Origin of the sequence: Bradyrhizobium sp. 21 (assembly GCF_023073335.1) — a bacterium.
Classification (GTDB): Bacteria; Pseudomonadota; Alphaproteobacteria; order Rhizobiales; family Xanthobacteraceae; genus Bradyrhizobium.
This window is the reverse complement of the sequence record NZ_JADPJG010000035.1, coordinates 115902-171804: the sequence shown is the minus strand read 5'-3', so window position 1 is coordinate 171804 and position 55903 is coordinate 115902. Positions and strand designations below refer to the sequence as shown.

Sequence of the window (55903 nt, the reverse complement as noted above, 5' to 3'; positions counted from 1 at the left end):
GCGATGGACCATTGCTGGGCTGGATCGGGCCGCGCCCGTTCACCCCCGACGAAATCGAGCAATTGCGCCAGGCCGCCCGCTTCGCCGCGACACCGCTTGCCGTGCTCGCCGCGCGCGCGACGTTGCGGGCGACGCTGGATGCCTATCTCGGCAAGCGCAGCGCGGAGCGGGTGCTGGCGGCACCGCTGCGGCGCGATCTCGGTGAGACCATTCAGGCCGCGTTGCTCTACGCGGATCTGCGCAACTTCACGTCCCTGTCTGACACCAGTCCGCCGGCGGACGTCATTGCGGCGCTCGATGCCTGGTTCGATCGCATCGCCGGCGCGGTCCACGCCTTTGGCGGCGAGGTGCTGAAATTCATCGGCGACGGCGTGCTCGCGATCTTCCCGGTGGTCGAGGCATCACCGCGCCGTGCATGCGATGCGGCTCTGCGTGCCGCAGGCGCGGCCGAGGCCGGGATGGCGTATCTCAATGCGGAGCGCCGTGCTCAGGGGCTGCCGCCGCTCGCGTTCGGTGCGGCACTGCATCTCGGCGAGATGCTGTGGGGCAATATCGGCGCCGCCAACCGGCTGGATTTCACTGCGATCGGTCCTGCCGTCAATCTGGTGAGCAGGCTGGAAGGACTGTGCAAGCCGCTCGGCAGGACCGTGCTGGTGTCGGGCGCGCTCGCCGCCGAGACCGACATGCCACTGGTCGCGCTCGGGTCGCATTCGCTGCGCGGCATTGCTTCGCCATGTGAGGTGTTCGCGTTGCCGCAGACGCAAGCTCGGATACCGTAGCCGGGATTGCGCTTCGCTTCGTCCGGGCTACAGCACCTACAGCTAAACCCCACCCATCTTGCAGACCATCTTCCATTCCTCGGCCGTCACCGGCTGCACCGACAGGCGCGAATATTTGACGAGTGCCATGTCCGCGAGCTTTTTCTCGGCCTTGATCGCGGCCATCGTCACCGGCGTCTTCAAGGGCTTGTCGGCCTTGATGTCGACGCAGACGAACTTTTCGGTTTTGTCGGTCGGGTCGGGGTAGGCTTCCTTGATGATCTCGGCGATGCCGACGATCTCCTTGCCCTCGTTGGAATGATAGAAGAACGCCTTGTCGCCCTTCTTCATGTTCACGAGATTTATGCGCGCGGTGTAATTGCGCACGCCGGTCCAGGCTTCACCCTTGGCGCCCTTCGCGACCTGCTGGTCCCAGGACCACACCGACGGTTCGGATTTCACCAGCCAGTAGTTCATCGCAAACTCACCTCATTCCGGGATGCGCCATCTCCCGCGCCGCGATGTTTAGGGCACGTCGTTGCCCGCGACAAGCGCGGGCGTCCGTTATCAAACGCAACACTCACTCCTTCAGGTGTCGATCGAAGAACTTAGCGATATCGGTGAAGGCTTCCTTTGTCTCCGGCGCATTGATGTTGAACTGATACTGCGCGTGGGACTGACCCTCATAGACGTTGAGATCGGCAACCACGCCGGCGCGACGCAATTTGCGATGCGTGCGAACGGTGTTGCTGAGGAACAGATCGCGCGTGCCCGAGGTCAGGATGGTCGGCGGGAAGCCTTTGAAGTCCCCATAGATCGGCGAGATGTAGGGATTCTTCAGGTCCGTCCCGTTGGCGTAGAGCTTAGCGGCGCGGCCGAGCCAGCCGTCCCAGGTCACCAGCACGTTGTCGACCCACTCGTTGCTGGCATAGGTGTCGCCGACCTTGTCGATATCGGACCATGGCGTGCCCGGTGCGATCGCCGCCGGCATCTGCAGCTTCTCGTCCCTGGCCCGCAACACCATCGCCAGCGTCATCGCGCCGCCCGTCGACGTGCCGAAGATCGCCATCCGTCGCGAATCGTTCGTCCTGGTGACCTCCTTCCACACCGCCATCGCATCGTCCATCGCGGCGGGATAGGGGAAGTCGGGCGGCATCCGGTAGTCGACCGAGATCACCTTGAAGCCGCCAAAGCCCGCCATCATGATCGCCTCAGGCAGCGCGGCTTCGCCCGGTCCGAACACGTAGCCGCCGCCATGGACGTGGACCAAAAGCCGTCGCCGGTTCTCGGGCGGGATCTTGTTCGGCGTGACGATGAAGCAGTGCACGCCGGCGATTTTGGTCTCCTCGACCCTGACGCCGAGCTTTTCCTTCATCGCCGGAATGCCTGCAATCGACAGTTTTGCGCGGCGATCGATCAGCTCTTTCCACTCCGCTGATGTCTTCGGGTCCGCATTGAAATGCGGCGGAAACGGCGCACCGATCATGGCCTGCATGTCTGGGCTGACCTCACTGGAGGGATTGGTGATTGATTTGACCGGCGCGATCCGCTTGCCGTTCTCGGCGTTGGCCGCAGCCTCGTTTTTGGCGAGCTCGTCATAGGCGATTGCCGCCTGGCTGTACGCAGCGGTGGATAAGGTCAAGGCAGCGAGTGTGATGATCGCGATCGAAACGATCGCGCGATGCGGTTTGCGCATGCGTTCTTCCCCTGGATCCGTTTCATTGTTGTTGGACCGGGATCCTGCGGTGTGCCGCTAGGCTAGACCAGCGTGCACGGGCCGTGAAGTGCCACCTGCGGCGCGAGGGCGCCGCTATTCCTCGGCCTTGAACGGCCGCGTCAGCAGCCCTTCGATCGCGGCGTCGATCGTCAATTGGCCGGTGAGGATGGCGGCCACGGCTTGCGAGACCGGCATGTCGACGTTTTGCGCGGCCGCGAGCTCGACCAGCACCGGCGCAGTGAATGCACCTTCCGCAAGCTTGCCCGCCGGCGCCGCTTCTCCGCGACCGAGCGCAATCCCCAGAGCGAAATTGCGCGATTGCGCGGTCGAACAGCTCAGCAGGAGATCGCCCAGGCCGGAGAGGCCGGAGAGCGTTTCCGTGCGCGCGCCGCACGCACGGCCGAGCCGTGCCAGCTCGCTGAAGCCGCGCGTGGTCAGCGCGGCGAGCGCGGAAGCGCCGAGGTTGCGGCCGACCACGATGCCGGCGGCGATCGCCAGCACATTCTTGGCCGCGCCGCCGATCTCGACGCCGCGAACGTCTGTCGTGTGATAGGGCCGGAAGGTTGCCGAGCCGAGCGCCTGCACCAGATTGCTCGCGAGCGCCTCGTCCTTCGCCGCCAGCGTCACCGCAGTCGGCAGTCCGCGCGCGACGTCGTCGGCGAAGCTCGGGCCCGACAGGATCGCAGGCCGCGCATGAGGTGCAGCTTCAAGGATCACATCGGTCATGAATTTGTGGGTGCCGTGCTCGATGCCCTTGGCGCAGGCGACGATCGGCACCGGCTTTGTCAGATGCGAGGCCAGCATGTTGACGGCGCTGCGCAGATGCTGCGCCGGCGTTGCGATCAGCAGCATGTCCGCGCGCGCGGCGTCCGCCAGCTCGCTCGTCACGACAATGTCCGGCGCGAGCCGCACGCCCGGCAGCCGCGGATTGTCGCGGGTCGATGCAATCCGCGTGGCATGCTCGGCATTGCGCGCCCAGAGCGTCACGTTCCGCCCTGCGCGTGCGGCGACCGTCGCCAGTGCCGTACCCCAGGCACCTGCACCGATCACCGCGACGGACTGGAATGCGGTCATCGCTAATATCCCGCCCGCGTCTTGCCGTAGCCTGCCGGCGCCGTCGCGTTCGCATCGAGCGACCAGCGCGCGCGTGGCTGCGCTTCCATCGTATCGGTCATGCCGAGCGCGAGACGTTCTGCGCCGGCCCAGGCGATCATCGCACCATTGTCGGTGCAGAGTGCGGGCGGCGGCATGATCAGTTGCGTCCCGGCTTTCCTCGCAACGTCATGCAGCGCGCCGCGGATCGCCTGGTTGGCGGCGACGCCGCCGGCCGCCACCAGCGCGCGCGGTGCGCCGAACTGCTCGCGGAAAAGCTTGAGACCGACGCTCAACCGGTCGGCGGTGGAGTCGAGCACGGCAGCCTGAAAGCTCGCGCAGAGATCGCTGACGTCCTGCGGCGTGATCTCAGTCAGCCGGCTCGCTTCGTTGCGCACCGCCGTCTTCAATCCCGACAGCGAGAAATTGGCGTCGGGGCGTCCCTGCATCGGCCGCGGAAACGCAAAACGCGCCGGATCGCCGCTTGCTGCCGCGCGCTCGACTTGCGGTCCGCCCGGATAGGGCAGGCCCAGCATCTTCGCGACCTTGTCGAAGGCCTCGCCGATCGCATCGTCCACGGTGGTGCCGAGCCGCACATACTGGCCGACGCCGGTGACCGCGACGATCTGGGTATGGCCGCCCGAGGCGAGAAACAGGCAATAGGGAAAATCGAGTGCGTCGGTCAGGCGCGGCGTCAGCGCATGCGCTTCGAGATGGTTCACCGCGACCAACGGCGTATCGTGCACCATCGCGATCGCCTTCGCGGTGGTCAGCCCGACGATGACGCCGCCGATCAGTCCAGGCCCTGCGGCCGCCGCAACACCGCTGAGCTGGGCGTAGTCGATGCCGGCCTCGTGCATGGCGCGGTCGATGATGCCGTCGAGCACGTCGACATGAGCGCGGGCGGCGATCTCCGGCACCACGCCACCGAAGCGCGCATGCTCCTCGACCTGCGACCGCACGATATTGGACAGGATCCTGCCGCTGCCGTCAGGCGCGCGCTCGATCACGGCCGCGGCGGTCTCGTCGCAGGTGGTTTCGATGCCCAGTACCAGCATTGGCGAATTGGTATCCAATTTGCGCCCTTCTCTTCCCCCTTGCGCTCATCCGCAAAGCAGAGTTCTGGTACGTCCGGTAGCATTCCGGGGTCGGCTTGCGCAATCGTCACGCGCAGCTCTCCTCGTGAATGCGTCACCACCAGTGCCCCGGAACCAAGCGATGTCCATTCTTGTCACACGGCCGCATCCCGACAATGAGGCGACGGCGGAAAATCTGCGTGCCCGGGGGCATGTGGTGCTGCTTGCCCCGGTGCTCAAATTCGAGCCGGTCGCCTTCCATGACGAGAGCGAAACGGGGTACGGCGCCGTCATCGTCACGTCGGCCAATGCGATCCGTGCCGTCGCGCCGCAATTGCCGGACCTCGGCCTGTTGGAGCTGCCGCTGTTTGCAGTCGGCGAGCACACGGCCGCCGCCGCGCGCGATGCCGGCTTCGCCGAGGTGATCGTCGCCGGCGGCGATGCCGCGTCCTTGCGCGACAAGGTGATGCATAGCGCGCGCGACAAGCTTTTGAAGAAGAAGAGCACGCTGCTTTATCTCGCGGGTGCGGATCTGTCGCGCGACCTCGGCGGTGAGCTGGGCGCCGAAGGATACAGCGTCGTCACGCAGACGACCTATCGCATGGCCCCGGTCAAGCTGTTGCCGCGCGATGTCTGTGAGAGCTTTGCCGCCCATGGGATCGAGGCGGTGCTGCATTACTCCCGGCGCAGCGCGCGGGCTTTCCTGGAGGCCGCGCGGGGCGAAGGTGTCGAAATCTCGGCGCTGGCGATCCCACAATGCTGTCTGTCCGAGACGGTCGCAGGCGTGCTGCGCGAGGCCGGTGCCTCGCAGGTTCTGGTGGCCGCAACGCCGGACGAAAATGCCTTATTTGACACCTTGGAGCGTGCTTTGCGCACCCGTTTGGCGTAAGAGGTCGGGCCGAATCCGACGCAATCGGATCCGTTTAGGGCATGTAAGTGTGAGGAACCGTCACGATGGCCGACGACAAGCCTGAAGACGTAGACAAGCCTGAAGACTTGGGAATGGCTCCCGAGTCAGGCCGTGCCAAGCGCACACCGCCCACCATCGACCTCGAGGCAACCGAAGTCTCGACCCGGCCGCAGGAGGTGGCGGGCGAGCCGGAGGCTCAGGCGGCGACCGAACAGGCCGCGCATGAGCAGCCCAAGTTCGAAGACGCCAAATTCGAGGAGACCAAGGCCGAGCCGCAGCCCGAACCTGCCGAGGAGCGGCCTTCCGTTGCGTCCGCGTCCGTATCGCCGTCGATCTCGCCTTGGGTGATCGCTCCGTTCTCCGGCGCCGTCGCAGCCGCAATTGTGATCGCGGTCGGCTGGATGCTGGGCTGGCCTGCCGTGCAGGCACCGCCGGCCGCTCCGCAAGTCACGAGCGCAACGGTCGATGCGCTGAGCGGGCGCGTTGCCGCGGTCGAAGCCAAGGCGGGCAAGCCTGCCGCCGATCCGGCCATGCTGGCGCGGATCGATGCGCTGGAGAAATCCGCAACCGGCCTGCGCAGCGACATCGCCAATCTGCGCGCGCAGTCCGACAAGACCGCAAGCGCGTTGAACGACACGAAGTCCACGCCGCGCGATGCCGCGGCGTCTTCCGATCTCGCCAACCGCGTCGCGGAGCTCGAGCGCGCCGGCAAGACTGAACGGGCCGAGCTCGCGCAGCAGGGCGAGAAGATCGCCGGCGCCAGGACGGCGGATGACAAGCCGCTGCGCCATGTGGTAGCGGCGGCCCTGCTCGACGTCGCCGTTCGCCACGGCGACGCTTACGGGTCACAGCTCACCGCGGCACGGTCGCTGGCAGCAAAGCCCGAGTTGCTGAAGCCGCTCGACACCTTTGCATCGTCAGGCATCCCGACGCCGGTCGCGCTCAGCCGCGAGCTCCTCAACATCGTGCCAAAGCTGTCGCCGCCGACGGACGCCCCGGCCGCGAATGCCGGCATCGTCGAGCGCCTTCAGGCCGGAGCGTCAAAACTCGTTCGTATCGAGCGTACCGACGGCGTCGGCAATGATCGCGGCGCCATCGTCGCGCGGGTGACCGCGGCTGCGTTGCGCAACGATTTCGTGGAAGCGCGGCGCGAGCTGAAGACACTGCCCGAGGCCGACCGCGCACCGGCGCAAGCCTGGCTCGACAAGGCCGATGCCCGCGACGCTGCGCTCGCGGCGTCCCGCAAATTCGCCGACGATGCCATGGCGGAACTCGTCAAGCCTGGTCAATAAAGGTTCGCGCAACAATCAGCGCGTATAGGGATCGTCATGCTTCGCATCGTCCTCTTCCTCGTCCTGATCGCGCTGGCGGCGGCCGGCGCGGCCTGGGTTGCCGACCAGCCCGGCGACCTCATCCTGACCGCGGGCGGTTTCCGCGCCACGACGACGTTGCCCAGGTTCGTGTTCCTGCTTGGCCTCTTTGCCGCGGCCGTCGTGCTGGTCTGGAGTCTCCTGACGATGACCTGGCGTACGCCGGGGCGTCTGCGCCGTCGTCGTCATGAGAAGCGTCACGCCCGCGGCCGTCACGCCATCACCCACGGCTTGCTTGCGATCGGCCATGGCGACACCGCGCTCGCCCGTCGCCACGCCGATACCGCGCGGCGGCTGGCCGCAAACGATCCGCTCGCGCTACTGCTGCACGCGCAGTCAGCCCAGCTCGAAGGCAATCGCGACGAGGCGCAACGCGTTTTCCGCGTCATGGCCGAGCGCGAGGACACGCGCCTGCTCGGCCTGCGCGGCCTGTTCATCGAGGCGCAGCGCGCCGACGATGCGGTCGGCGCCGTGATGATTGCGGAGGAAGCGATCAAGCTGTCGCCGTCCTCGACCTGGGCCTCGCATGCGGTGCTTGGCTTTCGCTGCGCGCGCGGTGACTGGAGCGGCGCGCTCGCGATCCTCGATTCAAATCTGTCCGCGGGCCTGATCGACAGGCAGGCCTATCGCCGCCAGCGTGGCGTGCTGCTTGCCGCACGCGCGCTGGAATTGGAAACGGTGGACCGCGACGTCGCGCGCGAGAGCGTGATGGAGGCGATCAAGCTCGCGCCGACGCTGGTGCCGGCCGCCGTGCTCGCCGCAAAATTCGAGAGCGAGGCGCATCAGGTTCGCCGCGCCATGAAGCTGGTGGAAGCCGCCTGGCTCGCGAATCCGCACCCTGATCTCGCGGATGCCTATGCGCATGTGAAGCTCGGGGATTCCGCGCGGCAACGCTTGCAGCGGGTGGAGACGCTCGCCGCCAAGATTCCCGCCGACAAGGCCGGCCATGTCGAGGGCCAGCTCGCGATCGCGCGCGCCGCGATCGATGCGTCCGAGTTCGCCCGTGCGCGCGAGGTGCTGGCGCCTTACGTCAACGATCCGACCCAGCGCGTGGCGCTGCTGATGGCCGAGATCGAGCGCACCGAGCATGGCGACGGTGGCCGGGCCCGCGCCTGGACCTTGCGCGCCGTGCGCGCCCGCCACGATCCGGCCTGGACCGCGGACGGCTATGTCAGCGACCGCTGGCGTCCGGTTTCCCCGGTCACCGGCCGTCTTGACGCGTTCCAGTGGCAGACGCCGGTCGCGAGTCTTCCGTCCGACAAGGGCGTCACAATCGAATCCTCGGCCTTTGAGGAAGCGATGCTGGCGGCCCCGCCGCCGAAGCGGGTGACGGCGGCCCCGAGCGAAAGCCCGGCGGAACCGGTCGTGACAGCGCCAGCGCAGGTGCAAGCCGCACAGGACAATTTACCCCCTGAGGCGAAGGAAATTGCCGAGGAAGAGCCAGCGGTCACGCCCGCCGAACCGGTCAAACCGGCCCCCGAGATCGCCGAATCATCGCCGGCCGCGGCAACGCCGGTGTTCCGAACCCGCGCCGACCTTGGAAAGCCGGCGTCGGCGCCGATCCAGGCTGTCATCCCGATCGTCCGCGCTCCGGATGATCCCGGGATCGATGACGAGGGTCCGAGCGATGAATTTACGGAACAAATCGGCACGCCCAGGGACCATGCAAAGGCCCAGGCCGGTGGCTGGCGCGGATTCTGGTCTCGCTGGGGCGGCTGAAGTGGCATTTCGAAGCCGGCTCCACCTTGCCAATTCGGGCCATGCCCGATATCAGGAGCGCGCGTAAACGGGACCGGCATTGCCTGGTCCCGGCAGGGTTCGCCGCAATAGCTCAGTTGGTAGAGCACGTCATTCGTAATGACGGGGTCGGGGGTTCGAATCCCTCTTGCGGCACCAGCGCCTTAATCCAAGCGACGACAGTCTCCGAGACAGCTTGCGCCCGCGATTTCGCGGCAACTGCGTGCCGTTACTCGCGCCCGCGTGCTGCCTGCCTTGGTCATCTGCCTTGGTCACGTGCCTTAGTCGCCTGCCCTGGATTGACAGCACCTCCGTAGAGCGGAAACTCCAGGCAACGCGGGGGCGGCGAGGCGGCATGCACGATATCCTGGTGGTTGGGCTCGTCACGCTGACCGGCGGCGCCATTGGTCTTCCATTCTCCCTTCTTTTGCCGTCGGACCGTTTTGCCGTGCGCTGGGCGCTGGCGCCACCACTTGGCTTTGGCCTTCTCGCTGCCGGAACCGCGATCCTGTATCTCTCCGGCGTCGCTCCATGGGTGACGCTGCCTGCGATGGCGATCGCCGGCCTTGTCATTGCCGCCGCGGTTCGCTTCCCGGCGCTGCGTCGGTGGCCCGAGCTGACGTCCGGACGATGGCTTGCGACGGCGATAGCCGTCACTGCTGTTGCGATGATTTGCCTGGCGCCCGCGTGGACCGGGGGCGCGCGCTTCCGCGTTTTCCAGGCCAATGTCTACGATCACATGTTGTACGTGGGCTCCTCGGTTTCGTACCGCGTGCTCGACTACGCAACCCTGGTCGTCCAGGGCGCGGACGAGACGAAGTCCAATCCAATTTCAGTGATGGCGCTGTGGTTCGTCGACTATCGCGGCGCCGTGTCGATGATCCATGCCGCCATCGCCGCCATCAGTCGTGGCGATGTCGTCGATTGCACCTATCCGTACATGGTCGGCATGCAGCTCAACATGCTGTTTGCGGCGCTGTTCGTCTTCGTCAATGTGCTCGCGATGCGGCGCTGGCTGGCGGTTGCGTGCGCGGCGGCGCTTACGATCGGGTTCTTCGAGCAGTACGTATTTGACATCAACGCCTGGTCGCAACTTGCGACGCAGCCGATCTTCCTGCTCCTCCTCGCATTCGTGGCGTTCGCCTTCGATGCCAATCGCTTTGGGCAGGCGCCCGGCGCGATCATGCGGCTGGGAGCGATCTTTGCGGCGCTGATGACCGGCGCGTTCTTTCTCTATCCGGAATCGCTGACGATCTACGGTCCCGCCGCGGCAGTCGCGGTCGCGATGGGCTGCTGGCATCGCGCATCGCGCAAGGCTCTGCCTGTGGCTGCGCCAGGCTTGGCCGCGGGTGTGGGAATATCGCTGCTCGTGTGTATTCCTCTCTGGTACGGCACGGTTGCCTATGTCGTGCGGCAGTTGACCCGTGCAGCCTCCAATCCGCCCGACTGGTGGAAATATTATCAGCGTTACCTGTTCGGCAGTGACGCGAACTTTCTTGATGTCATTGCCAGCCCCGACAGCGGTTTCGGAGAGCTGGCGAATGCCTGGTTCTCATGGCCCGTCGAATCCGTGCTTGCCGGTCTTGGCCTTTATGCGGTGCTGCCGTCCGCGGGCTGGCCTGCCGCCGTCGCCTTCGTGTGGAAATTGCTGCTCTATGGTTTTCTGTTCGTGCTGCTGAGGGGCATCGCGAGGACGGCATGGATGATCTTGCGCGCCGCGCCGGACGGCAGCGCCGCGCGACTCCTGGCCGGCAGCCTTGTCGGCTGCCTCGTGCCGATTGCCATCCTCGCGGCCGGTCAAGGCTGGGCCGCGGGCAAGGGCCTGGCGATGGCGACGCCGATGCTCTTCACGCTAGTCATTTCTCCTTTGGCTCCCTTGGCTGCGAAGCGATGGAATCCAGGCGCCGTTGCCGCCGTTGGTGTCGTCGTGGTTGTCCACCTCGCTCTAGGTTTGTTGCGGCCGCTGCTGGTGATGCAGGCGGCTGGCGCGGGTATTCCGGGTCTTCCGACCGCCGCCGCCCAGGTCAATGCGCAAAAGGCGGCGTCTCTCGACTGGGACTACAATCGCTTGTCCGCGGACATCAGGAGCTGCAACGGACTCGTCATCGAGATTGCCAATCCGATGATGCACAATTTGCTGCGCCGGCTGGCAGCGGAGCTTCGGGTGCCCTGGGCGGCGCCGCGTATCATGTCCTGGCCCGACAGGGCGGGGCGGCCGTATTTTCCCGAGGGGTTTGAAAAGTTCGACTGTCTGGTGGCATCCGATCGGCTCGCCGCCAATCCGGGGCAGCGGCTGATATCCGTGGCCACGGACCGGTCTTCGCGCGAATTCCTGGATGGGCAGCGCAATGTGCTCGAGGTTGGTACGGAAGCCCCGCCAGGGATCGCAACGGGCGGTCTTTTCGGCAAGGAGATCACCCCTGGAGGTGCGCTTCAATGGGCATCACCGAACGCGCGCCTCGAGATTCCCAACAAGCCTGCGACGCCGGCGCGCACGTTGAAGCTCGAATTGTGGCCCATGCCGATTTCCGGCAACGAATTCCTGGCCAGGATCAATGGGCGTGAGATCTACAAAGGCGCCGTGCCTGCGGGCCCTTTGACATTTCCTCTGGATCAGTTTGCAAGCGACGAGACGCTCGTGGTCGAGTTGGACACCAATGCCGTCACGCATTTTCCGTCCGATCCCCGTGATCTCGGGTTTGCGATCCGGGAGCTGAGTGTTCGCCGATAGCGAATGAACAGACGCAGAGGGCACTGCCACGTGATCCGCGTCACGTCACCGCAAATGCCGTTCCCCTACTGTCCAGCTCACGCCAAACACGGGGAGAATTCCTATGCGCAAGATCATTCTGGTGGCCGCCGCCATGGTTCTGGCCTCCGCATCCGCCCAGGCCGGAGGCCCGCGCAGCCTGTCGCTGTCCGCGGTGAACGAGCAGGCCGCGGCTCCGCAAACGACGGCGACGCCGGCCCTTGCCGCCGCACCCACGCAGGTCAGCGAAGCAGCACCTGCCGCCGAAGCTCCGAAATATCTCGATCGCCCACCGGCGGTTTCGCTCACCGCGCCTGCCGCGACTGATACACCCGCGACCACGACGATTTCAGCGCCCGCGACGACGACCCAACCCGCGGCCAAGACCACGGCCAAGGCGAACAAGCCGAAGCACAAGCACGCCTGGACCGAAGGCCGCATCATCAGCGAGCTGCATCGCCACGGCATCTACTGGTAAGCGGTCATTGGTCCCAAAAAGCAAATGGCCGGGACAAGCCCGGCCATCGCGCAAGTTTTGGATCTGATCGACCCGTTACTGCGAGACCGTCTGCACCACGCTTCCGATCGGACGTGCGCTCGAGGTCGGCACCTTCAGGTCCTTCAGCAATGCCTCGTCATATTCCGGCAGCGACTCGAGTGTTGTCTTGGCCTTCATCTGCACGACCTTGTAGCCGCCGGCCTTGAGGCGCGCGAGCAGCGCCGGCATGGCTTCGCCAGTGTGCTTCTGGAAGTCGTGCATCAGGATGATGCCCTTGCCGAGCTTGTCGAGCCTGGTCATCACGGTCTCGATGATCTTCTCCGGCGTGGCGCCCTTCCTGAAGTCGAAGGAGTCGATATCGGTCGAGAACATCGCGACGTTGCGGGTGCCGAAATAGGTCACGATCGCCGGATTGTGCTGGAGCTGTGGGAAGCGGAAGAACGGCGCCGGGTTGGTGCCGAGCGCGTATTTCACCGCGCTAATACCCTTCTCGACCTCGTCCTTGGCCATTTGCTCCGTCATCTTCTTGCCGTTCAAATTGACGTGCGACCAGGTGTGAGTGCCGACCGTGTGGCCCTGGGCCAGCACCTGGCGCAGGATTTCCGGATGATAGGTCGCGTGCTTGCCGACCGAGAAGAACAGGCCCTTGGTGCATTCATCTGCGAGCGCCTTCAGCACCGCGGGCGTGTTGACCGGCCAGGGACCGTCGTCGAAGGTCAGCACGACCTCCTTGTCGGTGAGGAAGTCGAACTGCTTGAAATGGTCGAAGCCGAAGCCGGGGCCACCGGTGGTGTCGATCTCGACCACGCGGGAGACGCCCAGCGCGTTCGGATTGGCGCAGGTCGACTTCTGCTGCACAGGCGTCGCCGGAGCGGGCGCAGGCGCAGGCGCAGGTGTCGCCGGCTTGGCTGCGACCGCCGCGGTGGTCTGGACGTCATCCTTGGCGGCGAGCTTCGCCTGTGCCGTCAATTGATCGGCGGCACGGGCGGCAACTGTCTTGGGAGCGCCCTGATCGGCGCGCGAGGAATAATAAAACCAACCGCCGGCGGCGATCACGACCGCCGCAAGGACACTGGCCAGCATCAGGCCCAACGCATTACGCATCGCTACTCTTTCCAATTACGCAACCAAACCTGCGGAATTCCCCGCGCGACGAGCCATTAATGCGAAGGAACAGTTAACGTGACACCAACACGACAGCGTTTGCGGAGGAATTTCAGCTAGGTCGGCTTGTGTGACTGATGTCACAATTGAGGTGGCGCCCGTGACCATCATCACAGTGGAAAGGAGTTTGTTGGAGCATCGTAGGTCCCATCAACAACCGGCCCGCTTCCAGCGGTGCCAATGGGAGCTTCAAATGACCAAGTCGCTGAACACAAAGTCCCTGACCAACAAGATCCGCGACACCAGCCTGGCTCTGGGCTTTGCAGCGATCGTCTCGATCGCCTCGACCAGTTCGAGCTTCGCCTTCTCGGCCGAAGCGCAGCAGCAGTGCACGGGCGACGCCTTCCGTCTGTGCTCGTCGGAAATCCCCAACATCCCGAAGATCACCGCGTGCATGATGAAGCATCGTTCGGATCTGAGCGCCGGTTGCCGCTCCGTGATGGACAAGGATCTCGCCAAGGGCGCGTCACGCAAGGTCGCTGACGTCCAGGACAGCCAGTAAGAGCGCGCAACCCAGAGATCGTTGCGTCGGTTAGCTCCCCTCGCGATGTGCCCCGGTCTCGAGCCGGGGCCACGCAGCGGCGCCATGCAGCCAGCCAACAAAGCCGTTGCGACCAAGAGATCGTCGCACTAGCTTCGCCCGCACGTTCTTCCGGGTAAGAGGCATGACGCGATGACCAGATTTCTTTTTATTCTTCCTTTGCTCTTCTGCGCATCAGCGGCGTCAGCGCAACAGCCCGGCCACGACGCCTGCGCGCGCGATGTCACGCGCTTCTGCCGCCCGGTCATGAACAATGGTGATCAGGCGGTGCTCGCCTGCCTCAAGCAGAACCGTACGCGGCTCAGCAAAGGCTGCGACAAGGTGCTGACGGATCACGGGCAGTAAGACGCAAAAGCCTACGTGCTGCTGCCCGCCGCGGTCGCCACCACCGGCAGCACCTCTTCGCTGGCGCTATCCGGAGTCTCTTCCTTCCAGCGCACCGAGCCGAACGGACGCTCCAGCATGCGGCGGATCCGCACCGGATCGGGGCCGACGTGGAAGGCGATCGCCTCCTGGTGCAGCGCGCGTTCGGACTGCGTCGAGCGGTTGCGCTGGCGCAGATAGTCGAGCCAGGTCGGGCAGTGATAACGCTCGGTCCACAATTCGGGATCGGCGATGTCGCGCGCGATCGACCAGCCATAGGCTCCGTTGCGCTGGCGGGAGAGCTGCACGTCCTGCATCACGTTGTGAAAGGCGCGCGCGTTCTCTTGGGCGACCCGGTATTCGATTTCGACCACCAGCGGCCCGCTGCGCGCGGTCAGCGACAGTTTGACTTCCGGATCGGCCAGCACGTCGGCGTCTTCGTTGCGGGCGCCGACGCGCGGCATCGTGAGCCAGATTCCGAGCACCGGCGAGATCAGCATCAGGCCGGCGGCCGTCAGTAGCGCGACCTCGACGCCGGCATAGTCGGTGAGATGGCCCCAGCCCCAGGCGCCGATCGCGATGCCGCCGGAAATCGAGGCCTGGAACGCCGCGAGCGAGCGGCCGGCGACCCAGCGCGGCGCGGAGAGCTGCACGCCGATATTGAACAGCGCGACGGCGGCCATCCAGACCGCGCCGGCGAGCACCAGGGCAGCCGCGGTCAACACCGGCTCGGTGCTCACGGCGAGCGCGGCCATCGCAAACGCCATCGAGATGGTGCAGGCGCGGATTGCCGCCTCGCCGCTCATGCGCTTGCGCAGTTCGTGGATGTTGAGCGCGCCGACCACGGCGCCCATGCCGAAGGCGCCCAGCATGATGCCGTAGGTCTGCGCGCCGCCATGCAGCAGGTCGCGCGCGACCAGCGGCATCAGCGCCATGATCGCACCGCCGCACAGGCCCATCACCAGCGTCCGCAGCAGCACGATCTTGATCGGCGGCGAGTTGGTGATGTAGCGGAAGCCCGAGACCATGGCGCGGTTGAGTTTTTCACGCGGCAGCCGCGAGGGCTCGGTGTTGCGCCGCCAGAGCAGCAGCACCACCAGCAGCGGCAGATAGAGGATCGCGTTACACGCAAACGCCGCCACCGCGCCGAGCGCGGCGACGATGACACCCCCGACCGCGGGACCGAAGCTGCGCGCGATGTTGTAGCTGATGCCGTTCAGCGCGACGGCGGAAGGCAGTGCATCGGGCGGCACCTGCTCGCTGACCGAGGACTGCCATGCCGGGCCGAACAGCGCGTTGCCGCTGCCGACCACGAAGCAGAAGGCGAGCAGCGTTTCCGGGGTGATGAGGTTCAGTCCGGCCAGAATCGTGAGCGCGCTCGCGCCGGTCAGCGCGATCGCGAGCGAGACCAGGGTGACGATGCGGCGGTCATACATGTCGGCGATGGCGCCCGCCGGCATCGAGATCAGCATGATCGGCAGCATCAAAGCGGTCTGCACCAGCGCCACCTTGTCCGCCGAGGCCGCCATCTGCGTCATCGCCCAGGCGGCGCCCACGCCCTGGATCAAGAGGCCGAGATTGGAGAGCAGGCTGGCGAGCCAGATGCGCCGGAACACGGTGTACCGCAGCGGCGCGGTGATGCCGTCTGCCGCAATTTTCTGACGGTTCGTCTGCTCGGTCATATCCCCTTCCATTGGGCTGGCAGAAGTGGTGTTGGAGGATCTTGGGTGATTCCGGCAAGTTCAGTGATGCCTGCGAAAGTCCTTCGTTGTCCAGTGGTTAGGCCGGTATAAGCGGTGCAAAGAGATGGTTTTGCCCGGGAGGAACGCATGAAGCTGTCACGACGGATGATCTTGCAAGGTGCCGGCAGCTTGCCTTTCGCAATTGCGAGCTTGCGGGCCGGCGCGTTGGCCCAACCCACACCCGCAGTGCCGAGCGAGGTGTCCCCGATCCTGTTCGTCCACGGCAATGGCGATTACGACGCGCTCTGGATGACCACGATTTGGCGGATGGAATCCAACGGCATTGCGCGTGACCGCATGGCGGCGATCAATTTCACCGATCCCAATGCACGCAGCGACGACAAGGTCGAGCAGGCGGGCCGCTCCTCGACCGAGGACCAGCGCCGCGAGCTCGCCGCCGCAATCGCTGAACTGAAGCGCCGCACCGGTGCGTCCCGCGTGGCGCTGGTCGGCAGTTCGCGCGGCGGCTATGCGATCCGCAACGTCATCAAGAACGGCGGGGTCGGCGATGTCAGCCATGCCGTTCTGTGCGGCACGCCCAATCATGGCGTGTTCGCGACCGACGACCAGCCCAATAGCGAGTTCAACGGCCGCGGCGCGTTCCTGCGCAGCCTGAACGAGGGCGAGAGCGAGGTGACGCCGGGTGTTGCCTTCCTCACCCTGCGCAGCGACGGCATGGACAAATATGCGCAGGCCGATGGCCGCTTCGTCGGCAAGCCCGGCACGCCGACCGGCGTCACCGCTGAAGGGCCGGAGCTGAAGGGCGCCACCAATCTCGTGCTCGGCGCGCTCGATCATCGCGAGGTGGCGTTCCACCCCCGGGCCTTCCGCGAGATCTACAAATTCATCGCGGGAGGCGAGCCCGCGCGCATCGCGATCGTGCCGGAGCAAAGCGTCAGGCTGAGCGGCCTCGTGACGGGCACGCCGGGCGGCGTATCGACCAACCGCCCGGTGGCGGGCGCAACCGTCGATATTTTTCGCGTCGATCCTGAAACCGGTGAGCGCAAGGGCGGCGCCGTGCATAGCGCGACGACCGGCGCCGATGGCCGCTGGGGACCGGCGCAGGTCGAGCCTTTCTGGTCGCTCGAATTTGTCCTGGCATCGCCGGATGCGCCGACGACGCATATCTACCGCTCGCCTTTCCCGCGTTCGTCCGACATGGTGCATCTGCGCGCCGCGCGTCCGCTCGGGCCGGCAGACAAGGACGCCGCGGCTGTCGTGATCATGTCGCGTCCGCGCGGTTATTTCGGCCTGCCGCGCGACGTGGTGCTGTTCGACGGCAGGGAGCCGGCCGACGTCAAATCCGGTGTGCCCACGGATTCGACAGCGACGCTGCGCCTTCCGGCCGGCGAGGTCGGGCGTAACCTCGCCGCCCAGTTCAACGAAGAACGAATTGTGGCACGCGCCTGGCCTGCCTCGGAGAACAGGATTGCGATTGCCGAGCTGACTTACTAGCTATTTGCCTGCGTCACCTTTGCGGGAGCGAGCCATGAACATCGCCAGCGTGCGTCGGCCCATCGTCCCTCCGACCCCGCCTCGTGCGCCCGACGATATGTCGTTCCTCGGCCGGCTTGCCGTGATCAAGCGGAACATGATCGCGACCTGGGGGCAGCGCGCCTACGAGGAAGACATCATCAAGGGCCGCTTCTTCTTCCGCAACAGTTTCATCTTGAATCGTCCGGACGCGATCCGGCACGTGCTCCTCAGCAATTACGAGAATTATTCGCGCACGCCGGCGGGCATCCGCATGCTGCGTCCGGTGCTCGGCGACGGGCTTCTGATTGCGGAAGGTCATTCCTGGACGTTTCAGCGCCGAACGCTCGCGCCGGCGTTCACACCGCGCGCCACTGCAAATCTCGTCCCGCACATGACGGCGGTGCTCGACGAGACCATCGCGCAGCTCGCGGCGCGAACAAGCCAGCCGGTCGATTTGCGCGAGATCATGCAGCGCATGACGCTGGAGATCGCCGGACGGACCATGTTTTCGTTCGGCATGGAGCGGCACGGCCCGACCTTGCGCGACTTCGTCATGGAGTACGGAGCCCGGCTCGGGCGGCCGTATTTGCTCGACATGGTGCTGCCCCTGTCCTGGCCGAGCCCGATGGATTTTGCCCGCGCCCGTTTTCGCAAGCGCTGGACCGAATTCGTCGCGATGCTGATCGCCGAGCGGCGTGAGATGGGCAAGAAGGACGGCGCGCCGCCGCGCGACCTGTTCGACCTCATGGACGAGGCGCGCGATCCTGAAACCGGCAAGGGTTTTTCGGACGAGCAGCTCGTCGACGAGGTCGCGACCATGATTCTGGCGGGGCACGAGACCACGGCGACGGCGCTGTTCTGGGCGCTCTATCTGCTCGCGCTCGATCCGGAGACGCAGGAGGAGGTGGCGTCCGAGACGCGCGGCGAACATCTCGACAGCATGGCTGACATCGATCGCCAGAAATTCTCCCGCGCGGTGATCGAGGAGACCATGCGGCTCTATCCGCCGGCCTTCCTGATCGCTCGCGCAGCCCGGGACAAGGACAATGCGGCGGGTGTCGCCATCGGCAAGGGCGACATCATAATGATCGCGCCGTGGCTGCTGCACCGGCACGAGAAACTGTGGGATCAGCCGAATGCGTTCATTCCAAAACGCTTCATGGCGGCCGAGGCACCCGACCGCTTCGCTTATTTGCCGTTCGGTGCGGGGCCGCGCGTCTGCGTCGGCGCGCCGTTTGCGCAAGCCGAATCCGTGCTGGCGCTGGCCCGGCTGATCGGTGCGTTCCGCGTCGAACTGGCCGACAGGGTTCCCGTGATTCCTCACGGCGTCGTCACGACCCAGCCGGACCGCTCGCCCATGTTCAGCATCACACGCCGGTGACAGACGTTCGTCTGGCCGATAGCGTGATCCACCCCAGATAGAGTTATGCCATGAGCGATATCCAGGCCCAGTTTTCCGTTCTGAAGCAGACCGCCGATACGAAGGTGGTCGACGCGATTGGGCGTCTCATCGAGGATGGCGAGGATCACGAGCTCAATCGCGTCAATGTCCTCGACTTCGCCAGGCATCATGGTCTTGATGAAGAGCGCGCGATCTCCGCCTTCCTGCATTCGGCCCGGCTCGGCCTGTTCGATCTCGGCTGGAACGTGCTGTGCCCGGGTTGCGGCGGCGTGCTGGGGGCGCACTCGACCCTGAAGGCCCTCAAGCCGGGCGATTATCACTGCGCGCTCTGCGCCTGCGGCTACAAGGCCTCCGTCGACGACCAGGTCGAGGTGTCCTTCACCGTGAATCCACGTGTCCGGCGCATTGCGGCGCATGACCCTGATACGCTTCCGGTATGGGAGTATTTCAAGCAGGTGTTCTGGAGCTCCGGCGTCGACTTCAACAAGGAATCGTTTGCGACGCTGGCAAACGAGGTCACGCTGGATACGATGGAGATACCGGCCGGCGAGAAGGCGACCATGTCGCTGCAACTGCCGAACGACTTCATCATCATCTTCGAGCCGGTGACGCACGCCGCCCATTTCATCGACGTGCAGGGTGAGCCGACCAAGGACCGCCAGCAATTCGCCATCATGTACAACAAGGTGCAGGCGCCGACGGGGACCACGACGATGCGGCCGGGTCCGCTGCGGCTGTCGCTGGAGAACCAGGCCGGCGTGCGCGTGCTGCCGTCGGTGTTCATTGCGGCCGAGGCGCTTCATCACCTCATCGGCAAGCGCAAGCCGTTCCTCACCGCCAAGCGGATGCTGTCGAACCAGACGTTTCGCGATGTGTTCAAGGCGGACAATCTCAGTCTCGACCAGCGGCTCCAGATCACCTCGCTGACTTTCCTGTTCACCGATCTGAAGGGTTCGACCGCGCTCTACGAGCGCGTCGGAGATCTCGCCGCCTTCGATCTCGTGCGCGCGCATTTCCATGCGCTGCTCGAGATCATCTCCTCGGAGAAGGGCGCGGTGGTGAAGACCATCGGCGACGCCGTGATGGCGACCTTCATCCGGCCCGAACATGCCATCGTCGCGGGCTTGCGGATGCGCGCGGCCATGGACGAGCTCAACAAGAAGCGCGGCACCGACGATCTCATCGTCAAGATCGGCATCCATGAAGGCCCGTGCCTTGCGGTGATGCTCAACGAGCGGCAGGATTATTTCGGCCAGACCGTCAACATCGCCGCCCGCGTACAGAGCCTGTCGACCGCACAGGAGATTCACATCACCGGGCCGGTGCTGGATGCGCCCGCGGTCGCCGAAGTCCTCAAGCAGCGCGAGATCACTCCGATCCAGAAACAGGCAGCGCTGCGTGGCATCGCCGACAAGATGGTGGTGTACGAGATACCGTGAGTCGGCGGTGACGGGCTGCGGAGCACTACGCCTCTCCAACGTCGTCCTGGCGAAAGCCAGGACCCATACCGCGGAATCTCTCGATTGCGGGTGTTATTAGTCCCGAACTCCCCGCCTTCGCCAAATTACTCCCTGGGGCAATGGGTCCTGGCTTTCGCCAGGACGACGACGATGAGGTCGCGCCCCTGAATGACAACAACAGATTGCCGAAACGTAATGCGGCGCGCGGAACTGACGCACGTTGCGCCGGTTGAGCTTCCCGCTCATATAAGATTGGTAGCAGCCGCGCTCCCCGGGGCGCCATCGATTCGGTAGGATTTTATGCTCGACGGCCTGCGCCAATTCATCGCCGACATTGTTGCTCCCCATGCCCAGGACCGCGCATTCGGCGACAGCGATTACCGGCTGGCGGCGACCGCGCTGCTGGTTCACGTGGTCTCGCTGGACGGCCAGCCGACGGCGGCCGAGCAGCGCAAGCTGCACAATTTGATCGAAAGCCATTTTGGTCTCGATCGCGGCACGGCGGATCGTCTGATCGCGGATGCGACGCAGGTCGAAGGCGAGGCGGTCGACCTCTATCACTTCACCAGCGTCATCATGCGCTCGCTCGACGAAGAGGGCCGCAGGCGCATCGTCCAGATGATGTGGGAGCTGGTCTATGCCGACGGCCAGGTCACCGAGTTCGAGGACAATGTCGTCTGGCGCGCCTCCGACCTGCTCGGGATTTCCCAGCGTGACCGGATCGACCTGAAGCACGCGGTCGCAGACCGTGCTGGCGGTCAGGTCAAGGACAGCGCGGTCGGAGGGTGAGCTCTAGCCAGCACGGTCAACTGGCGGTTGTGCAGGCCACATGACGAAACTTTAATGTAGCCTCCGGCCGTCTCGGCTCCGGATTCGCCCGTAAAACCCCGGTTTTTCTGCTCCCTGTCGCCCGCTCAAGCGGCCATCCTGCCGGCGGCGCTTGCCTGTCGCGCACGGCCTATGCTCTCGTTCCGCCATTGCGGGGCCAAAAACTTCAATTCAAGAGACTTGGGTCAAGAGACTTGGACAAGAGACTTGGATCGTGACTGAGCGGGTAACGTTGATCACCGGTGCCTCGGCGGGTATCGGCACGGAGCTGGCGCGTGTGTTCGCCGCGAACGGACACCGTCTTGCGCTGACGGCGCGGCGCGCGGACCGCCTCGAGGCGCTCGCGAACGAGCTCGCCGCCAATGGCGGCAAGAAGCCGATCGTGATCGCCTGCGATCTCCAGGACCCGGATGCCGGCGATAAGATCGCCGCCGCGCTTACTGCCGAAGGCGTCGAGCTCGACAATCTCGTCAACAATGCCGGCTTCGGCGTGTTCGGTGACGCGATCAAGCGCGACCGCGTCGAGCAGATCGGCATCGTCGATGTCAACGTCCGGGCTCTGACGGATCTGTCGCTGCGCTTTGCCGATCAGCTCATCAGGAACAAGGGCGGTCTGCTCAACGTCGGATCGGTCGCCGGCTTTCTCCCCGGCCCCGGCATGGCGGTCTATTACGCGTCCAAGGCCTATGTGATTTCTCTCACCGAGGCCTTGCGGGCGGAGCTCGCGCCGCACGGCGTTCGCGTCACCGTACTTTGCCCGGGTCCGGTGCCCACCGAATTCCAGGCGCGCGCCGGCGTGGGCTCCGGACATGATACCGCCCTTCTCAATGTCCCTGCTACCGATGTTGCGGAGCAGGCCTATCGTGGCCTGATGGCCAACAAACGGGCAGTGCTGCCCGGTCTCGGCATCAAGATTGTGCCATTCGCGCTGCGTTTCTTCCCGCGCGGCTTCATCCTGTTCGCCACCAGCTGGTTCCAGCGGCAGAGGCACTAAAGGAAGCGAGAAATGCCCCGTGGTGGCCCAGGCCTTGCTTCACGATCGGACGTGTGTGCGTAAACTCACACGAAATTAACGATCGCTTAGTTATGCTGGCGGTCTGAACCGATAGCACTCGCAGAGACCATGTCGTTCCGGACGAACAGGTTTGGTGGCGCGGAAGTGATGCCCTTCCCAAGAAGGACGCCGAGCGTCGCCGCCTCCGCAAACCGATTGCCGGTTCTGATCATCCTGCATCAGGAATCCTCGACGCCCGGCCGCGTCGGCAATGCGCTACGCGCGCTCGGCCACCGCCTCGACATCCGCCGTCCCCGCTTCGGCGATCCGCTGCCCGACACGCTCGACCAGCATGCCGGCGCGGTGGTCTTCGGTGGCCCGATGAGCGCCAATGATTCCGACGATTACATCCGCCGCGAGATCGATTGGATCGAAATTCCGCTCCGCGAACAGCGGCCGTTCCTCGGCATCTGCTTGGGGGCGCAGATGTTGGCGATGCAGTTAGGGGCCTGCGTCGCGCCGCATGCCGAGGCGCTGACCCAGATCGGCTACTACCCGATCCGCCCGACCGCCGCGGGACATTCGCTCTGCCCGAACTGGCCGGCGCAGGTCTATCATTGGCATCGCGAGGGATTTGAGCTGCCGGTCGGTGCCGAATTGCTTGCAGAAGGCGATGATTTTCCGGTGCAGGCGTTCCGCACCGGCAATGCGTTCGGCGTGCAGTTTCATCCTGATGTGACCTACGCGATGATGTATCGCTGGACCACGCGCGGCTATGACGGCTTCAGCGCGCCCGGCGCGCGGCAGCGGCATCACCATTTCGCGGACCGTGCCGTGTACGATGCCGCGGAACGCGCCTGGCTCGATCACTTCATCGACGGATGGCTGATGCGCCGGCCGATGCTGGCGCAAGCCGCCGAGTGATCGCGCCTTAGCGCAAGCTCTTCTCATCCTCTTATATGCTAGGCTTGCCTCCAACGAGCGCGCGCGAAATTGCGCCGGTAAGCAAAGGGAGAGCGCCATGGTCTATGAACACATTCTCTATGAGGTCAGCGACAAGGTCGCGACCATCACGTTCAATCGCCCCGACCGCATGAATGCGTGGACGCCGATCATGGAGCGCGACGTGCGTCACGCGATGGAGGCGTCGAGCGCCGACGACAATGTCCGCGTCATCGTGCTCACCGGCGCGGGCCGCGCCTTCTGCGCCGGTGCCGACATGGATGCGCTGAAGGGGCTCGACCCCAATGACGTCAGGCGCGCGTCGAACCTGCCGCCTTTCGACATGAACCGGCGGCCCGACTGGCAGACGCGCTATGGCTTCTATCCGTCGATCGGAAAGCCTGTGATCGCTATGCTCAACGGGGCGACCGCCGGCATCGGCCTCGTCCACGCGCTCTATTGCGACCTGCGCTTTGCCGCCGACAATACCGTCTTCACCACCGCCTTCGCGCGGCGCGGTCTGATCGCCGAGCACGGCATCAGCTGGATGCTGCCGCGCATCGTCGGCCATGCCAATGCGATGGATCTGTTGCTCTCTGCCCGGCGCGTTTCGAGCGAGGAGGCGCTGCGGATTGGTTTGGTCAACCGGCTCTGCTCGCCCGAGAAGCTGCGTGAGGAGACTTATGCCTATGCGCGCGACCTCGCCGATTTCGTCTCGCCGAGCGCGATGGCCGTGATCAAGCGGCAGCTCTACGAGGTGCCGTTCCAGACCCTCAGCGAGGCGACGATCGAGGCCAATCGGGAAATGATGGTGGCGCTGAACGGCAGCGATTTCCGGGAGGGGGTCGCGAGCTTCATGGAGAAGCGGCCGCCCGGGTTTACTGGGAAGTAGGGGGATTTTGGATGGAGCCCGGCTTCGCCCTTCGGGCTACGCCGCGGCAGCCTTCGCTCGTTTCGCTACGAGGGACTGTCCGGGCTTGCCGAGCCGTAGCTCGCGAAGCGAGCGAAGGCTGGTGGAGCCAGGCGGGATCGAACCGCCGACCTCGTCATTGCGAACGACGCGCTCTCCCAGCTGAGCTATGGCCCCATTTGCGGCCGCTCTGGTAATGCGGCCGACAACCGGGCGCCATTTAAGTCCCCGGCAAGGTCAAGTCAAGGACGGGCGTAACCCGGTTTTAGCCATCCCGGCACCGACTTCCCTTGTTTGGGCCGGGGGGAACCGATATCTAGCAAAAGGCGTCGAACCTGACCGCAGCCAGAGTCTTCAAAAGCCAGAGTCGTCAAAAATCATGCGTGCCGTTCTCGACATCGTCATCATCGTGCTCGACCTCTATGTCTGGCTGCTGATCGCCTCTGCGATCCTGTCCTGGCTGATCGCCTTCAACGTTGTGAACACCCGCAACCAGTTCGTTTCGGCGGTCGCGGAGTTCCTGTACCGGATCACAGAGCCGGTGCTGGCGCCGATTCGCAATTTCCTGCCCAGCCTCGGCGGCCTCGACATCTCGCCGATCATCCTGATCCTGCTCATCATGTTCATCGAGCGGGTGATCCTGTATTACATCTACCCCAACGTGATCTGAGCAGGCTGGAGCGCCTTGGTTGCCAACAAGGAACCCTGGCGCTACGCGGCCGCAGGAATCAGCATCGCGCTGCGGGTGACGCCGCGCGGCGGCCGCGACGACATCGACGGGATCGAGCAGCTGGCCGATGGCCGCAGCGTGCTCAAGGTGCGGGTCCGCGCGATCGCCGATGGCGGTGAAGCCAACAAGGCCGTTCTGGTGCTGCTGGCGAAATCGCTTGGCGTGCCCAAGGCCAGCGTCAAGCTCCTGTCCGGGGCCACCTCGCGGCTGAAGCAGATTGCGGTCGACGGCGATCCGGCGCGACTCGGCGAAGCCCTGCGCCAGCTCGCATCAGCCAAATCGACAGACTGAGGGAACTGACATGACCGCCAAGATCATCGACGGAAAAGTCATCGCCGCGGAACTCCGTGCCCGCGTCGCGGACGAGGTCGCCCGCGTCAAGCGCGAGCATAATCTGGTGCCGGGTCTCGCGGTGGTCCTGGTCGGAAGCGACCCGGCGAGCGAGGTCTATGTCCGCTCGAAACACACCCAGACCCAGGCGGCCGGCATGGCCTCGTTCGAGCACAAGCTGCCGGCCGACGTGTCGCAGGCCGATCTGCTGGCCGTCGTCGCAAAGCTCAACCGCGATCCCGCCGTGCACGGCATTCTGGTGCAATTGCCGCTGCCGAAAGGCCTCAACACCGAGGCCGTCGTCAATGCGATCGATCCCGCAAAGGATGTCGACGGGCTGCATCCGAACAATGCCGGCCGCCTCGCCGGCGGCTTTGAGGCGCTGTCGCCCTGCACGCCGCTCGGCTGCATCATTTTGACCAAGAGCGTGCATGCTTCGCTCGGAGGCATGAATGCCATCGTCATCGGCCGCTCCAATCTGGTTGGCCGACCGCTGGTGCAATTGCTGCTGAACGAGAACGCCACGGTGACCATCGCGCATTCGCGCTCGCGCGACCTGCCCGGGCTCGTGAGGCAGGCCGACCTCGTCTATGCCGCGGTCGGCAGACCCGAGATGGTGCGCGGCGACTGGCTGAAGCCGGGGGCGACGGTGATCGACGTCGGCATCAACCGCATTCCGAAGGATGACGGCAAGACGCGGCTGGTCGGTGACGTCGCCTATCAGGAGGCGCTGGCAGTGGCCGGCGCCATTACGCCGGTGCCGGGCGGTGTCGGCCAGATGACGGTCGCGTGCCTGCTGGTGAATACGCTGCGCGCGGCCTGCGCGCTTGCAGGCGTGTCGAAGCCGGCGGTGTAGGATTTCTTCACCTCGCCCCGCTTGCGGGAAGAGATCGGAATTCGCACGAAGCGCGGATTGAGGGTGAGGGGGACTCTCCACGAGTCCCACGCTCACCGTCCTCGCGGAGACTCCCCTCAGCCCCGGCCCTCTCCCCGCAAGCGGGGCGAGGAAGCAGAGTCGCGTCCGGGACGCGAGACCTAGGCCTTCCTCTTCTTCTCGCGCTCAATGCCTTCGAGGATCAGCTTGTGCGCATCCTCGGGGCCGCCCCAGCGCACAATCTTCACCCATTTGCCCGGCTCGAGGTCCTTGTAGTGCTCGAAGAAGTGCTGGATCTGCTGCAGCGTGATGTCGGGCAGGTCGCTGTAGGTCTTCACCTTGTCGTAGCGCTGGGTGAGCTTCGACGACGGCACGGCAAGAATCTTCTCGTCGCCGCCGGCTTCGTCTTCCATCAACAGCACGCCGACCGGGCGCACGCTCATGACCGCGCCGGGGATGATGGCGCGGGTGTTGATGATCAGGACGTCGCAGGGGTCGCCGTCATCGGACAGCGTGTGCGGGATGAAGCCGTAGTTCCCGGGGTAACGCATCGGCGTGTAGAGGAAGCGGTCGACCACAAGCGTGCCGGCCTCCTTGTCCATCTCGTATTTGATCGGTTCGCCGCCCACGGGGACTTCGATGATGACGTTGACGTCGTGGGGTACGTTTTTCCCGATCGAGACCGCATCGATACGCATTCAAGGCTCCGTTGTTGCCGAGGTGAAATCGCGCCCGGCAGCGATTTGGGCGCTGTCATACGCGGGCTTGGCGCGCCAATCCATGGTGTTCTTGTGAAATAATGAATCCAGCAATCACCGGCTCGATAGGCCACGGTATCGATGGATGGGCAGCGCTGCCGGCTAAGCTTTCAGCAGCTCAATTGGTCCAAGCGAAGGCAACCTTGTCGAGCGACTTCGGCCCGAAACGCTCCGAGGAGCGCGCCACCATGCGGCCGCCCAGCGCCCGGTAGAACTCGGTCGCCGGATCGTTGTCCGAGAGCGCCCACACCACCATGCTCTTCAGGCCGCTCTGCATCAGGTCGCGGCGGGCTGCGGTGAACAGACGGCGACCGAAGCCCAGGCCCTGGAACTCGGGTCGCAGATAGAGCTCGTAGACCTCGCCGTCGAAATGCAGGCTGCGGGCGCGGTTGCGGCCGTAATTGGCATAGCCCGCGATCTTGTCGCCGAACACCAGCACGCTGACGCGACTGCCCTTGCGGATTGCGCTGTCCCACCATTGCGGACCGCGGCGGTTGATCAGCTTTTCCAGTTCGGCGCCGGGAATGATGCCCTGATAGGCCGAGCGCCACGCTTCGTCATGGGTGGACGCCACCGCAGTTGCATCTGCGGCTTTGGCCGGCCGGACCTCGATCAGGGTTGTGCTCATGGACGCGATCAAACCAAGTCGCCGCGCCGGCGGCAAGACCTATCGTTAATTATCGGTTAACGTGTGGACTTTCTGCATCAGTATTTGAACCACTTTGTACCGAAAAAAGACAAGACGCCGATTCGAATGGCACCGGGGTGCTCTGCGCCGGTGCAAAACTGCTTTGCGGCAACGAATGAACGATAATGGCAACGCAGAAAGTCTGCCGATAGTGATTCGTTCCTACTAGTCTAACCGTCGCTGTTCTCGCCTCCGGCAATTCATGCGGCTCCTCAACATTCTCGTGCTCCTGGCTCTGTTGGCCTTGCTGACTGCGCCGCCTGTGTGCGCTCAGGTCATTTTTGGTTCGTCCGGAGCGGAGGGCGATCCGTTTCGCCGTCAGCCATGGCGCGTGCCATCGCCGGATACCGGCATTGCCGCGCATGCTCTGCTGTTTCGCCCGCCAGGTGCTGGCCCGTTCCGGCTTGCGGTGATCGCGCATGCCTCGACGCAGAACGTGTTGCGGCGCGCGCAAATGCCCCAGCCGGAATACCGCGCGCTCACCGCCTTCCTCATCGCGCGCGGCTTCGCCGTGCTGGTGCCGGAACGGCTCGGTCATGGCGTAACAGGCGGCCACTATCTCGAGGACCAGGGCGGCTGTGACGAGGCGGACTATGCGCGCTCGGGCCGCGCAACGGCCGACGAAATTTCGCGCGCGCTGGACTATTTGCGAAAGCAGGAATTTATCCGCAAGGATGCCGCTGTCGTGATCGGCCATTCCGCCGGCGGCTGGGGCGCATTGGCACTCGCGAACGCTGATCCGAAGGCGATCTCGGCCATCATCGCCTTTACGCCAGGGCGCGGCGGCCATGCCAATGATGAGCCGAACCGGATCTGCGCGCCGCACTCGCTTCTCGCGGCGGCGGCGGAATTCGGCAAGGCCGTGCGTATCCCCGTCACGTGGCTCGTTGCTGCCAATGACAGCTACTTTTCACCGGCATTTTCGAAAGAGTTGGTCGAGGCCTTTCGCGGTGGTGGCGGCAAGGTCGACTTCCGTACGCTCCCTGCTATCGGCAGCGAGGGCCATTGGATGATCGAAAGTGAAGCCGGCGTCAAAGCCGCGAGCAACGAGCTCGCGCGTGTGCTGAACCTGCCGAAGCCGGTTGCGACCAAGAAGCCCCAGGACATTCGATAGTGAGCAAATGGCCCGACGATGACGTGATCCTGTTCGACGGCGTTTGCATCTTCTGCTCGCGCTGGGTGAGATTCGTGGCCGCGCGCGATACGGCAAGGCGGTTTCGTTTTACGCCGATGCAGTCGGATTATGGGGCTCGGCTCGCGGACACGTTCGGCATCGATCCTGAGGATCCCGATACCAATGCCGTGGTCCATGGCGGCGAGGTGTTCACGAAGTCAGACGCGGCGCTGACCGTGCTGTCGCAGCTCCCCGGTTGGGGTTGGGTGCGCATACTGTTCGCGGTGCCGAAGCCCCTGCGAGACGCCGTCTACAGCCTCATCGCGCGCAACCGCTACCGCATCTTCGGGAAGTATGATGTGTGTTTCGTTCCTGATGCGGATTTGCGAGCGCGGGTGATCGAGTGATTCGTCATTGTTGGATACAGCGGGACGCAATGCCGGGTCTATTGCTGCGGCTTGGCTGACGCCGCGAGCACTTCCCTCGCCGCCCGCTCCCCCGAGTCCCGCGCCCCATGCGCCGTCGTGAAGAAATTCGGCGAGGTCGCTTCCCCCGCGAAGAACAGCCGCCCATCCACGGGCGCCGCCAGCACGGCACGATCGCCCGCGTGTCCTGGCAGCGCGTGCGAATACGAGCCCCTCGCAAACGGATCATGCGTCCAACGCGACTCGTAGAGCGGCTTCAGCTTGTGGCGGATGTCGTTGCCGAGGAAGCCGGCGATCTCGTCGATGCTCTGTGCCGCAATGGCACCCTCACCGGCGTCTTCCAGTTCGCGGGCAAAACGGCCGCCGAAAAAGCCTTCGATGCAGGGCTGGCCGAACGGGCGGATGTGGTAGGTGCCCATGTCGGTGCGCATGGTGGCGCCGCGCAGGTTTCCTTCTTTGGGGAAGGCTTCCGCGTCGCCGAGCGCCAGCGTCACCTTGTCGTCGACGCCGAGCGGCAGGCCGGCTGCGGCATCGAGCTTGGCCGGGAGCTGTGGTGAGAAACGGATCGCCTCATCGGCGATGAGATTGGTCGGCACGGTGACGATCACCTTGTCCGCGGTCAGCGTGCCCAGCGATGTCTCGATGCGGATGCGCTTGTCCGAATGATCGATCAGCTTGACGTTGCAGTTCAGCGCCACCGGGCAAGGCGCGCCATAGGCCGCGATCAAGGCGCCATAGCCGCGGCGGACGCGCCAGTTGAGGTCGCTGTCCTCATAGGCGTCCCAGTCCAGCGTCGACATGTTCTGCAGTTCGCAGCCATTGATGTAAGTCGAGACCGCGTCGATCATCGGGTTCCAGCGATTGCCGGGCTCGAGGCTTTGGCTCGCGGGAGCATCGTCGCTTTTCCGTGCTGCTTCCCAGAGGCGCTCGTAGAACGCGTCCATCGCGCGCATGAAATCGTCGCGCTCGGCTTGCGGAAACGCATTGCCGAAGGTGCGCTCGCGCCAGGGCGGCAGGTCCTTGTTGACCTCGAAATCGAGTTGCCGCGCGATCGGAACGAAGGAGTTGTTGTCGGCCGAGTGCAGCCAGCCACAGCCGACGTCGAAGGTGACATCGGGCGAGGCCTGCACGGTCCAGGCCCGGCCACCGAGGCGATCGCGCGCCTCCAGCACAATCGCGGAGAGGCCTGACCCATGCAGCGCGTGTGCTGCGCCTAGACCGGCGGCACCGGCGCCGATGATCGCGACATCGACTGAGGAGGGGAGGGAGCTCATGGGCGGGCTCTAGCACGTTCGCTGGGGGTGCTGAAGCCGGACAGACACGCAGCTCTCGTGTCCCGGACGCGGTGCGGCGTGTAACGCCGCTCCGCAGAGCCGGGATCCAAGGTGATGTGGAGGTGGTGAGAGTAACGGGGCCCCGGCTCAGCAGCGCACCACTGCGTGCTGCGCTGCATCCGGGGCACGAAAGCGGTGCCTTACGCCACCGCTTCCTTGGCCTTTTCCGCGCGCTTGCGTTCGTTGGCATCGAGGTGCCGCTTGCGCAGACGGATCGACTTCGGCGTGATCTCGACCAACTCGTCGTCCTCGATATAGGCCAGCGCCTTTTCCAGCGTCATGCGGATCGGCGGGGTCAGGCGCACAGCCTCGTCCTTCGACGTCGTGCGGATGTTGGTGAGCTGCTTGCCTTTGAGCACGTTGATCTCGAGATCGTTGTCGCGGGTGTGCTCGCCGACGATCATGCCCTTGTAGACCTTCCAGCCCGGCTCGATCATCATCGGGCCGCGGTCTTCCAGCTTGAACATGGCATAGGCCACCGCCTCGCCCTGGTCGTTGGAGATCAGCACGCCGTTGCGGCGGCCCTGGATCGCGCCCTTGTAGGGCAGATAGTTGTGGAACAGGCGGTTCATGATCGCCGTGCCCTTGGTATCGGTCATCAGCTCGCCCTGGTAGCCGATCAGGCCGCGGGTCGGCGCGTAGAACACCAGCCGCAGGCGGTTGCCGCCCGACGGCCTCATCTCGACCAGCTCGGACTTGCGCTCGCTCATCTTCTGCACGACGACGCCGGAATGCTCCTCGTCGACGTCGATCACGACCTCCTCGATCGGCTCCAGGGCCTGGCCGGTGGCTTCGTCTTTCTGGAACACGACGCGCGGACGCGACACGGAGAGCTCAAAGCCCTCGCGGCGCATGGTCTCGATCAGGATCGCGAGCTGCAATTCGCCGCGGCCGGACACTTCCATCGCGTCCTTGTCCTGGGCTTCGACCACGCGCAGCGCGACGTTGCCCTCGGCCTCGCGCAGCAGGCGGTCACGGATCAGGCGGCTGGTGACCTTGTCGCCTTCGGTGCCGGCGAGCGGCGAGTTGTTGACGATGAACGACATCGACACGGTCGGCGGATCGATCGGCTGGGCCTGGATTGGGGTCTCGACCGTGGGATCGCAGAAGGTGTCGGCCACGGTGCCCTTGGGTAGGCCGGCGATGGCGACGATGTCGCCGGCTTCCGCGATCTCGACCGGCTGACGCTCGAGGCCGCGGAACGCCAGAATCTTGGAGATGCGGCCGGTTTCCACCAGCTTGCCGTCACGCGACAGCACCTTCACGGTCTGGTTCGGCTTCACGGTGCCGGACGCGATGCGTCCGGTGATGATGCGGCCGAGGTAGGGGTTGGCTTCGAGAATGGTGCCGAGCAGCCGGAACGGGCCTTCCTCGACCACCGGCGGCGCGACGTGCTTGATGACGAGGTCGAACAGCGGCTGCATGCCGACGTCGTGGGAGGCGTCGGGCGAGTCGGCCATCCAGCCGTTCTTGCCCGACCCGTAGAGGATCGGGAAATCGAGCTGCTCGTCGGTGGCATCGAGCGCCGCGAACAGGTCGAACACCTCATTGACGACTTCGGAGATGCGCGCGTCGGGGCGGTCGACCTTGTTAATGGCGACGATCGGCTTCAGGCCGAGCTTGAGCGCCTTGCCGACCACGAATTTGGTCTGCGGCATCGGGCCTTCAGCGGCGTCGACCAGCACGATCACCCCGTCGACCATCGACAGGATGCGCTCGACCTCGCCGCCGAAATCGGCGTGGCCGGGGGTGTCGACGATGTTGATCTGGGTGTCTTTCCATTGCACCGAGGTGCATTTGGCCAGAATGGTGATGCCGCGCTCGCGTTCCAGATCGTTGGAATCCATGGCGCGCTCAACCTGGCGCTGGTTGTCGCGATAGGTGCCGGATTGCTGTAGCAGCTTGTCGACCAGCGTCGTCTTGCCGTGGTCGACGTGGGCGATGATGGCGATGTTGCGAAGGTTCATGAGTGAGCTTCTTTGCGGTCGGACAATGGGTTAAGCGCGATCTCGCCGGTCAAGCCGGGACCTCTTCTCGGACAACGCTGAAACGTGGAAAACGGGGCCTATTACACCCAAAAAGGAAGCCCGGCCAGTTCGACCGGGCAACCTACGCGTTTGCGCCGCAATATAGGCAAAAACCGCCAAAAAACAATGCGTTCTTTCGGGGTTGGTTGACTGAATTTTGTCCGGGAATCCCCGGGGCTTAGCGGGAATTCCGCACCAAACCGGCCCTTTAGCGGGAAACGGCAGCCTCGATCAACCCTGAGCCGTGCTGCGGCTCGCTTCCTCGGTCGGATAGACCCCGCGCAGCACCTCCTCGAAGTGCATCTTCACGGCCTCGTTGCACAGGCAGGCGCGCAGGCGCAGGCCGTCGCGGTTGCGAACCAGGATCGATCCGCGCCGGGTGTCGAGCACGCCTTCCGCCTTGAACGACTGGAGCACGCGGCTGGCATAGCTGCGGCCGACGCCAAGCAGCGTCGCGAGCTGTTCGTGCGTCAGCGGCACGCTGCTCTCGTCGCCGGTCCGCTCCATCGCCGCCAAGATCCATTTGGCCGTGCGCTGCTCGATCGAGTGAATGGCATTGCAGGCGGTGGACTGGAAGATCTGCGCCAGCATGCAATCGGCGTAGCGGGCGAAGACGTGCCGCAGCGAGACCGAACGCTGCTTGGCCGCTTCCAATTTGGCGACATGAATGCGCGCAAATGGCCCACCGAATTTCACGCAGATCCGGGTGTAGGCCGGCAAATATCCTTCGCTGACGATGCCGCCCACCGCGCCCTCTCGGCCGACCAGGATGGTCTCGACATCGCGGCCGTCCTCGTTGGGAACGAGGAAGGTCGCAAGCGACGGTCCGCACGGAAAGTGGACGACCTGGACATCGTCGCCGGGATTGTAGAGCAGCTCATTCGCCGCCGCCTTGTCGAAAGTGATATGCGGCGCCAGCAGTGCGTAGTCCGCCTGGCTCAAGCGCCGCAACAGATTGTTGACCGGGCGGCTGTCGACCTCGTCCGACTTGCTGATACGCGTATCCATCGTGAACCCCGCCATACTCCTCTCCCATAGTAGCGAGTTCCGTCCGAACCTTGTGTGCACAAGTGGACAGACTAGAGAACGACGATGTGGTGGGTTTCGTTCCGGGAACCCTCCGATGCGCTGGGCGCAGGCATCGTGTCGCGGCTGTCCTGACCCAGAAAGCCTCATGCTCCAAAACGAGACCATGGCCCCCGCTTATTCCAATGGCTCCGATTGTCCTGCCGATGTTCTGATCGTCGAGGATGATCCCATCATTGCGATCGATTTTGAGGATCGTGTGCTCGGATTCGGCGTCAAGGGTGTGCGGACCGTCGGTTCGGTCACGCAAGCGCTTGATGCGATCAACAAGCGTAGGCCGGACTTTGCGTTGCTCGACGTCGAGTTGGTTCGGGAGAAGAGCTTTGCGATCGCCGAGCGGCTGATAGCCTTGAAGATTCCCTTCGTCTTCGTCACCGGCTACGGCGCTGAGGCAAGCATTCCGCCGGAATTCGCCAACCAGCCGCGACTACAGAAGCCATGTTCGAGCGACGCGCTTGAGGCGGCGCTCCAGCTACGCGGGCCCGACTAGCGATCAGGCCTGCTTCGGATCGAGCGTGGTCGACCACAATGCGACGTCGGCGCGGTCGCGCAAGGTCACCGTCATCTGGCCGGAAGCGCCATCGATCTTGACGTGACCGAAGAACTGCATGCCCGCGGAGGGCGGCAGGTTCTGGTCGTCCTTGCCCGGCGCCTTGACGAAACGCACCTCGGGCCCAAAGGTGTTGTCGAGTGCGTTCGGACCGAACGTGCCGGCATGCAGCGGGCCCGAGACAAATTCCCAGAACGGCTCAAACTCCTGGAATTGCGCCTTGTTCGGATCGTAATAATGCGCGGCGGCGTAGTGCACGTCCGCCGTCAGCCACACGGTGTTCGTGATCGGCGCCATCTTGATGAAGCGCAGGATGTCGGCGATCTCGAATTCGCGGCCGCGCACCGGGCCGTCGCCCTGTGCGAAGGCTTCCGAGCCGCCCTTCGGCGTGTCCGACACGATCAGGCTGAGCGGCATGTCGGAGGCGATCACCTTCCAGGTCGCGCGCGAATTCAAGAGGCCGCGCTTGAGCCAGGCCATCTGGTCGGGGCCGAGGAAGTAGCTGGCCGGGCCGTAGGCGGTTTCGAGATTGGCGCCGTTCGGGCCGCGATAGCTGCGTTCGTCGAGCATGAACACGTCGAGATGCGGGCCGTAGGAGATCTGGCGATAGATGCGGCCCGGCTCAACGATGCTCTCGCGCATCGGATACATCTCGTGGAAGGCACGGCCTGCGCGGGCCGCCAGCAGCGTGATGTCACGCTCCCTGTAGGTCGCCGGCAATTCCTTCGACAGCGACCAGTTGTTGGTCACCTCGTGGTCGTCCCACTGCACGAAGATCGGCACTTCGGCATTGAAGGCGCGGAGGTTGTCGTCGGTGAAATTGTATTTGTGCGCGGCGCGGTACTCGTCAAGCGTCTCCGCGACCTTGGCCTTCTCGGGGATCGTGACGTTCTTCCAGATCTTGCCGTCGGCGAGCTTCACCTCGGACGCGATAGGACCGTCGGCATAGATGGTGTCGCCGGAGTGCAGGAAGAAATCCGGACGGTGCTTGCGCATCGCGGAGAAGGTGAACATGCCGCCGTCGTCGGGGTTGATGCCCCAGCCTTGTCCTGCGACATCGCCGCCCCAGACGAAGCTGACGTCGCGGCGGTCGGCGGGCGCGGTGCGGAAGCGGCCGGTCACCGGCTCGCCCTCCACCGCGGTGTGCGAGAGATCGCGGAAGCGGACGCGGTAAAAGATGTCCTGTCCGCCCGGCAGATTTTCGATCAGCATCTTTGCGGTGAAGTCGCTCTCGGGCAGTGCCGCGATCGGCGGCAACGCGCGGGCGTCCTTGAACGACTCCGTCGTCGCCACTTCGACGAGCATCTGCGCAGGCCGGTCGGTGCGCGCCCAGACCACGCCGCCGTCCACCGTGACGTCGCCCGACTGCACGCCGTGGGTAACCGCCGGCCGGTCGGCCGCGCGCGAGAGACGGGGCATCGCGACCGCGCCGAGCGCGCCGGCGCTGGTGCTGAGGAAACGGCGGCGGGAGAATTTGATGTTCATGGGACGGTCCCGATCTCGCGTGAGACGGCCGCCCAGGCGGCCGCCACGGTGAAGTCAGACGCTATATTGAGACAATGTGACGCAGCGATTACGCGCGTAAGCGCTCAGTTCAATTGAGCGGCTACCCTTAGTGATCATCCTGAGGAGCCCGCCAACAGCGGGCGTCTCGAAGGATGGCCGCGGGCGAGAGCCGGGCCTTCATGGTTCGAGACGCGCGTTCCGCGCTCCTCACCATGAGGATATTGGAAGTGCCTACACGTTGCCGGCGGCCCTGAACTGCGCACCCGCGCGCTGCAGGTTCTGCGGCAGGCTGAACAGCACGGCCTTGCGATCGGCGACGGCCGCGTGGAACTGGTCGAGCGCGATGTTGAAGGCAGTGAGCGCGGCTTCCTCGATCGCGCCGTGATCGAAGCAGCGCAGTGTATTGCGCAGGATGTCGTCGGCCTCGGTCTGCATCTGGTCGAGGTCTTCGGTCGTCTCGCTCTTGCGTGCCGCCGCGATCATGTCGAGCAGACGTTCACGCTGATGGTTGTTGTTGTCGCGCTCGTCCTTCTTCAAATAGCCCGCAAACCAGGCGCCGATCGAGCCCATGGCCGAGAGCGCCATCAGCGTCCACCAGATGTAATCGCTGTATCTGTCGAGGAAGGTCTTTTCCTCGCCGTCGACGAAGGCGGCCGCGCCGGGATGCACCGGGATCACCGCGTCCTTGTCGGTGTCGGGTGTTTCGATCTTCGCCGCCAGCGGGAATTCCGTCACCAGTTGCTGGCGCACGGCAAAAAGCTGGCGCGTGAACGCGGCGATGTTGGTTTCGGATACGCCTTTGCGCGCCACGATGTGGTGCGAAAAACTGATCGTCTTGACCTCGTCATCGGGGCGAACGGGTGAGCCGCCATAGGTGCCGGCCGGAATCTCCGAGGCTTCGTAAACCGGATGGTTCTGCGCGATCGCATCCGCGGAATCGATCGCGAGGAAGACCGGCGTGCCGCCTTCCTTGGCAGTGGCGGCGATCGCGTCCGACGTGATCTTACTGTTGACAGGGCCGGCTGCGAGATAGGCATCGGCCTTCTGGGCCTTGATCGCCTCGGCGGCTTCATTGGCCGGGAACTGTATGACCTCGACCTTGGCAGGATCGACGCCGTATTGCTGGAGGATCACCTTGAGCAGATTGACGTTGGCCTGGGTGCGGCCGATCACGCCGACCTTATGGCCGGCGAGCTGCGCAATCTTGGTGATCTTCGCGCCCTTCTTCCTGCCCTTGCCGGGCACGGACCACAGCACCACGACGTTCTTGCGCAGGGTTGCGACCGCTTGCGCGTTTTTGGGCACGTCGACGTCGCCGCGCACGATGGCGAGGTCGACCTTGCTTTCGGCGAGCGCCTGGGCGCTGGCGGTGGCACCGTCGGTCTGGATCGGCCGCAGCCGCACCTGGCTCTGGTGCTGCGTGAAAGCCTGCGTCAGCGCCTGCACGACCTTGAGGTCGTCGCTGTTGGCGGGCCCGACCGCGATCTTCAGCGTCACCGGCCGCATCGCGAAATAATAGCCGCCCGCGAGCGCGCCAACGATCGCAAGCACCAGCGCGAGAGTGACGAGCGCCGTCTTCCGCGCCGCTGATCGCGGCGAAGGTGGGGTGGGCGCTTCGGCCAGGTCCAATCCCCCGGTCATCGATCTCCCGAACAGTCGCTTGAGGCTCAGTTTCATCTTGGCCGGCGATTTACGCCCGCAAGTGTAGCAAATTTCTTGTCCGGCGGGGTTACATCTCCGTCATGGTTAGCGGATGGAGCAAATCCCGTGTGAACCCGGGGCGTCAGCACGGTGTTAGGGTAAAGTTCCCCTGAAGGACGGAGGCGACGATGGCAGAACGGTTCTCGGCGGAGGCGCGCAGGCAGGCGCTGCACGGACTGCCGGGCTGGACCGAGGTCCCGGGACGCGACGCGATCGGGAAGACTTTTGTCTTCAAGGATTTCAACGAGGCGTTTGGCTTCATGGCCCGCGTCGCGCTGGTCGCCGAGAAGATGGACCACCACCCCGAATGGCGCAACGTCTACAAGACCGTGGAGGTGGTGCTGGCGACCCATGATTCCGGCGGCGTCACCAAGCTCGATATCGAGCTGGCCACGGCGATGAACGCCATCGCCAAGCTGACACCAGGCTGACGTCTTGCAGGCATCAGCCGCGTCCTTATCTTGTGATGAGCACGGGATGCGGCCAACCGCCGCCCTGACGCCACCCTTGGCTGAACGGGGAGTTTGTCGACCATGGCTGCCGAACACAGCGTCGGCTTCGAGCCGGCCGATCGGCTTGCGGAAGATCGTGAGAGCGTGCGTCGCCGCTTCTGGCGCAAGCTGAAGCGCGTCGCCGCACATCTGCCGTTCGCGGAGGATCTGCTCGCCGCCTATTACTGCGCCTTCGACCGGCAGACGCCGCGCCACGTGCAGGCGTCGTTGCTCGGGGCGATCGCCTATTTCATCCTGCCGTTCGACTTTATCCCCGACGTGATGCCGATCCTCGGCTTCACTGATGACGCCGCCGTGCTCGCCACCGCGATCCGCATGGTCGCCGGCCACATCACCAATGAGCATCGCGAAGCCGCCCGCACCGCGCTGAAGCGCGGGGTGAATGAGGTGGAGGCGTAAGCCGCGCAGTAGCTGTCGCCGCATCCTCCCCTGTCATTCCCCGCGAAGACGGGGAATCCAGTACGCCGCCGCTTATCGATTCAACAACACTCGTCACGGGGTACTGGATCGCCCGGTCAAGCCGGGCGACGACAGCTGAGTGTCTGGTAACGATGTCGCGACACTCTACGCGCCGACATCCTCACGGATGCAAGATCACCTTGCCCATGGCCTGACGTCCCGCGAGCACCTTCAGCGCATCCGCCGTCTGTGCCAAGGGGAAGGTGCGGTCGACATGCGAGGAGATTTTTCCTTCCGCGGTCCACTTCACGAGCTTCTCGAGATTGGCGCGGTTCTTGGCCGGGTTGAGGCGGGTCCAGGCGCCCCAGAACACGCCGCGGATGTCGCAGCCCTTCAGCAGCGCGAGGTTCAGCGGCATCTTCGGAATATCGCCGGCGGCAAAGCCGATCACCAGGAAGCGGCCTTCCCAGGCGATCGAGCGCAACGCCTGCTCCGCATAGGCGCCGCCCACGGGATCGAAGATGATGTCGACGCCCTTGCCGCCCGTGAGTTTTCGCAAGCCTTCCTTCAAATCTTCCTTGCCGTAATTGAGCGTGAGTTCTGCGCCGTGCGCCTTGGCGAATTCGAGCTTCTCGTCCGACGAGGCGCAGGCGATCACCTTCAGGCCCATCAGCTTGCCGAGCTCGCAGGCAGCTAAGCCCGTGCCGCCGGCGGCGCCGAGCACCGCGAGCGTCTCGCCCGGCTTCGGGCTGGCGCGATCTTCCAGCGCATGCAGCGCGGTGCCGTAGATGATGATGATGCCGGCCGCGCGGTCATAATCGAGATTGTCGGGAATCTTCACGATCGATGCCGCCGGCAGCGCGATCTTTTCGCGCGCGCCGTTGTGGCCGCAGGAGGCGACGACGCGATCGCCGACCTTCACATCAGTCACGCCGGGACCGATGCTCTCGATCACGCCCGCGACCTCGGCGGCGGGCGAGAACGGGAACGGTGGCTTGATCTGGTACTTGCCCTGGATCATCAGGATGTCGAAGAAGTTCAACGCCGCCGCCTTGATCGCGATCACGGCTTCGCCGGGACCCGCCACCGGATCCGGCACGTCGGCCAGAACGAGATCGTCGGGCTGGCAATATTGCGAGCAGAGGATGGCTTTCATGGCGGCACCTTGGCGTTTCGGGTGGAATTATAGTTTGATGCGGTTCTGCCGGATTTAGGCGCGGGCGACAATCCGGTTTCTTTGTTGATGGCCGCCGGCCTATCCTCACGTCGTTGCGAGCGCAGCGAAACAATCCAGCCTATTTCCGCAGGACGGACTCTGAATTGGTTCGCTGCGCTCGCAACGACGGAATGTGCGGAAAAATCGAGGATTCAAACCATGTTTGAAACAGGTCTGCTCAAGGACAAGCGCATCCTCGTCACCGGTGGTGGCTCGGGCCTCGGCGCCGCGATGGGGCGCCGCTTCCTCGCGCTCGGTGCGGAGCTCTTGATCTGCGGCCGCAAGCTCGATCGGCTGGAAGCGACAGCGAGCGAGATGCGCGAGCGGACCGGCGGCAAGGTCACGACGATCGCCTGCGATATTCGCGACGGTGCTTCCGTCGAGAGCATGATGGATCAGATCTGGCACGAAGCGCCGCTCGATATCCTCGTCAACAACGCCGCGGCGACCTTCATCGCGCAGAGTGAGCATCTCTCATTCCGCGCCGCGGATGCGATCCTCGCGCCGACGCTGCATGGCGCGATGTATTGCACGCTTGCCGCGGGCAAGCGCTGGATCGAGGGCAAGCATGACGGCGTCGTGCTCTCGATCCTCTCGACCTCGACCATTACCGGCCGCGCCTTCACCGTGCCGTCGGCGATGGCGAAGTCGGCGGTGCTGGCAATGATCAAGAGTCTTGCGGTCGAGTGGGGCCCGAAGGGCATCCGCACCGTCGCGATCGCGCCGGGGCCGTTCCCGACCGCCGGGGCATCGGGCCAGCTTCGCCCGGAAGGGCGCGACGAGGGATGGGGCGCGCGCAACCCAATGGGGCGCACCGGCGAGCACAGCGAGCTTGCCGACCTCGCCAGCTTCCTGGTCTCCGACCGTGCCGGCTACATCAACGGCGAGATGGTGGTGATCGATGGTGGCGCGCATTTGCGCAGCTCAGGCGCCGAGGATTTGTTGCGCTGGACCGACGCCCAATGGACCGAGCAGCGCGCCGCGCGATCCAATGGGTGACAAGCTAACTGCCTTCCCAAATTGGACTTTCCCGGATATCCCTGCTCGGGGACAAATCGCGGCCGGGCCATCTTCCAGTCACAATATTGAGGGAACCACTCCAGCATGTGGCGGGCGCTGTTTTTGGCTTTGATGACTGGTGTGGTAGCCGGCGGAATCACTGATTCCGCGCGGGCGCAGACCGCACAACCGTCGCCCAGGACTGGGCCAAAAGAGGCCGCACCCAAGGCCGCTGCGCCGGCAGCCAACACGACTGGAAAGACGGCCGCAAAGCCCGAGAGCAAACCGGCGGCAGCGCCCGCGGCGGTTGCGGGCGGCGCCGAGCCCACCCTGATCGGCCAGTTCGGGACCTGGGGTGCCTATTCGGCCGCGCCCAACGGCAAAAAGGTCTGCTTCGCGCTGGCAAAACCCTCGTCGTCGAAGACCAACCCGCCGAACCGTCCGCGTGACCCCGCCTATGCCTTCGTCTCCACCCGGCCGGCCGAAAAGGTGAACAACGAAGTCTCGGTCATGATCGGCTACGCGCTGAAGCCGGGCTCGGAATCCTCGGTCGAGGTCGGCGGCGCTGCATTCTCGATGTACACCCAGGGCGACGGCCTCTGGATCAAGAACGCGGCCGAGGAGGAGCGGATGGTTGAAGCCATGCGCAAATCGGCCGATCTCGTGGTCAAGGGCGTCTCGGCCAAGGGCACCGAAACGACCGATACGTTTTCGCTGAAGGGCCTTGCCCAGGCGCTCGACCGGATTTCGCAGGATTGCAGGCGTTAAGGCTGTGGTCGACAAGGTCGCAATCGGCGGCTCCGGTTGATATATAGGGGCTGTTCCCAGTTTTTCCGTCATTCCGGGATGGTCCGAAGGACCAGAGCCGGAATCTCGAGGTTCCGGGTTCGACGCTCTGCGTCGCCCCGGAACGACAACACAATCAGGTCCATTCGATGCAACCGACGACCGAGCCGCGCGACGCAATCCTGGTGGAGAAGACTCCGCTTGAAACCTATGTGCCGCCGGCGAAGCCATCGCTGATCGGCCTGTCGCGCACAGAGCTCGCCGATCGCCTTGGCGAGATCGGCGTGGCGCCGGCACAGCGCAAGATGCGCGTGCAGCAGCTCTGGCACTGGCTGTATTTCCGCGGCGCCCAGAGCTTCGACGATATGACCTCGGTCTCGAAGGGCATTCGCGCCGAGCTCGCGCAGCACTTCACCGTCGACCGGCCAGAAGTCGTGGCCGAGCAGATCTCCAGCGACGGCACCCGCAAATGGCTCCTGCGTCTGCCGAGCGGCGACAATGTCGAGCGTGCCCATGAAGTCGAGTGCGTCTACATTCCCGAAACCGATCGCGGCACGCTGTGCGTCTCCTCGCAGGTCGGGTGCACCTTGAACTGCTCGTTCTGCCATACCGGCACGCAGCGCCTGGTGCGCAACCTCACCGCCGGCGAGATCGTGGGCCAGGTTATGGTCGCGCGCGACCGCCTCAATGATTGGGCCGATCGCGAGGACGGCACGCGGCGTGTCACCAACATCGTGATGATGGGCATGGGCGAGCCGCTCTACAATTTCGACGCGGTGCGCGACGCGCTGCTGATCGTCGGCGACAATGAAGGCATTGGCATCTCCCGCCGCCGCATCACGCTGTCGACCTCGGGCGTGGTGCCGAACATCGTGCGCGCCGGCGAGGAGATCGGCGTCATGCTCGCGATTTCGTTGCATGCCGTGCGTGACGATCTGCGCAACGAGCTCGTGCCGCTCAACCGCAAATATCCGATCGCCGAATTGCTGCAGGCCTGCCGCGACTATCCCGGCGCCTCGAACGCGCGCCGCATCACCTTCGAATATGTGATGCTCAAGGGCGTCAACGATTCGCTCGACGATGCCAAGCTGCTGGTGAAAATGCTCAAGGGCGTTCACGCCAAGATCAATCTGATCCCGTTCAATCCCTGGCCGGGCACGGCCTATGAATGCTCGGACTGGGACCAGATCGAAAAGTTCTCCGAATACATCTTCAACGCCGGCTATTCCTCGCCGGTGCGCACGCCGCGCGGCCGCGACATCCTCGCCGCCTGCGGCCAGCTCAAATCGGAAACCGAAAAGCTCTCGGCTCGCGAACGCCAGGCGTTGCGGGCCATGGCGATGACGGATTGAGGATGCACGACCCTATTCTCGCATCCTCGTCATTGCGAGCGCAGCAAAGCAATCCAGAATCTTTACGCACGGACAGACTGGATTGCTTCGCTACGCTCGTACGTACTGACGGTTAGGGTGGGGTGATGTCCCTGATCGGCCGCCTCATCGTCATCTTCATCGGCTTCCTCGCCGCCTGTTTCGTCGGCGGGATGATCGTCGTCATCGCGCTGCTATTTCCGGAGTTCGCCGATCTCGGCGCCGGTCCCGTCGATCAGGGCACGATCGACATCCTGCTGGGCTTCGGCTTCATCTTCGTCTCGGGTTTCGCACTGGTTCCGGCGGCGGTGATCGTCGCAATCACCGAGGCGCTCTATATCCGCAGTGCGCTGGCTTATGCTGTCGGCGGCGGCGTCGTCGGGCTCGCCTGCTATCTCGGCCTCATTCCGTTTCATTCAGATACGCTGCAGTTCGAAGGCATCGTGCGGCGGCATCTGGAGATCCTGACCGGCGCGGGCATCGTTGCCGGTGTCGTGTACTGGCTGATCGCCGGCCGTAACGCCGGCGCCTGGCGCAACCCGCCGCCTCAGCGCAAGCCGCCCCCGCCGCTGCCCTCGAATTCAAGGCCGGATGCGCGGTAGTTTGTGCTGTCATTCCGGGGTTTTCATCCCCTCTCCACTCCGCTAAACCGCGCGCCATGAACCGGACTGGACTCTTCATCGCCCTGGCGCTGTGGCTCGTGATCGGCGTCGTTTTCGGCCTCTATCCCGAGCTCGATCTCAAGCTCGCATCGCTGTTCTTCGACCCCGAGACGAAGACCTTTCCGCTCAAGCTGAACAATTGGGCCGGCTTCGCGCGTGACGCTGCGATGTGGGTGGCCTGGGCATTCGTGCTGCCTCCGCTGATCGCGCTCGTGGTCAAGATGGTCCGGCCCGACCGCCCGCTGATGGTGTCGGGACGCGCGATCATCTTCCTGCTGGTCACGATCATCATGTCGGCCGGCATCCTCACCAACCTCACCTTCAAGACCTATTGGGGCCGGCCGCGGCCGGTGGTGGTGACGCAGTTTGCCGGCGACCAGCAGTTCGTGCCGTGGTGGGATCCGCGTGGCGACTGCGCGCGCAACTGCTCGTTCTTCTCCGGCGAGGGCGCGACCGCGTTCTGGACGCTGGCGCCCGCCGCGCTGGCGCCGCCGGCGTGGCGGCCGCTCGCCTATGCCGGTGCGGTGGTGTTCGGCGCCGTCACCAGCGGGCTGCGGATGGCGTTCGGCGGACATTTCTTTACCGACGTGTCGATCGCCGGCCTCGTCACCTTCGTCGTGATCTGGTTCGCTTACGCACTGATTTATCGCTGGCCGCGGACGCGGTTCTCGGACACCGCCGTCGATGCCGCCCTGACCAGGCTGAACATGCCCGCCTACCGGCTGCGCCAGCGCCTGTTCGGCCGCAAGACAGGCCTCGAGCCCTCGGTTTGAGCCATTAAATGCGTGCCGACCCCTGCGAAATTTGATATTCGCCCGGTCAAGTTCGCCCTCGCATCAGCCCCTTGAGACCCGATTGGAAGCGCCATGACCACGATCCTGAAAAGCCTGCCCAAGGGTGAGAAAGTCGGCATCGCTTTTTCGGGCGGTCTCGACACCAGCGCGGCGCTGCTCTGGATGAAGCAGAAGGGCGCCCGCTGCTACGCCTATACCGCCAATCTCGGTCAGCCGGATGAGGCCGACTACAACGAGATCCCGCGCAAGGCGATGGAGTTCGGCGCGGAGAAAGCGGTGCTCGTCGATTGCCGCACGCAACTGGTCCACGAAGGCATCGCGGCGATCCAGTCGGGCGCCTTCCACATCTCCACCGGCGGCATCACCTATTTCAACACCACGCCGCTCGGCCGCGCCGTCACCGGCACGATGCTGGTCGCGGCGATGAAGGAAGACGGCGTCAACATCTGGGGCGACGGTTCGACCTTCAAGGGCAACGACATCGAGCGCTTCTATCGCTACGGCCTGCTCACCAATCCGGGCCTGAAGATCTACAAGCCCTGGCTCGACCAGCAGTTCATCGACGAGCTCGGCGGCCGCGCCGAGATGTCGGCGTTCATGACGGCGCAGGGCTTCGCCTACAAGATGAGCGCCGAGAAGGCGTACTCGACCGACAGCAATCTGCTCGGCGCCACGCACGAGGCCAAGGACCTCGAGAGCCTCGACAGCGGCATCAAGATCGTCAACCCGATCATGGGCGTGCCGTTCTGGCGCGACGACTGCGCTGTGAAGGCCGAGAAGGTCGTCGTGCGCTTTGAAGAAGGCCAGCCGGTCGCGCTGAACGGCCAGAGCTTCGGCGATCCCGTGGCGCTGTTCCTCGAAGCCAACGCCATCGGTGGCCGCCACGGCCTCGGCATGAGCGACCAGATCGAGAACCGCATCATCGAAGCCAAGAGCCGCGGCATCTATGAAGCGCCCGGCATGGCGCTGCTGCACATCGCCTATGAGCGCCTCGTCACCGGCATTCACAACGAGGACACCATCGAGCAGTACCGCATCAGCGGCATGCGCCTGGGGCGTCTGCTCTATCAGGGCCGCTGGTTCGACTCGCAGGCTCTGATGCTGCGCGAGACCGCGCAGCGCTGGGTCGCGCGCGCCGTCACCGGCGAAGTGACGCTCGAGCTGCGCCGGGGCAACGACTATTCTATTCTGAACACGGAAAGTCCGAACCTCACCTATGCGCCGGAGCGGCTCAGCATGGAGAAGGTGGAGGACGCCGCGTTCACGCCCGCCGACCGCATCGGCCAGCTCACCATGCGCAACCTCGACATCAACGATACCCGCGCCAAGCTGAAGCTCTACACCGACACCGGTCTGTTGTCGGGTAGTGAAGGCTCGCAAATCTTCAAGCTCGAGAACGACAAGGGTTGATGATGCCTTCGCAGCCCGGCTGCGTAGGGTGGGTTAGCCCTGCGATTGCGCTAAGCGCAATCGCTCGGCGTAACCCACCTCTTTAGCTTCGCGGAGACAGAATTGGTGGGTTACGCCTACGGCTAACCAACCCTACAACAGCCAAACAAAAATGGCCGGGATTGCTCCCGGCCATTTTGCATTTGTGTATCGCCTCAGCGCGGCGGCGCGGTGCCGGGCGGGGGCGGCGGCAGCGAGGCCTGGCCGCCGTTGAGCAGTGGCGTGATGTTCCGGACGGTGACGCGCCGGTTGATCGCGCTCGGTCCTTGCGTCTGCTCCTTCAGGTACTGCTCGCCATAGCCCTGCGACGTCAGGTTTTCCGCGGGCACACCGAACTGCTGCGTCAGCAATTCGGCCGCTGACTGCGCACGGCGATCCGACAGCGACAGATTGTCGACGTCGTTGCCGACCGCGTCGGTGTGTCCCTCGATCAGGAACACCACGCGCGGGTTGGCCTGGATCGCACGGTTGAGGCCGTCGGCGATCGTCTGCAGCTTCGCCGCCTGGTCCGGCGGGATGGTCCACGATCCCGTCTCGAAGTTGATCGTGTTGAGATCGATGCTCGGCATCTGCATGCGAACATTCGGGCTGTAGCGGATCTCGTCGAGCGTGTAGCGGCGATCGATCCGTTGCACCGGCGGTGCCACCATCGTCTGGTAGATCACGTCAGGCGAGGCCTCCTGGGCATCGACGATGTAGCGATCGTAGGGAATGTTGACGACCGGAGGCGGTGCGTCGACATAGAAGCCGCCGACCGACTGCGGGTCACGATAGCTGTTGTCGATGATGACGAGCTCGCGCCCGCCTTGGTCTCTGCGGATTCGCCGCAGCAACCGTCCGTCCTGACCGACCACGGTGATGATTTCGCTGCCGTCGGGACGGATCACGACGGTGCGGGTATCACCGCCGATGGTCTCGGTGCGGATGTCGCGGGCGCCGTAGCGGAAGCGATAGAGATCGTTGCCGCGGACATAGGTCTGGCCGCCTGGATCGCGGATGATGATGCGATCCGGTTCGGTGTAGACGGTGCGGCCACCTTCGATGCTCTCGCGGCGCTGGTTGCGGTAGTCGGCGATGGTGGCGCCGATCACGGCGCCGCCCACGACGGCCGCACCGATTGCGAGCGGTGTCAGGTCACGCTGCTGCGGGCGCGGCGCAGGCGGCAGCGGTGCTGCGACCCGCGGCGCGGCGCGGAAGGCCGGGGCAACCGTCGGCTGGGCATTTTGCGGTCTGTCGGGCGGCGGCGTTGCGGCCGCCGAACCTGGGACGGTGCTCGGCGCCGCGACGCCGGCGGGGGGAGCCGGGGGCCGGGGCGGCATGCCCGCCTGCGGCGGCGCAGCCGGAGTTCCGGCAGCGGGCGCGCCCGCAGGAGGCGCTCCACCCTGGCGTCCGGGCGGAGTCGTTACAGCGCCGCCGGGTGCCGGTGTCGCTGTGGGAGCCGGGGTTGCGCCGGGTGCCGGCGTGGCCGCTGGAGCAGGCGTGGCGCCCGGAGTCGGCGACGCTGATCCTGCCGCGGGAGGCGTGCCGGGACGTCCGCCGGGAGCCGGCGTGGCCGTCGGAGCAGGCGTGGCGCCGGGAGCCGGCGACGGTGATCCTGCCGTGGGAGGCGCGCCGGGACGTCCGCCGGGCAATGGTGCACCCGGGTGACCAGTTGGCGGCGCGCCAGGCGTGCTGCCCGGAGCTGGCGTCGTGGCCGGTGCAGGCGTTGCGGTCGGTGCCGCAGGCGTAGCCGGACGCGCAGCGGGAGCCGCAGGTGCCGGAGCGGGCGTTGCCGTGGGGGCTGGCGCTGCCGTCGGCGCGGGCCGCGCCGCAGGACCCGCTGCAGGAGGTGGCGGTGGCGTCGGGTGAGTCGCAGGCGGCGGTGGCGTGGGTGCGTGCTGCTGCGGAGCCGCGGCGGGCGGCGGTGCCGGGGGCGTGGGAGCCGGGCGTGCCGCGGGCGGTGCAGGAGGCGGCGCATGCTGTTGCGGAGCTGCAGCCGGGGGCGGCGAAGGCGGCTTCGGGGCGGCAGGCGGCGGTGGGGGCGGCGGCGGCGCCGGACGGGCCGCAGGGGGAGGCGGAGGGGGAGGCGGTGCCGCTGGGCGCGGCGGTGCGGCAGCCGGCGGAGGCGCCGCGGGCGGATGGGGCGGTGCAGCTGCGGGGGGCGGTGCGGCCGGGCGCGCAGGCGCCGCAGGCGGCGCTGCCGCTGGCGGTCCCTTCGGCGGCTGCTTCGGTTTTCCGTCAGGGCCGGTCTCTTGTGGTTGCGCCTGCGCGACAACGAGCGGCGGCGCGCCTTGCGCATGCGATGCGGAGGTTGCCAGTTGCATCGCGGTCAGAGCCGTGGTGGCAAGCAGCACGAAACGAAGATTGGTCATGGTGGTGAACTTCCCCGGAAGGTTCTTTGACGAAGTGTTGGGATGAACGGCTACGCGTTGGGCCGGATTGTGGCGGACGAAGCGGCGGCGGCCCGATTTATTTCTGCACGCAAATCACCTCACGATGGTGTCGTTCATTGCGCATTCAGACGCAGGTTGCAATTGCCACGCATGTGATGCTTCGCCTCACATGCGATCCGGCGGCGGGGTCGCATCCGTCGCGGGATTCGGCGTGAGCGGTCCGTTCGGTCCGCGTGACGGAATCTCTTCAGGCGTGCGGCCCGGCAATTCGTCGGGCGGCGCTGGCGAGCCCGGCTCGCGCACCGGCGGCGCGATTTCAGGCTGCGGATTGCCCGGCGGAATTCCCGGCGGCGGCTCGGTGGGCGTGCCGGGTGTCGACGGCGGAATCTCGGGCGGTTCGATCGGCATCACATCGAAACCTTGCGGTTGTCGCCGAGATCGGGCCGCGTGTTTGTCACCGCCGCGGCCGCCATCTTCACATAGGAGATCACGGTGCCAGGCGAGTCCCAGAACTCTGCATCATCAGGCGTGACCTTGAGCACGCGGATGTTGGGATCTTCTGCGCTGTCCCACCACGCCTTGGCCGGCGTCGAGAACATCTCCCTGATCTTGGCACGGTCGTTGGAGACGATTGCGGTGCCCGTCAGGGACACGTATTTCTGGCTGCCGGCATCTGCGAACGACAGGTTGATGGACGGGTTGCGCGCGATCTCCTCGTCCTTGTGACGCCGTGCATCGGAGAGGAAGAAAATCGCATTCGCGTCACGATCCAGATAAGCGCTCATCGGCCGCGCGCGAAGCTTGTCGCCGTCACGCGTCACCAGCATCGCGAATCCGATCGTCTTCATCAGATCCCACACTCGGTCGACGTCGCGGGCATTGTCGTTGGCCATATCGTGCTCCTTCCAGCAAGGGACGATAACGGCGCGCGCGGAACGAGGTTCCGGCCGAAGAACGGAACTTATCTATGCCGGCGCGTGGCAAACCGCCTCGATGTTGTGTCCATCAGGATCGAGCACGAACGCGCCGTAATAATTCGGATGATAATGCGCCCGAATGCCCGGCGGCCCGTTGTCGCGCCCGCCCGCGGCAATCGCGGCCTTGTAGAACGCATCGACCATGGCGCGGTCCTTCGCCAGGATCGCGACATGCACCGGCTTGTTCAGCGCCCCCTCGCCGCCGATCCAGAAATCCGGCTTGCCGTCGGCGCCGAAGCCGGCGGCCGGATCGTGGCCGGTCTGCTCCTGCGTGACCTCCATGATCAGGCCGTAGCCGAGCGGCGCCAGTGCCTTGGCGTAGAACGCCTTGGCGCGCTCGTACTCGGAGACCGGAAAGCCCATATGGTCGATCATCGCAACCTCCGTCGTTGGTTGTCAGCGCGACAGGAACGTATTGCTCCGTGTCTTGCGCGCGATCGCAAAGCCGCGCGCGACCATGTCCGCAATACAATCCTGCTGCCATTCGTTTTGTGACAGATGCTCGATCACCACCGCGCGCGGCCATAGCGATTGCGGCGCGTCGCGGAAGAAGCCGATCAGCACGCGGTCCTCGAAACCTTCGACGTCGATCTTCAGGGAATCCACCTTGGTGGTCCCGGCCTCGTCGAGAATGCGCGTCAGCCGCAGCGACGGCACCTTGATGGCGTCGGCACTCGCCGCGCCGGTGACGACGTGCGTGGCGCCGAGATTGCCGCCGCCGCTCTCGATCATGAGCTCGCCGTCGCTTTCGCCGGCCGCGGCCTGCACCAGGCGCACCTGCGCCGTCTTCGATGCGGCGTGGTTGAAAGCGAGCCGTCCAAACGTCAGCGGATGCGGCTCGATTGCGACCACCTTGCCTGTGGTGCCGACCTGCTGCGCCATCACCAGCGCAAAGGTGCCGACATTGGCGCCGACGTCCACGAACACGCCACCCGCGGGCGTATGCTGACGCAGGAAATCGAGCTCGTCGAGATTGTAGTCGGGATTGAACAGCGCGCCGCGCTCGGTGGCGCTGCCCTGGTGATAGAGCCGGAACGAGGCGCCCTGATACTGCACGTCGACCGGGCCGCCGCGCAGCAGATTGACCAGCCGCGACATCCACGGGCGGAACGCGCCGCGCTTCAGCCCCGATTGTTGTGCGAGGCGAATGATCGCGGCCTGTGCCGCGTTGGGCGCAAGCGCGCCGAACGGCGCGGAGGAAGGGGCGTTATCGGTCGTCAAGCCAAAAGTCCTCGTTGCAAGCGGCGCATGCATAGCCGGTTTTGCCGGGGACTCCAATCTTCACGAGAGGGCTACCGGCTCACGCAGCCTTCTTCGGCGCCGCCTTGCGCTGGCGCAGGAAGCGGCCGAGCAGCTTGCGCTTGCCCTTGCGCGGGATCAGCTCGATGTCGCTGACGAGTTTTGCGCCGCCCTTGCGGCGCTCCAGCACGATCTTGCGGCTGTGGAAGGCCTCCAGTTCGACACGATGCGCGACGCTGACGATGGTGGCCTTCGGCAACTCGTCGGTGATCATCTTCATCATCTTGTCCTGGCTCTTCTCGTCGAGCGCCGAGGTCGCCTCATCCAGCACGACGATGTCGGGGCTGTGCAGCAGCAGCCGCGCGAAGGCGAGGCGCTGTTTTTCGCCGCCTGACAGCGTCTGGTCCCACGGCGCGTCCTCCTCGATCTTCTCCTTGAGATGGTCGAGGCCGACCTTGTGCAGGGCCTCGCCGATCTCCGCGACGGTCCAGTCGCCTTCAGCGCCGGGATAGGCGACCGCGCGTCGCAAGCTGCCGGAGGGCACGTAGGGTCGCTGCGGCAGCATGAACAGCCGCCGGTCAGGATGGAAATTGACGCTGCCGCCGCCCCATGGCCACAAGCCGGCGATGGCGCGCACCAGCGTGCTCTTGCCGGTGCCGGATTCACCGGCAACGAGCAGCCGTTCGCCGGGCTCGATCACCACTTCGGTTTCGCCGACCACGGCGGTGCCGTCGTCGAGCGTGACCGAGAGATCCTTCAGCTCCAGCATGGCGTCGTTGCTGGTCTCGCCGCGCTTGATGCGGCCGAGGCCGTCGCCCTGCTCGGCGCGCTCGAGGCCGTCGAGCGACATCATCAGCGAGGCGATGCGGCGCGCGCAGGCGTTCCAGTCGGCGAGCCGCGGATAATTATCGACCAGCCAGCCGAACGCGCTCTGCACGATGGTGAAGGCGGAGGCCGCCTGCATCACCTGTCCGAGCGTCATGCTGCCGTCGAGGAATTTTGGCGCGCAGAGCAGGAGAGGGACCACGGGAGCAACCAGGCTCGAGCCTTGCGACACCAGCGTGGTGCGCATGTGTTGTCCGGCCAATCGCGCCCATTGCCGGAGCACGTTGGTAAAATTGCGGTCGATGCCGTCGCGCTCCTCCTCCTCGCCGCCGAGCAGCGCGATGCTCTCGCCGTTCTCGCGCACGCGCGTCAGCGTGTAGCGGAAATCGGCCTCGGCCTGGTTCTTGTCTTCGGAGACCTGTACGAATTGGCGGCCGATCGTCAGGATCGAGCCGGAGGCGATGGCCGCGTAGAGGATCGCGGCGATCACGAGGAAGCCGGGGATGGTGAGGGTCGAGCCGCCGAGCGTGACCGTGAGCGCGCCGCCGATGGTCCAGAGCACGACGATGAAGGTCGCGGCCGACAGCAGCGCCGAGGTCACGCCGGCGAGGAAATCGACCGGCGAGTCGGTCGCGACGCGCAGATCCTCCGCGATCCGGTATTCCGGATTCTTGTGGTCGCCGCTGACGAGGTTGAGCTGGTAATAGCGGCCATTGCCGAGCCAGCGCGTCAATACGCTGCTTGTGAGCCATGCCCGCCAGCGCCGCTGGATGCCCATGCGCGCAAACACCTGCGCCACGCCGAGCACGATGCTGCCGATCGCAAGCGGGAAGAACACCGCAGAGAGATGGAAGACGGTCGTCGCATCGCGTTTCTCGATCGCGTCGAAGATCGCCCGATTCCAGACATTGATGCCGTATTGGAAGGCGACGGTGAGGACGATCAGCACGCCGAGGCCGATCGAGAACGGCCAGGCCAGACGATCGCCGTTGCGGCCCCAGAAGCCCCGCGCACTGATCCAGAAGCGCGTCAGCAGATAGTCCTTGCGAGCCTGCTCAGCCTCCTCGGGCGACAGCTCCGGGTCGGGCTCGACCAGCTCGGGCGGCGGCGGCGCCACGTCGTCGCCGCTCTCGCCGACGATTTCGACAATGGGAGGCTTCTTGCCCTGTTTAACCTGTTCGCGCTTTCCGACCGGCTTTTGCATGACGGATAACGCAAGGGAAATCAAACGGTTCCCGAAGGTTCCCAAGGCCGATCATTCGGCGGCGCCGGCGCGCTTCCGGCGCCGCGCGACCCGGTGCAGGACGCGCGACAGCTGGTCGATCGCGTAGGGCTTCTGCACGAGTTCGAAATCGAAATTGCCGTCCTGGGACAGCGCCTCGCTGTAGCCGGTGGTCAGCACGACCGGCACGCCCAGCCCGCGATCGCGGACCGCCTGCGCCAGATCGAGCCCGGTCATATCAGGCATCACGATGTCCGAGAAAACGACGTCGAAGCGGTCGGCGTCCATGACCAGTTCGGCAAGCGCATCGGTGGCATTGTCGACCAGCGTGATGCTGTAGCCGAGCTCGGTGAGGCCGTCGGCGGCGAAATTGGCAAGCTCGATATTGTCCTCGACCAGCAGCACCGACATGCCGCTGCCGGCCACCGCCGGTGCCGTGTTCGGCGCCTGCCGCTGCGGCAGCAGGTCCGGCGGCACGCGCGGCAGATAGAGCGAGAAGGTGCTGCCGTGTCCCACCTCGCTCGTGACCGTCACCTCGCCGCCGGACTGCCGGGCGAAGCCGAACACCTGCGACAGGCCGAGACCGGTGCCGTGGCCGACCTGCTTGGTGGTGAAGAACGGTTCGAAGATGCGCTCCAGTCGCGTGGCGGGAATGCCAATTCCGGTGTCGCTGACGGCAATGCCGACGAAGCCATGATGACCTGGAAGATTCTGGTTGCCTGTAAGGTCATGGCTGCCCGAGACGGGGCCCTGCGTGTTCGCAATGGTCGTCGCGGCCTCGACCTTGAGAACGATCCTGCCCTTGCCGTGCATGGCATCGCGCGCATTGGTCGCCATGTTGATCAACGCCGTCTCGAACTGGCTGGCATCGGCATTGACGAGGCAGGGCTCAGCCGGCAGCCGCATCTCGATTTCGATCGCGGGTCCGAGCAGCGTCGCGAGCATGTCGTGCAGCGACTGCATCCGCGCGCCGACGTCGAACACCTCCGGCTTCAAGGTCTGGCGCCGCGCAAAGGCGAGCAGCTGCGATGTCAGCTTGGCCGCGCGCCCGACTGCGTCCGCGATGGCGGTGATGTAGCGCTGGCGCCGCTCCTCGCTCAGTTGCGGGCGGTTCAACAGGTCGACGGAGGCGCGGATCACGGTCAGAAGGTTGTTGAAGTCGTGCGCGACGCCACCGGTGAGCTGCCCGAGCGCCTCCAGGCGCTGGCTGTGCTTGAGTGCCTCCTCGGCTTCGCGCCGCGCTGCGGCCTCGGCCTGGAGATGCTGGGTGCGCCGGATCGCCAGCGCCAGCAGCAAAAAGAGCAGCGCGGTGGCGGGAATGCCGAACACCAGATGCTGGCCCATGGTGGCGAACCAGCGCGCGCGGATGGCCGAGGTCTCGAGCCCCGCACTGACATAGATCGGGTATTCGGCGATGCGACGGTAGCCGATACGGCGCTCGATCCCGTCCGACGGCCACGCGACGGTGATGAGGCCGTGCTCGGGGTGAGCGGCGATGTTCTGGCCGACCGGCCCGTTCGGGTCGAGCCGAAGGTCGCGGTCGAGCCGCGGAAGATGCGCCAGCACCACGCCGTCAGTGCGTCCCATCGCGAAGAAGCTGCCGGGATCGGAGCCGATCCTGGCGTAAAAACTCTCGAAATATTCCGGCAGGACGGAGGCCTGGATCACGCCGATGAAACCGCCCTCGTCGGTGTCACGGCGGCGGCTGACCCCGAAGAAGCGCGCTCCCTGATAGGGCGCGCGCGGCGTCAGCGACGCCCCGATGAACGTGCCGATGCTCTGGTCGACATGGGCATAGAAATAGTCGCGGTCCGCAAAACTCTGCTCCGGTGGCGGCGAGGCGAGGCTGTTGACTAGCGACTTTCCGTCCGCATCGAAGATCCAGGCCGATTTGAGCTGCGGCAGCGAATCGGCCAGCCGCTTCAGGCGCTGGTGCAGCGCCGGCTCGCGGGCGCGGATGACGTCGTCGGGCATGCCGCGCACCACCTCGTTGATCTCGGCGAGGCTGCGGTCGATCGTCTCGAACACCTTGAGCGCATGCTCATGGGCGACATCGAGGCTGCGCTCGATCTCGCGGTCGGCGATGTCCTTGGTCGAGGTGTGGGAGATCGAGGAGGCGATCGCGAACAGCGCGATCGGAAGCGCCAGGGATGCAGCCATCATCCACTGCAACAGTCTCAGCGAGTTGCGTTGCGCGCCCTGCACGGTCGCTCCGGTCCCCCACCGGAGAGCTTACTTGAATTTCGCGCCGGGAAGGAAGCGGCTTGTAGCGGGAACCGGAGGTTGCAAGCCGCCGATTCGCGCGTGGCGCGGGCCGGGAGAAAAATTTCCTCAAAGCCGCGCTGGCTGGAGAATGCCCAGCCCTTTCAGGCCGGGGACCGCGGCGTGAATGGGGCCCTAGATCTGGCGCTCGACCAACTTGAGCTTGAGCTCGGCGATGGCTTCCGCCGGGTTGAGGCCCTTCGGGCAGGCCTTGGCGCAGTTCATGATGGTGTGGCAGCGGTAGAGCCGGAACGGATCCTCGAGATAATCGAGCCGCTCGCCGGTCGCCTCATCCCGGGAATCAGACACCCAGCGGTTCGCTTGAAGCAGCGCGGCGGGGCCGAGATAGCGCTCGCTGTTCCACCAATAGCTCGGGCACGAGGTCGAGCAGCAGGCGCACAGGATGCACTCGTAGAGGCCGTCGAGCTTCTCGCGGTCCTCGTGGCTTTGCTTCCATTCCTTCTGCGGCGTCGGCGAGGTCGTCTTCAGCCACGGCTCGACGGACGCATACTGCGCGTAGAAATTGGTGAGGTCGGGGACGAGGTCCTTCACGACGGGCTGGTGCGGCAGCGGATTGATCTTCACCGCGCCGTCCTTCACGTCGTGCATCGAGCGGGTGCAGGCCAGCGTGTTCTGACCGTCGATGTTCATGGCGCAGGAGCCGCAGACGCCTTCGCGGCAGGAGCGGCGGAAGGTCAGCGACGGGTCGATGTGGTTCTTGATCCAGATCAGGCCGTCCAGCACCATCGGACCGCAATCATGGGTGTCGACGTAATAGGTGTCGACGCTCGGAGTCTTGCCGTCGTCCGGGTTCCAGCGATAGACGCGAAACTCGCGAGTTTCAGTCGCGCCCGCGGGCTTCGGCCAGGTCTTGCCGCCTGATATCTTGGAGTTCTTCGGAAGTGCGAATTCAACCATTCGATTAGAGCCTTCGCTGTTCGCTCAGTACACGCGCGCTTTGGGCGGGATGTACTGCACGTCGTTGGTCATGGTGTAATCGTGAACCGGGCGGTACTCGATCTTGACCTTGCCGGAGTCTTCCAGCCAGGCCAGCGTGTGCTTCATCCAGTTCTTGTCGTCGCGGTCGGAGAAGTCCTCGCGCGCATGCGCGCCGCGGCTCTCGGTGCGGTTGGCGGCCGAATTCATCGTCACCACCGCCTGCGAGATCAGATTGTCGAACTCGAGCGTCTCGATCAGGTCGGAATTCCATACCAGCGAGCGGTCGGACACGGCGATGTCGGTGATGCCGCTGTGGACCTTCTCGATCAGATTCTGGCCTTCGCTCAGAATGTCGCCGGTACGGAACACCGCGCAATTGTTCTGCATCACGTGCTGCATGCCTTCGCGCAGCTTCGCGGTCGGCGTGCCGCCGGATGCGTAGCGGTAATGGTCGAGACGGCCGAGTGCGAGATCGGACGAGCTCGCCGGCAGCTCCGGCTGGCTGGCGTTGGGCGTGAGCTTCTCGGCGAGACGGAGCGCTGCGGCGCGGCCGAACACGACGAGGTCGATCAGCGAGTTGGAGCCGAGGCGGTTGGCGCCGTGCACGGAGACGCAGGCGGCTTCGCCGATCGCCATCAGGCCGGGGATGATGGCATTGTCGTCGCCGTCCTTCTTGGTCAGCACTTCGCCGTGATAGTTGGTGGGGATGCCGCCCATGTTGTAGTGCACGGTCGGGACGATCGGGATCGGCTCGCGCGTCACGTCGACATTGGCGAAGATCTTCGCGGATTCGGAGATGCCCGGCAGGCGCTCGGCGAGCACCGCGGGATCGAGATGGTCGAGATGAAGGAAAATGTGGTCCTTCTTCTTGCCGACGCCGCGGCCTTCGCGGATCTCGATGGTCATCGCGCGCGAGACGACGTCGCGCGAGGCCAGGTCCTTCGCGGAAGGTGCGTAGCGCTCCATGAAGCGTTCGCCCTCGGAGTTGACGAGATAGCCGCCTTCGCCGCGCGCACCTTCGGTGACG

General features: G+C 65.1%; 52 protein-coding genes and 2 tRNA genes (1 of these 54 running past the window's edge). 30 read left to right on the top strand and 24 right to left on the bottom strand.

Going from position 1 to position 55903, the window contains the following annotated elements; all coding sequences use genetic code 11:
- Positions 1-779 carry the 3' portion of an adenylate/guanylate cyclase domain-containing protein gene (locus IVB31_RS29460; RefSeq protein ID WP_247331143.1) on the top strand. The gene continues 316 nt to the left of window position 1, outside the view, so only the last 779 of its 1095 coding nucleotides appear in the window; the start codon falls outside the window, past its left edge; it ends in the stop codon at positions 777-779.
- A 42-nt stretch (positions 780-821) separates the two neighbouring features.
- Here IVB31_RS29460 and IVB31_RS29455 read toward each other — a convergent pair whose 3' ends face one another.
- The 4 genes from IVB31_RS29455 to tsaD all read right to left on the bottom strand — a co-directional run bounded on the left by IVB31_RS29455 (position 822) and on the right by tsaD (position 4625).
- Positions 822-1235, bottom strand: a complete 414-nt coding sequence (locus IVB31_RS29455) for an EVE domain-containing protein (RefSeq protein WP_247331140.1) — start codon at positions 1233-1235, stop codon at positions 822-824.
- A 103-nt stretch (positions 1236-1338) separates the two neighbouring features.
- Positions 1339-2454, bottom strand: coding sequence for an alpha/beta hydrolase (locus IVB31_RS29450; protein WP_247331138.1), 1116 nt, complete (start codon positions 2452-2454; stop codon positions 1339-1341).
- Positions 2455-2568: 114 nt separating this feature from the next.
- The gene (locus IVB31_RS29445; protein ID WP_247331136.1) at positions 2569-3549 is read right to left on the bottom strand and encodes an NAD(P)H-dependent glycerol-3-phosphate dehydrogenase; all 981 of its coding nucleotides are present in this window, start codon (positions 3547-3549) and stop codon (positions 2569-2571) included.
- 2 nt (positions 3550-3551) lie between these two features.
- A complete protein-coding gene (gene tsaD, locus IVB31_RS29440; protein WP_247331134.1) occupies positions 3552-4625 on the bottom strand; it encodes a tRNA (adenosine(37)-N6)-threonylcarbamoyltransferase complex transferase subunit TsaD in 1074 nt (357 codons plus the stop codon).
- 160 nt (positions 4626-4785) lie between these two features.
- Between tsaD and IVB31_RS29435 the strand changes: the two genes are divergently transcribed.
- The 6 genes from IVB31_RS29435 (at position 4786) to IVB31_RS29410 (ending at position 11887) form a co-directional block, all read left to right on the top strand.
- On the top strand, positions 4786-5532 hold the full coding sequence (locus tag IVB31_RS29435; protein WP_247331132.1) for a uroporphyrinogen-III synthase: 747 nt from the start codon (positions 4786-4788) through the stop codon (positions 5530-5532).
- Positions 5533-5597: 65 nt separating this feature from the next.
- Positions 5598-6845: a hypothetical protein gene (locus tag IVB31_RS29430; protein ID WP_247331130.1), complete on the top strand. Its 1248-nt coding sequence runs from the start codon at positions 5598-5600 to the stop codon at positions 6843-6845.
- Positions 6846-6881: 36 nt separating this feature from the next.
- A complete protein-coding gene (locus tag IVB31_RS29425; protein ID WP_247331128.1) occupies positions 6882-8642 on the top strand; it encodes a heme biosynthesis HemY N-terminal domain-containing protein in 1761 nt (586 codons plus the stop codon).
- 101 nt (positions 8643-8743) lie between these two features.
- Positions 8744-8819: transfer RNA gene (locus IVB31_RS29420), tRNA-Thr, on the top strand.
- Positions 8820-9015: 196 nt separating this feature from the next.
- Entirely contained in the window at positions 9016-11391 is a 2376-nt protein-coding gene (locus IVB31_RS29415) for a hypothetical protein (protein WP_247331126.1), read from the top strand.
- Between the two features lie 103 nt (positions 11392-11494).
- Positions 11495-11887: a hypothetical protein gene (locus IVB31_RS29410; RefSeq protein ID WP_247331123.1), complete on the top strand. Its 393-nt coding sequence runs from the start codon at positions 11495-11497 to the stop codon at positions 11885-11887.
- 75 nt (positions 11888-11962) lie between these two features.
- Here IVB31_RS29410 and IVB31_RS29405 read toward each other — a convergent pair whose 3' ends face one another.
- Complete coding sequence (locus IVB31_RS29405; protein ID WP_247331121.1) at positions 11963-13012, bottom strand: polysaccharide deacetylase family protein; 1050 nt, start codon at positions 13010-13012, stop codon at positions 11963-11965.
- Positions 13013-13265: 253 nt separating this feature from the next.
- Between IVB31_RS29405 and IVB31_RS29400 the strand changes: the two genes are divergently transcribed.
- On the top strand, positions 13266-13574 hold the full coding sequence (locus IVB31_RS29400) for a hypothetical protein (protein ID WP_247331119.1): 309 nt from the start codon (positions 13266-13268) through the stop codon (positions 13572-13574).
- A gap of 171 nt (positions 13575-13745) precedes the next feature.
- A complete protein-coding gene (locus IVB31_RS29395) occupies positions 13746-13958 on the top strand; it encodes a hypothetical protein (protein WP_247331117.1) in 213 nt (70 codons plus the stop codon).
- An 11-nt stretch (positions 13959-13969) separates the two neighbouring features.
- Here IVB31_RS29395 and IVB31_RS29390 read toward each other — a convergent pair whose 3' ends face one another.
- A complete protein-coding gene (locus IVB31_RS29390; protein WP_247331115.1) occupies positions 13970-15658 on the bottom strand; it encodes an MFS transporter in 1689 nt (562 codons plus the stop codon).
- Positions 15659-15805: 147 nt separating this feature from the next.
- On the opposite strand from IVB31_RS29390, the gene IVB31_RS29385 reads away from it, so the two are divergent.
- From IVB31_RS29385 to IVB31_RS29355, 7 genes are all read left to right on the top strand, one after another.
- Positions 15806-17173: a hydrolase gene (locus tag IVB31_RS29385; RefSeq protein ID WP_247331112.1), complete on the top strand. Its 1368-nt coding sequence runs from the start codon at positions 15806-15808 to the stop codon at positions 17171-17173.
- A gap of 34 nt (positions 17174-17207) precedes the next feature.
- Positions 17208-18575 (top strand): cytochrome P450, encoded by a 1368-nt coding sequence (locus tag IVB31_RS29380; RefSeq protein ID WP_247331110.1) that lies wholly within the window; start codon positions 17208-17210, stop codon positions 18573-18575.
- Between the two features lie 50 nt (positions 18576-18625).
- Positions 18626-20035, top strand: a complete 1410-nt coding sequence (locus IVB31_RS29375) for an adenylate/guanylate cyclase domain-containing protein (protein WP_247331108.1) — start codon at positions 18626-18628, stop codon at positions 20033-20035.
- Positions 20036-20356: 321 nt separating this feature from the next.
- Positions 20357-20845 carry a TerB family tellurite resistance protein gene (locus tag IVB31_RS29370; protein ID WP_247331105.1) on the top strand — a complete coding sequence of 163 codons (489 nt, stop codon included), beginning with the start codon at positions 20357-20359 and terminating at the stop codon, positions 20843-20845.
- Between the two features lie 253 nt (positions 20846-21098).
- Positions 21099-21878: an SDR family oxidoreductase gene (locus IVB31_RS29365; RefSeq protein WP_247331103.1), complete on the top strand. Its 780-nt coding sequence runs from the start codon at positions 21099-21101 to the stop codon at positions 21876-21878.
- Between the two features lie 129 nt (positions 21879-22007).
- Entirely contained in the window at positions 22008-22802 is a 795-nt protein-coding gene (locus tag IVB31_RS29360; RefSeq protein ID WP_247331099.1) for a glutamine amidotransferase, read from the top strand.
- Between the two features lie 97 nt (positions 22803-22899).
- Positions 22900-23712 carry an enoyl-CoA hydratase gene (locus IVB31_RS29355; RefSeq protein ID WP_247331097.1) on the top strand — a complete coding sequence of 271 codons (813 nt, stop codon included), beginning with the start codon at positions 22900-22902 and terminating at the stop codon, positions 23710-23712.
- Between the two features lie 119 nt (positions 23713-23831).
- On the opposite strand, the gene IVB31_RS29350 is transcribed toward IVB31_RS29355, so the two are convergent.
- Positions 23832-23907, bottom strand: a tRNA-Ala gene (locus tag IVB31_RS29350).
- 202 nt (positions 23908-24109) lie between these two features.
- Here IVB31_RS29350 and IVB31_RS29345 point away from each other — a divergent pair.
- Genes IVB31_RS29345 through folD form a run of 3 tightly spaced genes read left to right on the top strand, consistent with a single transcriptional unit; the run spans position 24110 to position 25646 of the window.
- A complete protein-coding gene (locus IVB31_RS29345) occupies positions 24110-24400 on the top strand; it encodes a YggT family protein (RefSeq protein WP_007598721.1) in 291 nt (96 codons plus the stop codon).
- Positions 24401-24415: 15 nt separating this feature from the next.
- Complete coding sequence (locus IVB31_RS29340) at positions 24416-24751, top strand: DUF167 domain-containing protein (RefSeq protein WP_247331095.1); 336 nt, start codon at positions 24416-24418, stop codon at positions 24749-24751.
- Positions 24752-24761: 10 nt separating this feature from the next.
- On the top strand, positions 24762-25646 hold the full coding sequence (gene folD / locus IVB31_RS29335) for a bifunctional methylenetetrahydrofolate dehydrogenase/methenyltetrahydrofolate cyclohydrolase FolD (RefSeq protein WP_247331092.1): 885 nt from the start codon (positions 24762-24764) through the stop codon (positions 25644-25646).
- Between the two features lie 179 nt (positions 25647-25825).
- On the opposite strand, the gene ppa is transcribed toward folD, so the two are convergent.
- Both ppa and IVB31_RS29325 read right to left on the bottom strand, forming a co-directional pair.
- Complete coding sequence (ppa, locus tag IVB31_RS29330) at positions 25826-26362, bottom strand: inorganic diphosphatase (protein WP_247331090.1); 537 nt, start codon at positions 26360-26362, stop codon at positions 25826-25828.
- A 178-nt stretch (positions 26363-26540) separates the two neighbouring features.
- Entirely contained in the window at positions 26541-27050 is a 510-nt protein-coding gene (locus IVB31_RS29325; protein WP_007598725.1) for a GNAT family N-acetyltransferase, read from the bottom strand.
- 262 nt (positions 27051-27312) lie between these two features.
- On the opposite strand from IVB31_RS29325, the gene IVB31_RS29320 reads away from it, so the two are divergent.
- The gene (locus tag IVB31_RS29320; protein WP_247331088.1) at positions 27313-28224 is read left to right on the top strand and encodes an alpha/beta fold hydrolase; all 912 of its coding nucleotides are present in this window, start codon (positions 27313-27315) and stop codon (positions 28222-28224) included.
- The gene (locus tag IVB31_RS29315; RefSeq protein WP_247331086.1) at positions 28224-28631 is read left to right on the top strand and encodes a thiol-disulfide oxidoreductase DCC family protein; all 408 of its coding nucleotides are present in this window, start codon (positions 28224-28226) and stop codon (positions 28629-28631) included. Before IVB31_RS29320 ends, IVB31_RS29315 begins: the two co-directional genes overlap by 1 nt.
- Positions 28632-28669: 38 nt before the next feature.
- Here IVB31_RS29315 and IVB31_RS29310 read toward each other — a convergent pair whose 3' ends face one another.
- The 3 genes from IVB31_RS29310 to IVB31_RS29300 form a co-directional block, all read right to left on the bottom strand.
- Positions 28670-29923, bottom strand: coding sequence for an NAD(P)/FAD-dependent oxidoreductase (locus IVB31_RS29310; protein ID WP_247331084.1), 1254 nt, complete (start codon positions 29921-29923; stop codon positions 28670-28672).
- Between the two features lie 200 nt (positions 29924-30123).
- A complete protein-coding gene (gene typA / locus IVB31_RS29305; protein WP_247331082.1) occupies positions 30124-31950 on the bottom strand; it encodes a translational GTPase TypA in 1827 nt (608 codons plus the stop codon).
- A 291-nt stretch (positions 31951-32241) separates the two neighbouring features.
- On the bottom strand, positions 32242-33018 hold the full coding sequence (locus IVB31_RS29300; RefSeq protein WP_247332296.1) for a Crp/Fnr family transcriptional regulator: 777 nt from the start codon (positions 33016-33018) through the stop codon (positions 32242-32244).
- 166 nt (positions 33019-33184) lie between these two features.
- Between IVB31_RS29300 and IVB31_RS29295 the strand changes: the two genes are divergently transcribed.
- Positions 33185-33586: a response regulator gene (locus tag IVB31_RS29295; RefSeq protein WP_247332293.1), complete on the top strand. Its 402-nt coding sequence runs from the start codon at positions 33185-33187 to the stop codon at positions 33584-33586.
- Positions 33587-33589: 3 nt separating this feature from the next.
- Here the strand turns inward: IVB31_RS29295 and IVB31_RS29290 are convergent, their stop codons facing one another.
- Complete coding sequence (locus IVB31_RS29290) at positions 33590-35131, bottom strand: alkaline phosphatase D family protein (RefSeq protein ID WP_247331080.1); 1542 nt, start codon at positions 35129-35131, stop codon at positions 33590-33592.
- A gap of 252 nt (positions 35132-35383) precedes the next feature.
- A complete protein-coding gene (locus IVB31_RS29285) occupies positions 35384-36829 on the bottom strand; it encodes a TAXI family TRAP transporter solute-binding subunit (RefSeq protein WP_247331077.1) in 1446 nt (481 codons plus the stop codon).
- A gap of 152 nt (positions 36830-36981) precedes the next feature.
- On the opposite strand from IVB31_RS29285, the gene IVB31_RS29280 reads away from it, so the two are divergent.
- Together IVB31_RS29280 and IVB31_RS29275 are read left to right on the top strand one after the other, a co-directional pair.
- Positions 36982-37284: a 4a-hydroxytetrahydrobiopterin dehydratase gene (locus IVB31_RS29280; protein WP_247331075.1), complete on the top strand. Its 303-nt coding sequence runs from the start codon at positions 36982-36984 to the stop codon at positions 37282-37284.
- 102 nt (positions 37285-37386) lie between these two features.
- The gene (locus IVB31_RS29275; protein ID WP_247331073.1) at positions 37387-37764 is read left to right on the top strand and encodes a YkvA family protein; all 378 of its coding nucleotides are present in this window, start codon (positions 37387-37389) and stop codon (positions 37762-37764) included.
- 181 nt (positions 37765-37945) lie between these two features.
- On the opposite strand, the gene IVB31_RS29270 is transcribed toward IVB31_RS29275, so the two are convergent.
- Positions 37946-38920, bottom strand: a complete 975-nt coding sequence (locus IVB31_RS29270) for an NADPH:quinone oxidoreductase family protein (protein ID WP_247331071.1) — start codon at positions 38918-38920, stop codon at positions 37946-37948.
- A gap of 219 nt (positions 38921-39139) precedes the next feature.
- Here IVB31_RS29270 and IVB31_RS29265 point away from each other — a divergent pair, with 219 nt between their 5' ends.
- The 6 genes from IVB31_RS29265 (at position 39140) to argG (ending at position 45001) form a co-directional block, all read left to right on the top strand.
- Positions 39140-39979: an SDR family oxidoreductase gene (locus IVB31_RS29265; RefSeq protein WP_247331069.1), complete on the top strand. Its 840-nt coding sequence runs from the start codon at positions 39140-39142 to the stop codon at positions 39977-39979.
- A 105-nt stretch (positions 39980-40084) separates the two neighbouring features.
- Positions 40085-40747 (top strand): invasion associated locus B family protein, encoded by a 663-nt coding sequence (locus tag IVB31_RS29260; protein WP_247331066.1) that lies wholly within the window; start codon positions 40085-40087, stop codon positions 40745-40747.
- Between the two features lie 167 nt (positions 40748-40914).
- A complete protein-coding gene (rlmN, locus tag IVB31_RS29255; protein ID WP_247331064.1) occupies positions 40915-42117 on the top strand; it encodes a 23S rRNA (adenine(2503)-C(2))-methyltransferase RlmN in 1203 nt (400 codons plus the stop codon).
- A gap of 125 nt (positions 42118-42242) precedes the next feature.
- Entirely contained in the window at positions 42243-42737 is a 495-nt protein-coding gene (locus IVB31_RS29250) for a hypothetical protein (RefSeq protein ID WP_247331062.1), read from the top strand.
- A gap of 56 nt (positions 42738-42793) precedes the next feature.
- The gene (locus IVB31_RS29245; RefSeq protein WP_247331060.1) at positions 42794-43570 is read left to right on the top strand and encodes a phosphatase PAP2 family protein; all 777 of its coding nucleotides are present in this window, start codon (positions 42794-42796) and stop codon (positions 43568-43570) included.
- 93 nt (positions 43571-43663) lie between these two features.
- Positions 43664-45001, top strand: coding sequence for an argininosuccinate synthase (gene argG, locus IVB31_RS29240; protein WP_247331057.1), 1338 nt, complete (start codon positions 43664-43666; stop codon positions 44999-45001).
- A 194-nt stretch (positions 45002-45195) separates the two neighbouring features.
- Here argG and IVB31_RS29235 read toward each other — a convergent pair whose 3' ends face one another.
- The 9 genes from IVB31_RS29235 to IVB31_RS29195 all read right to left on the bottom strand — a co-directional run.
- Positions 45196-47391, bottom strand: coding sequence for an OmpA family protein (locus IVB31_RS29235; RefSeq protein ID WP_247331055.1), 2196 nt, complete (start codon positions 47389-47391; stop codon positions 45196-45198).
- Between the two features lie 186 nt (positions 47392-47577).
- On the bottom strand, positions 47578-47820 hold the full coding sequence (locus IVB31_RS29230) for a hypothetical protein (RefSeq protein ID WP_247331053.1): 243 nt from the start codon (positions 47818-47820) through the stop codon (positions 47578-47580).
- Positions 47820-48305 carry a pyridoxamine 5'-phosphate oxidase family protein gene (locus IVB31_RS29225; protein WP_247331051.1) on the bottom strand — a complete coding sequence of 162 codons (486 nt, stop codon included), beginning with the start codon at positions 48303-48305 and terminating at the stop codon, positions 47820-47822. The genes IVB31_RS29230 and IVB31_RS29225 overlap by 1 nt, the downstream gene beginning before the upstream one ends.
- A gap of 72 nt (positions 48306-48377) precedes the next feature.
- Positions 48378-48764 (bottom strand): VOC family protein, encoded by a 387-nt coding sequence (locus IVB31_RS29220; RefSeq protein WP_247331049.1) that lies wholly within the window; start codon positions 48762-48764, stop codon positions 48378-48380.
- 21 nt (positions 48765-48785) lie between these two features.
- Complete coding sequence (locus tag IVB31_RS29215) at positions 48786-49610, bottom strand: FkbM family methyltransferase (protein WP_247331046.1); 825 nt, start codon at positions 49608-49610, stop codon at positions 48786-48788.
- A 79-nt stretch (positions 49611-49689) separates the two neighbouring features.
- Complete coding sequence (locus tag IVB31_RS29210) at positions 49690-51657, bottom strand: ABC transporter ATP-binding protein/permease (protein ID WP_247331044.1); 1968 nt, start codon at positions 51655-51657, stop codon at positions 49690-49692.
- 51 nt (positions 51658-51708) lie between these two features.
- Positions 51709-53880, bottom strand: coding sequence for a hybrid sensor histidine kinase/response regulator (locus IVB31_RS29205; protein ID WP_247331042.1), 2172 nt, complete (start codon positions 53878-53880; stop codon positions 51709-51711).
- A gap of 192 nt (positions 53881-54072) precedes the next feature.
- Positions 54073-54855 carry a succinate dehydrogenase iron-sulfur subunit gene (locus IVB31_RS29200; protein WP_247331040.1) on the bottom strand — a complete coding sequence of 261 codons (783 nt, stop codon included), beginning with the start codon at positions 54853-54855 and terminating at the stop codon, positions 54073-54075.
- Positions 54856-54879: 24 nt separating this feature from the next.
- Positions 54880-55903 (bottom strand): FAD-binding protein (locus IVB31_RS29195; RefSeq protein ID WP_247331037.1); only part of this gene is annotated, 1024 nt, incomplete at its 5' end.

What these genes read in the sequence shown, in the direction of transcription:
- IVB31_RS29455 (WP_247331140.1), bottom strand. Translation starts at nt 1,235, where the DNA reads ATGAACTACTGGCTGGTGAAATCCGAACCGTCGGTGTGGTCCTGGGAC.
- IVB31_RS29450 (WP_247331138.1), bottom strand. Translation starts at nt 2,454, where the DNA reads ATGCGCAAACCGCATCGCGCGATCGTTTCGATCGCGATCATCACACTC.
- IVB31_RS29445 (WP_247331136.1), bottom strand. Translation starts at nt 3,549, where the DNA reads ATGACCGCATTCCAGTCCGTCGCGGTGATCGGTGCAGGTGCCTGGGGT.
- tsaD (WP_247331134.1), bottom strand. Translation starts at nt 4,625, where the DNA reads ATGCTGGTACTGGGCATCGAAACCACCTGCGACGAGACCGCCGCGGCC.
- IVB31_RS29435 (WP_247331132.1), top strand. Translation starts at nt 4,786, where the DNA reads ATGTCCATTCTTGTCACACGGCCGCATCCCGACAATGAGGCGACGGCG.
- IVB31_RS29430 (WP_247331130.1), top strand. Translation starts at nt 5,598, where the DNA reads ATGGCCGACGACAAGCCTGAAGACGTAGACAAGCCTGAAGACTTGGGA.
- IVB31_RS29425 (WP_247331128.1), top strand. Translation starts at nt 6,882, where the DNA reads ATGCTTCGCATCGTCCTCTTCCTCGTCCTGATCGCGCTGGCGGCGGCC.
- IVB31_RS29415 (WP_247331126.1), top strand. Translation starts at nt 9,016, where the DNA reads ATGCACGATATCCTGGTGGTTGGGCTCGTCACGCTGACCGGCGGCGCC.
- IVB31_RS29410 (WP_247331123.1), top strand. Translation starts at nt 11,495, where the DNA reads ATGCGCAAGATCATTCTGGTGGCCGCCGCCATGGTTCTGGCCTCCGCA.
- IVB31_RS29405 (WP_247331121.1), bottom strand. Translation starts at nt 13,012, where the DNA reads ATGCGTAATGCGTTGGGCCTGATGCTGGCCAGTGTCCTTGCGGCGGTC.
- IVB31_RS29400 (WP_247331119.1), top strand. Translation starts at nt 13,266, where the DNA reads ATGACCAAGTCGCTGAACACAAAGTCCCTGACCAACAAGATCCGCGAC.
- IVB31_RS29395 (WP_247331117.1), top strand. Translation starts at nt 13,746, where the DNA reads ATGACCAGATTTCTTTTTATTCTTCCTTTGCTCTTCTGCGCATCAGCG.
- IVB31_RS29390 (WP_247331115.1), bottom strand. Translation starts at nt 15,658, where the DNA reads ATGACCGAGCAGACGAACCGTCAGAAAATTGCGGCAGACGGCATCACC.
- IVB31_RS29385 (WP_247331112.1), top strand. Translation starts at nt 15,806, where the DNA reads ATGAAGCTGTCACGACGGATGATCTTGCAAGGTGCCGGCAGCTTGCCT.
- IVB31_RS29380 (WP_247331110.1), top strand. Translation starts at nt 17,208, where the DNA reads ATGAACATCGCCAGCGTGCGTCGGCCCATCGTCCCTCCGACCCCGCCT.
- IVB31_RS29375 (WP_247331108.1), top strand. Translation starts at nt 18,626, where the DNA reads ATGAGCGATATCCAGGCCCAGTTTTCCGTTCTGAAGCAGACCGCCGAT.
- IVB31_RS29370 (WP_247331105.1), top strand. Translation starts at nt 20,357, where the DNA reads ATGCTCGACGGCCTGCGCCAATTCATCGCCGACATTGTTGCTCCCCAT.
- IVB31_RS29360 (WP_247331099.1), top strand. Translation starts at nt 22,008, where the DNA reads ATGTCGTTCCGGACGAACAGGTTTGGTGGCGCGGAAGTGATGCCCTTC.
- IVB31_RS29355 (WP_247331097.1), top strand. Translation starts at nt 22,900, where the DNA reads ATGGTCTATGAACACATTCTCTATGAGGTCAGCGACAAGGTCGCGACC.
- IVB31_RS29345 (WP_007598721.1), top strand. Translation starts at nt 24,110, where the DNA reads ATGCGTGCCGTTCTCGACATCGTCATCATCGTGCTCGACCTCTATGTC.
- folD (WP_247331092.1), top strand. Translation starts at nt 24,762, where the DNA reads ATGACCGCCAAGATCATCGACGGAAAAGTCATCGCCGCGGAACTCCGT.
- ppa (WP_247331090.1), bottom strand. Translation starts at nt 26,362, where the DNA reads ATGCGTATCGATGCGGTCTCGATCGGGAAAAACGTACCCCACGACGTC.
- IVB31_RS29325 (WP_007598725.1), bottom strand. Translation starts at nt 27,050, where the DNA reads ATGAGCACAACCCTGATCGAGGTCCGGCCGGCCAAAGCCGCAGATGCA.
- IVB31_RS29320 (WP_247331088.1), top strand. Translation starts at nt 27,313, where the DNA reads ATGCGGCTCCTCAACATTCTCGTGCTCCTGGCTCTGTTGGCCTTGCTG.
- IVB31_RS29310 (WP_247331084.1), bottom strand. Translation starts at nt 29,923, where the DNA reads ATGAGCTCCCTCCCCTCCTCAGTCGATGTCGCGATCATCGGCGCCGGT.
- typA (WP_247331082.1), bottom strand. Translation starts at nt 31,950, where the DNA reads ATGAACCTTCGCAACATCGCCATCATCGCCCACGTCGACCACGGCAAG.
- IVB31_RS29300 (WP_247332296.1), bottom strand. Translation starts at nt 33,018, where the DNA reads ATGGATACGCGTATCAGCAAGTCGGACGAGGTCGACAGCCGCCCGGTC.
- IVB31_RS29295 (WP_247332293.1), top strand. Translation starts at nt 33,185, where the DNA reads ATGCTCCAAAACGAGACCATGGCCCCCGCTTATTCCAATGGCTCCGAT.
- IVB31_RS29290 (WP_247331080.1), bottom strand. Translation starts at nt 35,131, where the DNA reads ATGAACATCAAATTCTCCCGCCGCCGTTTCCTCAGCACCAGCGCCGGC.
- IVB31_RS29285 (WP_247331077.1), bottom strand. Translation starts at nt 36,829, where the DNA reads ATGAAACTGAGCCTCAAGCGACTGTTCGGGAGATCGATGACCGGGGGA.
- IVB31_RS29280 (WP_247331075.1), top strand. Translation starts at nt 36,982, where the DNA reads ATGGCAGAACGGTTCTCGGCGGAGGCGCGCAGGCAGGCGCTGCACGGA.
- IVB31_RS29275 (WP_247331073.1), top strand. Translation starts at nt 37,387, where the DNA reads ATGGCTGCCGAACACAGCGTCGGCTTCGAGCCGGCCGATCGGCTTGCG.
- IVB31_RS29270 (WP_247331071.1), bottom strand. Translation starts at nt 38,920, where the DNA reads ATGAAAGCCATCCTCTGCTCGCAATATTGCCAGCCCGACGATCTCGTT.
- IVB31_RS29265 (WP_247331069.1), top strand. Translation starts at nt 39,140, where the DNA reads ATGTTTGAAACAGGTCTGCTCAAGGACAAGCGCATCCTCGTCACCGGT.
- IVB31_RS29260 (WP_247331066.1), top strand. Translation starts at nt 40,085, where the DNA reads ATGTGGCGGGCGCTGTTTTTGGCTTTGATGACTGGTGTGGTAGCCGGC.
- rlmN (WP_247331064.1), top strand. Translation starts at nt 40,915, where the DNA reads ATGCAACCGACGACCGAGCCGCGCGACGCAATCCTGGTGGAGAAGACT.
- IVB31_RS29250 (WP_247331062.1), top strand. Translation starts at nt 42,243, where the DNA reads ATGTCCCTGATCGGCCGCCTCATCGTCATCTTCATCGGCTTCCTCGCC.
- IVB31_RS29245 (WP_247331060.1), top strand. Translation starts at nt 42,794, where the DNA reads ATGAACCGGACTGGACTCTTCATCGCCCTGGCGCTGTGGCTCGTGATC.
- argG (WP_247331057.1), top strand. Translation starts at nt 43,664, where the DNA reads ATGACCACGATCCTGAAAAGCCTGCCCAAGGGTGAGAAAGTCGGCATC.
- IVB31_RS29235 (WP_247331055.1), bottom strand. Translation starts at nt 47,391, where the DNA reads ATGACCAATCTTCGTTTCGTGCTGCTTGCCACCACGGCTCTGACCGCG.
- IVB31_RS29230 (WP_247331053.1), bottom strand. Translation starts at nt 47,820, where the DNA reads ATGCCGATCGAACCGCCCGAGATTCCGCCGTCGACACCCGGCACGCCC.
- IVB31_RS29225 (WP_247331051.1), bottom strand. Translation starts at nt 48,305, where the DNA reads ATGGCCAACGACAATGCCCGCGACGTCGACCGAGTGTGGGATCTGATG.
- IVB31_RS29220 (WP_247331049.1), bottom strand. Translation starts at nt 48,764, where the DNA reads ATGATCGACCATATGGGCTTTCCGGTCTCCGAGTACGAGCGCGCCAAG.
- IVB31_RS29210 (WP_247331044.1), bottom strand. Translation starts at nt 51,657, where the DNA reads ATGCAAAAGCCGGTCGGAAAGCGCGAACAGGTTAAACAGGGCAAGAAG.
- IVB31_RS29200 (WP_247331040.1), bottom strand. Translation starts at nt 54,855, where the DNA reads ATGGTTGAATTCGCACTTCCGAAGAACTCCAAGATATCAGGCGGCAAG.